At 34.2% G+C, this 57,671-nt stretch carries 51 protein-coding genes (2 of these 51 only partly in view); 34 read left to right on the top strand and 17 right to left on the bottom strand.

What is annotated here, in order from left to right; genetic code table 11:
* From mnmE to BD847_RS16360, 3 genes are all read left to right on the top strand, one after another.
* Nucleotides 1-338, top strand: partial view of a tRNA uridine-5-carboxymethylaminomethyl(34) synthesis GTPase MnmE gene (gene mnmE / locus BD847_RS16370; RefSeq protein ID WP_115889335.1) — the 3' end only. It extends 1,063 nt beyond the left edge of the window; 338 of the gene's 1,401 nt are visible here — the last part of the coding sequence; the start codon falls outside the window, past its left edge; it ends in the stop codon at nucleotides 336-338.
* Nucleotides 339-1,008: 670 nt separating this feature from the next.
* On the top strand, nucleotides 1,009-3,807 hold the full coding sequence (locus BD847_RS16365; protein WP_115889334.1) for an outer membrane beta-barrel family protein: 2,799 nt from the start codon (nucleotides 1,009-1,011) through the stop codon (nucleotides 3,805-3,807).
* A gap of 4 nt (nucleotides 3,808-3,811) precedes the next feature.
* Nucleotides 3,812-4,594: a GLPGLI family protein gene (locus tag BD847_RS16360; protein WP_115889333.1), complete on the top strand. Its 783-nt coding sequence runs from the start codon at nucleotides 3,812-3,814 to the stop codon at nucleotides 4,592-4,594.
* A gap of 205 nt (nucleotides 4,595-4,799) precedes the next feature.
* On the opposite strand, the gene BD847_RS16355 is transcribed toward BD847_RS16360, so the two are convergent.
* The 3 genes from BD847_RS16355 to BD847_RS16340 form a co-directional block, all read right to left on the bottom strand.
* On the bottom strand, nucleotides 4,800-5,348 hold the full coding sequence (locus tag BD847_RS16355; protein WP_167443874.1) for a Crp/Fnr family transcriptional regulator: 549 nt from the start codon (nucleotides 5,346-5,348) through the stop codon (nucleotides 4,800-4,802).
* Nucleotides 5,349-5,417: 69 nt separating this feature from the next.
* On the bottom strand, nucleotides 5,418-8,198 hold the full coding sequence (gene ppdK, locus BD847_RS16350; protein ID WP_115889331.1) for a pyruvate, phosphate dikinase: 2,781 nt from the start codon (nucleotides 8,196-8,198) through the stop codon (nucleotides 5,418-5,420).
* A 544-nt stretch (nucleotides 8,199-8,742) separates the two neighbouring features.
* Nucleotides 8,743-10,263 carry an aminotransferase class V-fold PLP-dependent enzyme gene (locus tag BD847_RS16340; RefSeq protein WP_115889329.1) on the bottom strand — a complete coding sequence of 507 codons (1,521 nt, stop codon included), beginning with the start codon at nucleotides 10,261-10,263 and terminating at the stop codon, nucleotides 8,743-8,745.
* Nucleotides 10,264-10,923: 660 nt separating this feature from the next.
* Between BD847_RS16340 and ilvN the strand changes: the two genes are divergently transcribed.
* Complete coding sequence (gene ilvN, locus BD847_RS16335) at nucleotides 10,924-11,493, top strand: acetolactate synthase small subunit (RefSeq protein WP_115889328.1); 570 nt, start codon at nucleotides 10,924-10,926, stop codon at nucleotides 11,491-11,493.
* 66 nt (nucleotides 11,494-11,559) lie between these two features.
* Here ilvN and trxB read toward each other — a convergent pair whose 3' ends face one another.
* Together trxB and BD847_RS16325 are read right to left on the bottom strand one after the other, a co-directional pair.
* Entirely contained in the window at nucleotides 11,560-12,507 is a 948-nt protein-coding gene (trxB, locus tag BD847_RS16330; RefSeq protein WP_115889327.1) for a thioredoxin-disulfide reductase, read from the bottom strand.
* A 396-nt stretch (nucleotides 12,508-12,903) separates the two neighbouring features.
* Nucleotides 12,904-13,404, bottom strand: a complete 501-nt coding sequence (locus tag BD847_RS16325; protein WP_115889326.1) for a CAP domain-containing protein — start codon at nucleotides 13,402-13,404, stop codon at nucleotides 12,904-12,906.
* Between the two features lie 555 nt (nucleotides 13,405-13,959).
* Here BD847_RS16325 and BD847_RS16320 point away from each other — a divergent pair.
* Genes BD847_RS16320 through BD847_RS16275 form a run of 10 tightly spaced genes read left to right on the top strand, consistent with a single transcriptional unit; the run spans nucleotide 13,960 to nucleotide 24,160 of the window.
* Complete coding sequence (locus BD847_RS16320; protein WP_115889325.1) at nucleotides 13,960-14,520, top strand: gluconate 2-dehydrogenase subunit 3 family protein; 561 nt, start codon at nucleotides 13,960-13,962, stop codon at nucleotides 14,518-14,520.
* Between the two features lie 41 nt (nucleotides 14,521-14,561).
* Nucleotides 14,562-16,265, top strand: coding sequence for a GMC oxidoreductase (locus BD847_RS16315; RefSeq protein WP_115889324.1), 1,704 nt, complete (start codon nucleotides 14,562-14,564; stop codon nucleotides 16,263-16,265).
* Nucleotides 16,266-16,282: 17 nt separating this feature from the next.
* Nucleotides 16,283-17,437: a Gfo/Idh/MocA family protein gene (locus tag BD847_RS16310; RefSeq protein WP_244201626.1), complete on the top strand. Its 1,155-nt coding sequence runs from the start codon at nucleotides 16,283-16,285 to the stop codon at nucleotides 17,435-17,437.
* 11 nt (nucleotides 17,438-17,448) lie between these two features.
* Entirely contained in the window at nucleotides 17,449-18,501 is a 1,053-nt protein-coding gene (locus BD847_RS16305; RefSeq protein ID WP_115889323.1) for a sugar phosphate isomerase/epimerase family protein, read from the top strand.
* Between the two features lie 18 nt (nucleotides 18,502-18,519).
* The gene (locus BD847_RS16300) at nucleotides 18,520-18,882 is read left to right on the top strand and encodes a c-type cytochrome (protein ID WP_115889322.1); all 363 of its coding nucleotides are present in this window, start codon (nucleotides 18,520-18,522) and stop codon (nucleotides 18,880-18,882) included.
* 12 nt (nucleotides 18,883-18,894) lie between these two features.
* Nucleotides 18,895-20,358 carry a Gfo/Idh/MocA family protein gene (locus BD847_RS16295; RefSeq protein ID WP_115889321.1) on the top strand — a complete coding sequence of 488 codons (1,464 nt, stop codon included), beginning with the start codon at nucleotides 18,895-18,897 and terminating at the stop codon, nucleotides 20,356-20,358.
* Between the two features lie 19 nt (nucleotides 20,359-20,377).
* Complete coding sequence (locus BD847_RS16290) at nucleotides 20,378-21,088, top strand: 3-keto-disaccharide hydrolase (RefSeq protein WP_115889320.1); 711 nt, start codon at nucleotides 20,378-20,380, stop codon at nucleotides 21,086-21,088.
* A 40-nt stretch (nucleotides 21,089-21,128) separates the two neighbouring features.
* Entirely contained in the window at nucleotides 21,129-22,358 is a 1,230-nt protein-coding gene (locus tag BD847_RS16285) for a nucleoside permease (RefSeq protein WP_115889319.1), read from the top strand.
* Between the two features lie 20 nt (nucleotides 22,359-22,378).
* Nucleotides 22,379-23,272 carry a hydroxypyruvate isomerase family protein gene (locus tag BD847_RS16280; RefSeq protein WP_115889318.1) on the top strand — a complete coding sequence of 298 codons (894 nt, stop codon included), beginning with the start codon at nucleotides 22,379-22,381 and terminating at the stop codon, nucleotides 23,270-23,272.
* Between the two features lie 15 nt (nucleotides 23,273-23,287).
* Nucleotides 23,288-24,160, top strand: coding sequence for a sugar phosphate isomerase/epimerase family protein (locus BD847_RS16275; RefSeq protein WP_115889317.1), 873 nt, complete (start codon nucleotides 23,288-23,290; stop codon nucleotides 24,158-24,160).
* 120 nt (nucleotides 24,161-24,280) lie between these two features.
* On the opposite strand, the gene BD847_RS16270 is transcribed toward BD847_RS16275, so the two are convergent.
* From BD847_RS16270 to BD847_RS16230, 9 genes are all read right to left on the bottom strand, one after another.
* Nucleotides 24,281-24,781 carry a CHRD domain-containing protein gene (locus BD847_RS16270; protein ID WP_115889316.1) on the bottom strand — a complete coding sequence of 167 codons (501 nt, stop codon included), beginning with the start codon at nucleotides 24,779-24,781 and terminating at the stop codon, nucleotides 24,281-24,283.
* 60 nt (nucleotides 24,782-24,841) lie between these two features.
* On the bottom strand, nucleotides 24,842-25,321 hold the full coding sequence (locus BD847_RS16265; protein ID WP_244201625.1) for a YceI family protein: 480 nt from the start codon (nucleotides 25,319-25,321) through the stop codon (nucleotides 24,842-24,844).
* A gap of 72 nt (nucleotides 25,322-25,393) precedes the next feature.
* On the bottom strand, nucleotides 25,394-25,738 hold the full coding sequence (locus BD847_RS16260) for a hypothetical protein (RefSeq protein WP_115889314.1): 345 nt from the start codon (nucleotides 25,736-25,738) through the stop codon (nucleotides 25,394-25,396).
* Between the two features lie 18 nt (nucleotides 25,739-25,756).
* Nucleotides 25,757-26,620, bottom strand: a complete 864-nt coding sequence (locus tag BD847_RS16255) for a DUF5777 family beta-barrel protein (protein WP_115889313.1) — start codon at nucleotides 26,618-26,620, stop codon at nucleotides 25,757-25,759.
* 4 nt (nucleotides 26,621-26,624) lie between these two features.
* Nucleotides 26,625-27,023 (bottom strand): OB-fold protein, encoded by a 399-nt coding sequence (locus BD847_RS16250; RefSeq protein WP_115889312.1) that lies wholly within the window; start codon nucleotides 27,021-27,023, stop codon nucleotides 26,625-26,627.
* A gap of 69 nt (nucleotides 27,024-27,092) precedes the next feature.
* A complete protein-coding gene (locus BD847_RS16245) occupies nucleotides 27,093-27,995 on the bottom strand; it encodes a COG4315 family predicted lipoprotein (RefSeq protein ID WP_115889311.1) in 903 nt (300 codons plus the stop codon).
* Between the two features lie 264 nt (nucleotides 27,996-28,259).
* A complete protein-coding gene (locus tag BD847_RS16240) occupies nucleotides 28,260-30,794 on the bottom strand; it encodes a carboxypeptidase-like regulatory domain-containing protein (protein WP_115889310.1) in 2,535 nt (844 codons plus the stop codon).
* Entirely contained in the window at nucleotides 30,795-31,694 is a 900-nt protein-coding gene (locus BD847_RS16235; RefSeq protein ID WP_115889309.1) for a FecR family protein, read from the bottom strand.
* A gap of 50 nt (nucleotides 31,695-31,744) precedes the next feature.
* Nucleotides 31,745-32,260, bottom strand: a complete 516-nt coding sequence (locus tag BD847_RS16230; RefSeq protein WP_115889308.1) for an RNA polymerase sigma factor — start codon at nucleotides 32,258-32,260, stop codon at nucleotides 31,745-31,747.
* 200 nt (nucleotides 32,261-32,460) lie between these two features.
* On the opposite strand from BD847_RS16230, the gene BD847_RS16225 reads away from it, so the two are divergent.
* Entirely contained in the window at nucleotides 32,461-33,483 is a 1,023-nt protein-coding gene (locus BD847_RS16225) for a hypothetical protein (protein WP_115889307.1), read from the top strand.
* Nucleotides 33,484-33,510: 27 nt separating this feature from the next.
* Here BD847_RS16225 and BD847_RS16220 read toward each other — a convergent pair whose 3' ends face one another.
* Nucleotides 33,511-33,969: an RNA methyltransferase gene (locus BD847_RS16220; RefSeq protein WP_115889306.1), complete on the bottom strand. Its 459-nt coding sequence runs from the start codon at nucleotides 33,967-33,969 to the stop codon at nucleotides 33,511-33,513.
* A gap of 226 nt (nucleotides 33,970-34,195) precedes the next feature.
* Between BD847_RS16220 and BD847_RS16215 the strand changes: the two genes are divergently transcribed.
* Together BD847_RS16215 and BD847_RS16210 are read left to right on the top strand one after the other, a co-directional pair.
* Nucleotides 34,196-36,340 carry an alpha-N-acetylglucosaminidase gene (locus BD847_RS16215; RefSeq protein ID WP_115889305.1) on the top strand — a complete coding sequence of 715 codons (2,145 nt, stop codon included), beginning with the start codon at nucleotides 34,196-34,198 and terminating at the stop codon, nucleotides 36,338-36,340.
* A gap of 154 nt (nucleotides 36,341-36,494) precedes the next feature.
* On the top strand, nucleotides 36,495-37,175 hold the full coding sequence (locus BD847_RS16210) for a metal-dependent hydrolase (protein ID WP_115889304.1): 681 nt from the start codon (nucleotides 36,495-36,497) through the stop codon (nucleotides 37,173-37,175).
* Between the two features lie 176 nt (nucleotides 37,176-37,351).
* On the opposite strand, the gene BD847_RS16205 is transcribed toward BD847_RS16210, so the two are convergent.
* Nucleotides 37,352-38,188: an alpha/beta fold hydrolase gene (locus BD847_RS16205; protein ID WP_115889303.1), complete on the bottom strand. Its 837-nt coding sequence runs from the start codon at nucleotides 38,186-38,188 to the stop codon at nucleotides 37,352-37,354.
* A gap of 291 nt (nucleotides 38,189-38,479) precedes the next feature.
* On the opposite strand from BD847_RS16205, the gene BD847_RS16200 reads away from it, so the two are divergent.
* Nucleotides 38,480-39,265 carry an alpha/beta hydrolase gene (locus BD847_RS16200; RefSeq protein ID WP_244201624.1) on the top strand — a complete coding sequence of 262 codons (786 nt, stop codon included), beginning with the start codon at nucleotides 38,480-38,482 and terminating at the stop codon, nucleotides 39,263-39,265.
* On the opposite strand, the gene BD847_RS16195 is transcribed toward BD847_RS16200, so the two are convergent.
* Nucleotides 39,262-41,235, bottom strand: a complete 1,974-nt coding sequence (locus BD847_RS16195) for a sigma 54-interacting response regulator (protein ID WP_208641809.1) — start codon at nucleotides 41,233-41,235, stop codon at nucleotides 39,262-39,264. The two genes, BD847_RS16200 and BD847_RS16195, sit on opposite strands and share 4 nt — an antisense overlap.
* Before the next feature lie 205 nt (nucleotides 41,236-41,440).
* Between BD847_RS16195 and BD847_RS16190 the strand changes: the two genes are divergently transcribed.
* The 16 genes from BD847_RS16190 to BD847_RS16115 all read left to right on the top strand — a co-directional run.
* On the top strand, nucleotides 41,441-43,876 hold the full coding sequence (locus BD847_RS16190) for a sensor histidine kinase (RefSeq protein WP_115889302.1): 2,436 nt from the start codon (nucleotides 41,441-41,443) through the stop codon (nucleotides 43,874-43,876).
* A gap of 176 nt (nucleotides 43,877-44,052) precedes the next feature.
* A complete protein-coding gene (locus BD847_RS16185; RefSeq protein WP_115889301.1) occupies nucleotides 44,053-44,796 on the top strand; it encodes a hypothetical protein in 744 nt (247 codons plus the stop codon).
* A gap of 72 nt (nucleotides 44,797-44,868) precedes the next feature.
* Nucleotides 44,869-45,495 carry an isochorismatase family cysteine hydrolase gene (locus BD847_RS16180; protein WP_115889300.1) on the top strand — a complete coding sequence of 209 codons (627 nt, stop codon included), beginning with the start codon at nucleotides 44,869-44,871 and terminating at the stop codon, nucleotides 45,493-45,495.
* Nucleotides 45,496-45,686: 191 nt separating this feature from the next.
* Nucleotides 45,687-46,226: a hydrolase gene (locus tag BD847_RS16175; RefSeq protein WP_115889299.1), complete on the top strand. Its 540-nt coding sequence runs from the start codon at nucleotides 45,687-45,689 to the stop codon at nucleotides 46,224-46,226.
* Between the two features lie 2 nt (nucleotides 46,227-46,228).
* A complete protein-coding gene (locus BD847_RS16170) occupies nucleotides 46,229-46,999 on the top strand; it encodes an alpha/beta hydrolase (RefSeq protein WP_115889298.1) in 771 nt (256 codons plus the stop codon).
* A 331-nt stretch (nucleotides 47,000-47,330) separates the two neighbouring features.
* Nucleotides 47,331-48,146, top strand: coding sequence for an alpha/beta fold hydrolase (locus BD847_RS16165; RefSeq protein WP_115889297.1), 816 nt, complete (start codon nucleotides 47,331-47,333; stop codon nucleotides 48,144-48,146).
* A gap of 58 nt (nucleotides 48,147-48,204) precedes the next feature.
* Nucleotides 48,205-48,522 carry a phosphoribosylpyrophosphate synthetase gene (locus tag BD847_RS16160; RefSeq protein ID WP_115889296.1) on the top strand — a complete coding sequence of 106 codons (318 nt, stop codon included), beginning with the start codon at nucleotides 48,205-48,207 and terminating at the stop codon, nucleotides 48,520-48,522.
* A gap of 138 nt (nucleotides 48,523-48,660) precedes the next feature.
* Complete coding sequence (locus tag BD847_RS16155) at nucleotides 48,661-49,293, top strand: hydrolase (protein WP_115889295.1); 633 nt, start codon at nucleotides 48,661-48,663, stop codon at nucleotides 49,291-49,293.
* A 114-nt stretch (nucleotides 49,294-49,407) separates the two neighbouring features.
* Nucleotides 49,408-50,727, top strand: coding sequence for an alginate export family protein (locus BD847_RS16150; RefSeq protein WP_244201623.1), 1,320 nt, complete (start codon nucleotides 49,408-49,410; stop codon nucleotides 50,725-50,727).
* 209 nt (nucleotides 50,728-50,936) lie between these two features.
* Nucleotides 50,937-51,653 (top strand): M17 family peptidase N-terminal domain-containing protein, encoded by a 717-nt coding sequence (locus BD847_RS16145; RefSeq protein WP_115889293.1) that lies wholly within the window; start codon nucleotides 50,937-50,939, stop codon nucleotides 51,651-51,653.
* A gap of 7 nt (nucleotides 51,654-51,660) precedes the next feature.
* Nucleotides 51,661-53,547, top strand: a complete 1,887-nt coding sequence (locus BD847_RS16140; protein ID WP_115889292.1) for an amidohydrolase — start codon at nucleotides 51,661-51,663, stop codon at nucleotides 53,545-53,547.
* An 11-nt stretch (nucleotides 53,548-53,558) separates the two neighbouring features.
* Nucleotides 53,559-53,987: a DoxX family protein gene (locus tag BD847_RS16135; protein WP_115889291.1), complete on the top strand. Its 429-nt coding sequence runs from the start codon at nucleotides 53,559-53,561 to the stop codon at nucleotides 53,985-53,987.
* A 2-nt stretch (nucleotides 53,988-53,989) separates the two neighbouring features.
* On the top strand, nucleotides 53,990-54,463 hold the full coding sequence (locus BD847_RS16130) for a Dps family protein (protein WP_115889290.1): 474 nt from the start codon (nucleotides 53,990-53,992) through the stop codon (nucleotides 54,461-54,463).
* A 6-nt stretch (nucleotides 54,464-54,469) separates the two neighbouring features.
* Nucleotides 54,470-55,138: a YoaK family protein gene (locus BD847_RS16125; protein WP_115889289.1), complete on the top strand. Its 669-nt coding sequence runs from the start codon at nucleotides 54,470-54,472 to the stop codon at nucleotides 55,136-55,138.
* Between the two features lie 52 nt (nucleotides 55,139-55,190).
* Nucleotides 55,191-57,482, top strand: coding sequence for a histidine kinase dimerization/phosphoacceptor domain -containing protein (locus BD847_RS16120; RefSeq protein ID WP_115889288.1), 2,292 nt, complete (start codon nucleotides 55,191-55,193; stop codon nucleotides 57,480-57,482).
* Nucleotides 57,479-57,671 carry the start of a sigma-54-dependent transcriptional regulator gene (locus BD847_RS16115; RefSeq protein WP_115889287.1) on the top strand. 1,169 nt of this gene lie beyond the right edge of the window, so only the first 193 of its 1,362 coding nucleotides appear in the window; it begins with the start codon at nucleotides 57,479-57,481; its stop codon lies off the right edge, out of view. Before BD847_RS16120 ends, BD847_RS16115 begins: the two co-directional genes overlap by 4 nt.

Below are 57,671 nucleotides of genomic sequence, written 5' to 3'. Positions count from 1 at the left end.
CATCTAAGCTTGAAAATCTTAACGCAAAACTGCTATTAATTTCTGCAAAAGAAAAACTTGGCGTAGAAGATTTAAAGAATGAATTACTATCATTTGTCAACACCGGGGCTTTAAGAAACAATGAAACTATTGTAACAAATACAAGGCATTATGATTCTTTACTTAAAGCTTTAGATGAAATACAAAAAGTAAAATTTGGTCTTGAAACCAATCTTTCAAGTGACTTAATTGCACTTGATATTAAGGAAGCTTTATATCAATTCGGGTTGATCACTGGTCAGGTTTCAAATGATGAATTACTTGGGAATATTTTTGCTAATTTCTGCATCGGCAAATAGAGCAACAAAATAACATCAAACAAAAAAACGAGTTAAAATATTAAAAAATTAATATTTTAACTCGTTTTTTATTCACCTTTACTTTTGGTTGACAGATACTATTTTGATTAAATCTGCACCTCCTTTCTACCTCCAAAAAACTTACGAGCAAGAATAATTTTCTTAGCCAAATTATGGCAATGGCATATAGAGATACTAGAGTTCCTAACTAAAAATGGACACAGAAGAACAAAACCTTTGACTATAAAAAGAAATCTAAAAACCAAAGCAGAAGTACATACTGGAGTTCAAACAATATTGTCTAAAAAACAAGATGTTAACATTAAATATGTTAAAAAAAAGTAAAGTCCTTTCTTACATTGTAGTATTTTTACTTAGATTTGAACCATATTCGCATTTAACTATTATTCTAATAATTAATAATTAAAATCGTTAAAAGTAACACTGCTATCAACCAAAACCTCACAAAAAAAATATGAATTTCATAAAATCAAATCACTATTCTTCAGCAAACCTTTATAAAAAAGTGCTATTTCAATTTCTATTGTAGAACCTACAATCTTCTAACTTCATAACCAAAACAAATCACACAACAAATGCATTTTTATTTCTATTTCTCAAAAATAGAATAGAATTATTATGCCTCTTTTCAAAAAACCATAACCAATTAATGAGACAAACAATACTATTATTATGTTGCTTTCTTTTTTTATCAACTACTTTAAAGGCACAAACATCAGGCACAGTTAAAGGATATATAACAGACACCATAAACCATTCTACTTTAACGAAAGCATCAGTCTCATTGTTAAGAGCAAAAGATTCTATTTTAGTAAAATTTACCCGAACCAAAGAAAATGGGTATTTTGAGTTGAATAATGTTAAAGCCGGTAAATTTATTTTACTGGTTTCTTATCCTAAATATGCTGATTTTGTAGATCAATTTTCTGTCGATTCCACAAAGTTAATCAAGGATTATGGTAAAATTAATTTAGAAGATAGAGGAAAAATACTATCCGAAATAATTATCAAAGGCAATAGAGCTGCCATGAAAATCAAAGGAGATACGTTGGAATTTGATCCAAAAGCATTTAAAATAGAACCTAATGCAAAAGTGGAAGATCTGATAAAACAATTCCCTGGAATACAAATCGATAAGGATGGAAAAATTACTGCTCAAGGCGAAACTGTAACTAAAGTTTTGGTTGATGGTGAAGAATTTTTTGGTGATGATCCTACTTTAGTTACAAAAAACCTACGTGCAGACATGGTTGATAAGGTACAATTGTACGACAAAAAAAGTGATCAAGCCGCTTTTACAGGAATTGATGATGGTCAGAAAACCAAAACTCTAAATGTTAAACTTAAAGAAGACAAAAAAAATGGTCATTTCGGGAAAGTAGAACTCGGAGGAGGAACAAATAATTTTTACAAAGGTCAAGCCATGTTTAATAAGTTTTGGGATAAGAAAAAACTAGCAGCTTATGGCATTCTAGGCAACACCGGACAAGTAGGATTAGGATGGGGAGATAAAGATAAATATGGCCAAAGCGGTTATCAAGTAACTGATGACGGCGGTATTTATTTTTCAAACAATGGTAATGATGAATTAGATAGTTGGGACGGACAATTTAATGGTGAAGGGATTCCAGTAGTTCAAACTGGCGGAATACATTTTGATAATAAATGGAACAACGATAAAGAATCTATCAATGTAAATTATAAAATTGGCGATATCAAACTTTCAGGAAATCGCAATGATATTAGCCAGCAAAATTTAAGTTCAAGCAGTATTTACAATACTTCAGACAAGAGTTTTGAGAAAAATATGACTAAAAACAAACTTGATCTAGCTTATGAAATTAAAATTGATACTACTTTAACTTTAAAATTAAATGTAGATGGATTATTTAAAAAGAGTAATTCAAATGAAGCAGAAATGCAAAAAGGTACCGACGAACAAGGTAACCAATTGAATAACTTGAAACAGACCACTACAAACGATGTTGATGATAAAGTATTTAATATAAATACTTTATTAACCAAAAGACTTAAAAAAACAGGCCGAACATTATCTCTTAATTTAAATCAATCAAGTTCAGATAGTAAAAGTGATGGTTATTTAAATTCTAAAGCTGAGTTTTTTACAACATCTGTAATTAGTCCGGATAGTACCAAAGTAGTCGATCAAAACAAAGTCGACAATATTAGCAATACAGCTTTTAAATCGAATTTGATCTATACAGAACCGTTATCCAAAAGTCTATCTTTAATTCTTAATTATGGATTCAACATTAGTAACGGAAAAGCTGATCGTAAATCTTTTAATCAATCTGCAAATGGCGATTATAATGTTTTGGATTCCATCTTCAGTAATAATTATGAATTAGACCAAACGATAAATCAAGTTGGAGCAATTTTTAATTACAAAAAAAACAAAACTGTTCTTTCTTTTGGTTCTAAATTTAGTGGCGTACACTTTAAACAATATGATGTTTATACAGATAGTTCTTTTAAACGAAAATTTGTCAACTACATGCCTCAGATAAATTATCAATATAATTTTAAACAAAGACAATCATTGCGTTTATCGTATAACGGAAACACCGATCAACCAACATTAGAACAAATACAGCCGATACGAGATAATCAAAACCAATTAAACACGATTGTGGGTAATCCAAATCTAGATCCTTCTTTTAGAAATACATTTAGAGGAAATTATTATTCATATAAAGTACTTAGCAATCAGTATTTTTCGGTTGGTGGATCGTATAATTTTACGCTAAATCCAATAATCAGTAATGTGCTTACAAATGATAGAGGAGAAAGTATATCACAATTTGTAAACCTGGAAAACAAAGCTTCAACAAGTTATTATTTGAATAGTAATTTTGGCAAAACAATCAAAGCCATAGACATGAACGCAGGAATTGGTTTAAGTGCCAACAAAAATGTAAACTATAATTACATCAATACAAAGCTGAATCAAACTAAAAATTCAAGTTATTCCTTTGATTTTAGTTTATCAAAGTATAAAGAAAAAAAATACAACTTTAATGTCAACTTCGGACCTACTTACAACGTTGCTGATGCAAGCATCAACGAAAACAGTGATAGTAATGGTTGGGGTTTTAATGGAAATTTCTGGGCCAGTATAGATTTACCTTTCAAACTAGAAATTAGCACAGATGGCAATTATCAATATAATGGAAAAACACAAGTGATTCAAGAAAGTTTTGAGCGTTTTATTTGGAATGCAGCTATCACTAAAAAATTCTTAAAATCAAATGATTTAAGAGTTTCTATAACGGGAAGAGATCTTTTGAACCAAAATGTAGGATTTAACCGTTCTGCATTCAATGGAAATATCTACCAAAGTACTTATACGACTATCCAAAGATATTTTATGTTCTCTGTAAGCTGGGATTTCAGCAAAATGGGCGGAGGAGAAATTAAACAAAACTAAAACCATGAAAACAATAATAAATCGCATCTTAATTTTAATAATTATATTGACAAGCAGCAATACTTTTGCACAAAATGACCACTTTGTACAAAATGGCGTAATCGAATTTGAGAAAAAATCGAATATGTATGCTTTAATTACAAAAAAAATAAAAGGAGAAACGGATAGTTATTATCAAGCCGCTTTTGATGGTTATAAAAAAAACAATCCACAATTTAAAACCACAAAAAGCATTCTCAGTTTTTCAAAAAACAAGAGTTTATACAAATGGGATGAGACAAATCAATCAGCAAGCAACAATTGGATTGCAGATGATGTAATGGCTAATTTAAAAAATGTTATCGCCACAGATCTAGATACCCAAACCAGTATTACCCAAAAAAACGTTTACGATGATTTATACTTAGTTAAAGATAGTTTACGAAAAATTGACTGGAAAATTACCGATGAAACCAGAGAAATTGCGGGTTATGAATGTCGCAGAGCAAATGCTATAGTTCTCGATTCTGTTTATGTTGTTGCCTATTACACCATTCAAATTCCATTCTCAGGTGGTCCTGAATCTTTTACAGGCTTACCAGGAACAATTTTAGGCTTGGCAATGCCACATGAAAACATGACATGGTTTGCCACAAAAGTTACTGAAATTCAAGTTACTGACAAAGATTTAGCTCCACCAATTAAAGGCAAACCTACTGACAACAAAGGACTGAACAAAATACTTTTGGATGCTTTGAAAGACTGGGGAAAATGGGCGAAAAGAACACTACAAGCCTACTCTTTATAACTAGCTATCAAAATATATTTCTGATATTAAAATATGGACTGCTACTTTCTGCATCAGAAAATACAATAAACTTATTATCAAAACTTACAAATCTTTTATTTGTTCAAAGTGTTGTTTAGCAAGCCTTATTTGAAAACATAAAAAACCAATATAACTCATAAATAAAAAAATCCGTGAGTAACTTTACTCACGGATTTAAAACAAATCAAATTTCACTCAACGTTCTTTCAGTAATTCCTAAAAAAGAGGCCTGAAACAACTTGGGTACTCTTAAAAAAATCGAAGGGTATAATGCCCTGAATTTATCATATCTGTCTTTTGAATTTGTATACATAAAAATCATGATTCTATTTTGAAGCATAATACAGGTATCATTGCTTTTCTTCCTAAAAAAGTATTCCATTTTTTTTGAAACTGCACAGAGCTTTTCTTTATCTTGATATGATATTCGGTAAACTTCAGTATCTTCAAGACATTTTATGCTAATTCTCGTTTTAACACCAGTATTAAAAGACTCCGTATCTGATATCCATTCATCTTCTGCAGCGAAATGTAGAATACTTTTTTTTCCAAATTCATTTAGAAAAGACGAGGCTGTTAATCCTTCGGTTATGTAAAATTCAGAATTAGCTAATTCTCCAGCTTCTACCAAATATTTCCCTTTCTTGTAAAATTCTTTGTAAAAATAGGATTCTATCTCTGCAAACTCCTCATGTGATATTTGTACTATCTTATTTATATGTTGTTTCAGCATTTCCTGCATCTGATTTTTAATTAATATTAACTAAAGATAATCTGCTTAAGACAGGTAAGAATAATTGGATCATAGCAGAGACATCTCAACCTCACTATTAACCGATTTTAATTCATTTAACTCACCGTCTTTAATTGCCGCCTGAGCTGCCGCAAGACGAGCAATTGGAACTCGAAACGGAGAACAGCTGACATAATCCATACCAATACTATGACAGAATTCTATAGAAGATGGATCTCCCCCATGCTCACCACAAATTCCTAATTTTAGATCAGGTCTTTCAGATAAACCTTTGGCAGCAGCCATTTTCATAAGTTGCCCTACTCCTTTTCGATCTAGCACCTGAAAAGGATCATTTTCTAAAATACCGTTTTCCAGATAGAACGGAAGGAATTTCCCAGCATCATCTCTTGAATAACCAAAAGTCATCTGTGTAAGATCATTTGTCCCGAAAGAGAAAAATTCAGCACTATGAGCAATTTTATCGGCAACTAAAGCTGCACGGGGAACCTCTATCATCGTTCCCACTTTATAATCGATACGCACACCATATTCACGAAAAACCTTCTCTGCGGTTTGATTTACGATCTCTTTCTGCATTTCCATTTCGGCAGGAGTTCCCGTTAAAGGAATCATGATTTCCGGGAAAGTTTTAATAGCTGCTTTTTTTAGATTTAAAGCTGCTTCTAAAATTGCCCTTGTCTGCATTTCTGAAATTTCAGGATAAGTATTTCCTAAGCGGCATCCTCTGTGGCCCAACATTGGGTTAGACTCATGCATCGTTCTTATTTTTTCCTGCAGCTTTGCAAGTGAAATACCCATTTCTTCTGCCATTTCTTTCTGGCTTGCTTCTTCATGAGGAACGAATTCATGCAACGGAGGATCTAATAAACGAATAGTAACAGGTAAGCCTTCCATAGCCCAAAGAATTCCTTCTAAATCCTGACGCTGCATCGGAAGCAATTTAGCAAGTGCCGCATTGCGTCCAGCTTTATCTTCTGCCAAAATCATCTCTCGTACAGCTTTTATTTTATCTCCTTCGAAAAACATATGCTCCGTGCGGCACAACCCAATTCCCTGTGCTCCAAAACGTCTTGCTGCTTCTGCATCCTGAGGCGTATCTGCATTGGTGCGGACTTTCATTTTTGCATGGTTATCAGTCATATTCATCAATGTATCAAAATCACCGCTTAATGTTGCTGCCGTCGTTGCAATTTGTCCCTTATAAATTTTCCCGGTAGAACCGTCAAGAGAAATCCAGTCTCCTTCCTGAAGTTCAACATTATCACATTTCAGACTACGTGTCTTATAATTAATCCTAAAGTTTTCTGCTCCTGATACGCAACATTTCCCCATCCCTCTAGCTACAACAGCGGCATGAGAAGTCATTCCGCCTCGAGCGGTAAGAATACCTTGTGCGGCTACCATTCCTTTTAAATCTTCCGGAGAGGTTTCTAATCTGACCAAAATAACTGTCTTTCCTTCTTCTTCCCATTTAACAGCATCTTCGGCAAAAAACACAATCTGACCTGAAGCTGCCCCGGGTGAAGCCGGAAGTCCTTGTCCTAAAACAACTGCTTTGTTCAGATTATTTTTTTCAAAAACAGGGTGTAATAATTCGTCTAGTCGCTCTGGCTGTACTCTTAACAAAGCTTCTTTCTCGGTCAAAATTCCTTCTTCATACATATCTACTGCCATTTTTACCATCGCCGCGCCGGTACGCTTTCCATTTCTGGTCTGCAGCATCCATAACTGACCTTCCTGAATGGTAAATTCAATATCCTGCATATCCTTGTAATGATTTTCGAGTCTTATTCCAATATCTTGAAGTTCTTTAAAAATTTTAGGCATGGTTTCTTCCAATGAAGGAAATTTTTCTAAGCGCTCCTTCTCTGAAATTCCAGCTGATGCAGCCCATCTTCTTGAACCTTCCAAAGAAATTTGCTGAGGCGTACGGATACCGGCCACCACATCTTCACCCTGCGCATTGATCAAGTATTCCCCATTGAAAATATTCTCACCCGTACTGGCATCGCGAGTAAAAGCAACTCCTGTTGCGGAATTTATTCCCATATTACCAAATACCATTGCCTGAACATTTACAGCTGTTCCCCAATCTTCTGGAATATTATTTAACTGACGATAATAAACAGCTCTTTCATTCATCCAGCTGTCAAAAACTGCTGTAATCGCTCCCCCCAACTGCTCCCAGGGATCTGATGGAAAATCTGCTCCTGAAAACTTTTTTACCATTGATTTAAAAAGGTAAACCATTTCTTTTAAATCTTCGGCTGTGAATTCATTATCCAGTTTTACGTTTTTTACTTTTTTTAGTTCCTCAATAATTTCTTCAAACGGATTTTTATCTTCTCTGTTTAAAGGCTTGATGTGCAAAACGACCTCGCTGTACATTTGAATAAATCTGCGATACGAATCCCAAACAAAACGAGGATTTTCTGTTTTGTTTGCCAATCCTTCTGCTGATTGATCGTTCAATCCTAAATTTAGTATTGTGTCCATCATTCCGGGCATAGAAGCTCTTGAACCAGAACGGACAGAAACTAGAAGTGGTTCTGTATTACTGCCAAATAAGTTTCCCATCTGGCTTTCCATTTCTGTGATAGCACTTTGTACTTCATCTTTGATTCTGCTTAGAACTACTGAACGCCTACCGGCAGAATAGAGTGCGCACATTTCGGTACTTATTGTAAATCCCGGAGGAACTGGCATTCCCAAAAGATTCATCTCACATAAGTTTGCTCCTTTGCCCCCAAGAAGATCTTTCATTTGGGCATTCCCTTGGGCTTTTTTACTCCCAAAAGTGTATACTGTTTTTTTTAACTCAGTCATTGTTTAAGTTATTTAGTGTGTTGGTTTTAAAATGATTTAAGATTTACGAAATCGATATAGTTGAATGAGTTAAAAAAAATATGAATTGCTTCATATTTTTTTCAATGCGTTTTCTTATTAAGAAATGCACCAACTATAATTTCGTTTTTTCAAAAGTTCCGATACTTCCATAGAAATACCAGTTCTCTTACAAAGTGTAAAATCATTGATAAAATTCGCGGCACCAATAGCTCTTTGACTACTGCAGTTTTTTTTACAAATTCCGTTTCGGTACGGAATCCTTCCGGTGCAATCTCTCCTCTATTTGCAACTGGCATTTTAGAAATTATTCTCATCGTAATAATTTAAATAAAATATTAAACAAATTTTATAGTACTGAATGCAATGTAGCTTCTAAACGCTTTATTCTTAATAAGCAAAAAATTATATCAGGCTCACTTTCCGATAAATTTTATTACTATAAACAAAGCATTATCCGCAACTCATTCAATATGTATCTTTTCCAAAATTAATAATTCTTATTTATAATACTAATTAAATAGCTTTAAGCAGTGAACCAATTTTTAATAATATCTTTTTCAACTGATTCACCTGCCAAATGAATAAAGTCGTTCTTTTTATTATCATAACGATAAGCAGTCTGCCAGTGCTCAGCATTTTGTGCAACAAGCGCAATAGCATCGCATATATATTCAATCTCTTTATTAGTCATTGTAGGATGAATTGACATTCTGATCCAGCCTGGACGCTCAGCCAAACATCCGCCTAATATCTTCTGCTCGATTGATTTTGACAATGACACATCTACATTTAATAAATAATGTCCGTATGTACCTGCGCAGGAACAACCTCCTCTAGTTTGAATACCGAAACGGTCATTTAGCAACCTAACAATCAAATTATAATGCAGATCTTCAATATAAAAAGAAAATAGCCCAAGACGATCTGTGTTTTTTGGTGCAAGTATCTGTAGATTTTCTATTTTGGAAAGTCTTTCAAAAATAATTGAATTAAGTTCGTGCTCTCTTCTCAAAATATTCTCCGTTCCCATCTGTTCTTTCAGTCTAATGGCCATAGCTGTTCTAATAGTCTGAAGAAACCCTGGTGTACCGCCATCTTCTCTGGTTTCTATATCATCGATATAATCGCGGTCTCCCCACGGATTGGTATACGATACAGTACCTCCTCCAGGATTATCAGGAACTAGATTTTTATACAGTTTTTTATTGAAAATTAATACACCGCAAGAACCCGGACCTCCAAGGAATTTATGAGGTGAAAAAGTAATGGCATCTAAATACTCTTCTTCTTTTTCCGGATGCATATCGATATCTGTGTAAGGCGCTGAACAGGCAAAATCTACAAAACAAAGCCCGCCATGTTTGTGCATTATTCCTGCAATTGCATGATAATTGGTTCGTATTCCTGTTACATTAGAACAGCCCGTTATCGCGGCAATTTTTATAGGTGTCTCTTTATAATTCTTAAGCAAATCCTCAAGACCTGTCAAAGAAGGCAAACCATCTAAATCAGCAGGAATAACCTCTACTCTTGCAATAGTTTCAAGCCATGATGTCTGATTGGAATGATGCTCCATATGCGAAACAAAAATAATCGGTCTCAAATCCTCAGGAACATTCGTATGCTTTCTTAAGTTTTCATTGACTTTCAGGCCTAAAATACGTTGGAATTTATTAATCGCTCCAGTCATTCCTGTTCCTTCCGTAATCAATATATCATCTACCGATGCATTAACGTGGTCTTTTATAATTTGTCGCGCATCATGATAAGCATGAGTCATGACAGAGCCAGTAACAGCGGTTTCTGTGTGGGTATTTGCCACATACGGTCCAACTTCATTGAGCAATTTTTCTTCAATTGGTCTGTACAATCTTCCGCTGGCAGTCCAATCAGCATAAATAATTTTCTGAATCCCGTAAGGTGATTCAAAACTTTGTTCTGTTCCGACAATTCCTTCACGAAATGCGCTGAAATAAGATTCCAAGTTCTCTATTCTTTCGGAGAATCCTGAATTAACTGTTGTATCTATATTTTCTGAGTTCATTTACTTTTTGTTATGGTTTTTTATTTCTTAAAATTTCTAATCAGTAACAGATTAGTGTCTATAATTTTAAAATCAAATAATTTATAATTTCAATATTTTCTAGTTATTAAAGTGCGAAAGTAAATTATCAGATTTAGAGTCTTTGTGTTTTTTGTCACAGTTCCGTAAATATTATTCTTTTACATTTCAAACACTTACATACGGATATCACTTACAAATTGCTTTTTTAAATTATGTGTTTTTTGCTTTCAGCTTTTATTTCATTTTTAAATTACAATGAAGAGCTCAAAAATTACAATCATATTCACATATAAAAAAAAACACATTATCTATTCTAAAAAATGATATATTTGCACTTTACATTAACAATGAAAAAACAAATCAATACCTCTATTATTAATATTATTATCATTCGATAGTAGTAGAGGGAATTTTATATAAAAGTATTACGATACCATTTTTTTAAAACCTCCCTGAAACGGGAGGTTTTTTTATTTAAACAAACATGAAAAATTTAGTAGTTAGTATCATTATCGCAATTATTATCATTTGTCTCATATGACGAGTCAGGATTATATTGTCTAATACAAACCTTTCTCAGTCAAAACGAGGAAGGTTTTTTTTTATCTAAAATTTTAATCGCTTAACAATAAAACCATAATGAAAGAAGAATATACGTTAACAGTTTACACCGAAGATCAAATAGGCTTAATGAATAAAATAGCCATCATGTTTTCAAGGAAAAAAATCAGTTTGAAAAGCCTGAATATTTCTTCATGCGAAATTGCCAGAATGTTCCGCTTTACTATTGTTGTGAATGAAACTTCAGAAATAGTAAAAAACCTTACTCTTCAAATAGAAAAAATTATTGATGTCTTTAAATGTTATTGTAACAGTAATGAGGAAATAGTCATTGTACAAACTGTCTTATATAAAGTCCCAACAAAGGTTCTGATGACAGCTGAAAATTTTGATGTCTTACTAAAAAAGTATAGCGCCAAATTTGTATCCGTTGAAAAAAAATACACTTTCATTGAGTTCACCGGTCAGGAAAACGAAATAGATTGTCTAACTCTGGCTTTTCAAAAATTCGAACTTGTTGAGTTTGTAAAGAGTGCTACAATTTCTCTTATCAAATCCAGTGAAGGTTTTGAAAAAGAATTGAAAGAATTAGAAGAACAGGCGATGCAGTTTCATAATTCTAAACTAGAATATCCTAATACGTTATAACACTTAATTTGCTGCTTTTTCTTTAAAACGCTCTACAACTATAAACACTTGTTCTTAAATTTTAATCTAGTCTTTTGACGCCAGATAATGTTCTGCATCCAAAGCTGCCATACAACCCGTTCCTGCTGCAGTAATTGCCTGACGATAGACATGATCTGCAGCATCTCCTGCAACAAAAACACCATCAACATTTGTTTTAGATGTTCCAGGGGTATTTACAATATATCCTGTTTCATCAAGCGTGATATAATCTTTGAAGATGTCTGTATTTGGTTTGTGACCAATTGCAACGAAGAAACCAGTTGCAGGAATTTCGATTACTTCTCCGGTAGTTTTGTTTAAGGCTTTAATAGCATGAACAACGTTATTATCACCTAAAACTTCAATAGTATCGTGATTCATTAAAATCTCAATGTTTTCAGTTTTGCGAACACGTTCTTCCATAATTTTAGAAGCTCTGAATTTTTCGCTTCTTACCAACATTGTTACTTTTTTACAAAGTTTAGAAAGATAATGCGCTTCTTCACAAGCAGAGTCACCTGCTCCAACAATTACAACTTCCTGATTTCTGTAGAAAAATCCGTCACAAACAGCGCAGGCAGAAACTCCTCCTCCCATATTTAAATAATGTTGTTCTGATGGCAATCCTAAATATTTTGCAGATGCTCCTGTCGAAATAATAACAGTTTCACAATGCAATTCGATAGTATCATTAATCCAAACTTTATGAATATCTCCTGAAAAATCAACTTTTGTAGCCCAGCCGTCACGGATATCCGCACCAAAACGTTTTGCTTGTTCCTGTAACTGGATCATCATTTCGGGACCTGTAACACCATCAACATAACCCGGAAAATTCTCTACTTCATTTGTGGTAGTCAATTGACCTCCGGGCTGCATTCCCTGATATAAAACCGGATTCATATTTGCTCTGGCAGCATAGATTGATGCTGTATAACCCGCCGGTCCCGAACCTATAATAAGACATTTAATTTTTTCTATTGTATCTGACATATGATGATAGTTTAAATTGCAATAAGTCTGTAATTGATATTTCAATCAATACAAAGATTCTTGCAATCATTGTTTTATTGATGAAAATTATTCCCTGATGTTATTTTAAATCAAAAAGCACGATTTAAAAAAAGCGAAAATAAATTTTCTTCAGTATCATCTCTGTATCTTTTGTCACACTTAGATTTACAAAATTGCTTTTAAGCTCTGAAACACTAATAAATACAATTAATTTAGTAAATAACTAATCCTGTCTTTTTTTTTAAAGAATTTATTTCTTGAGTTAAATAAACCAATTTTAAGGGTAAATATATTCGGTCACTTTTTATTGAAAAAATCTTCAGACAAAAAGCATTGAAACTCTATATAATAATACTTTACCAGACGGTTTACATTTTAAAACTTAACAAAAATGTTTGTATAATATTTTTTCCCATTAGCAGGGTTTTCCATAACCGAAATTCCAAAATCGGTAAAATCACCCTCTATAATCGCTCTATGAGAAGGACTCTGTAACCATGAATTCAAAGCGCCTTCTGCACTTCGATAATTATAAGCAATGTTTTCTGCAACATTCTTTGCTCCTAAAACTTTAATAATAGATTCTGAACGATTTACAAAGTCCTCATGACCTACATTATCTTTAAGAATCATATCATTATTATGTTCACTAGCCTTTTCTGAAACATGATCAATTTTATTTAATGGCTTAAGACCAATACTGATTCGGTAATCGTTAATTACTTTCATTGTCTGTATTTCATCATTATTATACACAAACTCATGACTTATTTCTTCTTTATAATTGGCATCTTCATGATTAGCATCTTCCGAATCGCAACAACAAAATAAAAGACCAAGAATCACAAACAAATAACTTCTTCTAAAAATTTTCATACTAAAAACATATAATTTCCAAACTGTCTAATAAAGTACAAATGTCACTATATCAGAATCTTAAAGAAGTAAGAATCGGACACAAAAATTACATTTTCAGACATTTCGAAAATTATTAAAAGGAAGGTATCTGCATCTAAATAATATCACTCTAGTTCAAATTTTGAGTTTTCAGCAATAATTACAAATACTAAAAAAACAATAAAATTAATAGCTATGGAATTCGGGGTGAAAGAAACGTGCATTATCCCCATTAAATCAAAATAGAATAAAATTTTACTAATCTTTTGCCATAATCAAGATTAAATAACAATGTTTTATTAAATGATTTAAAAAAACAACTCTTAAAATATTGCATTTTTTCTTACTAATTAATAAAAGACGACGCTCAAATTTAAAAATATTTACTAAAACGATTTATTAAATGATAATTATAGATTTCTATCATGTATTTAATATTAAAAATGACAATACAATAGTTTTTTTACTATTATTGTAAGTGATTGATAAATGTATTTTTCACAGTAAATAAACAGTATTTTTAATATATTATAAATGGAAAGAAGAGAAGCACTGAAAAAGTTTGCTTATTTGTTGGGTGGAGCACTTTCTGCCTCAACAATGGGCGTTATATTTGAAAGTTTTACTGTATTTGACCCAATAAACAACAGTTATTCTTTTTCAAGTACAGATGAAGAAATATTATCTGAATTTTCAGAAATAATCTTACCAACAACCGCAGCATCACCCGGAGCTAAAGACGCTGGTGTAGGTGCATTTATTCCTTTGGTTATAAAAGAATGTTATCCTCCCGATTTGCAAAAAATTTTTAAAAATGGATTTGATAATATGCTGGCAAAAAGCAAAACTAAATTCAATAAAGAATTCTTAAATCTTACTAGTGAAGAGAAAAAAATGCTGGTAACTGATCTTAGACAAGAATCTATCGATAACAATAAAGAACCTTCATTCTTTTTGATTGCCAGAGACTTAACACTATTAGGTTATTTTTCTTCAGAAATAGGCTGTACAGTCGCAAGAGAGTATTTGCCAATACCTGGCAAATATGATGGAAATGTCGACTACGTTACTGGGCAAAAAGCCTGGGCAACATAAAAGACAAAGCAATTATAAATATTAATACTAAAATTACATCCGTGAATATAAATACTGATTTAAAGAAACAAAATACTTATGACGCAATTGTCATAGGTTCTGGAATAAGTGGTGGATGGGCTGCTAAAGAACTTACACAAAAAGGTTTAAAAGTCTTAATGCTGGAACGTGGACAAAACATCGAGCACGTTAAAGATTACGAATCGGCAATGAAAGCTCCTTGGGAAATAGCTTATTGCGGAAAATTGACTGAAGAACAAAAAAGAACGCATCCTGTACAAACAAGAGATTATCCATACAGTCAAGCTAACGAAAGCTGGTGGGTAAACGATTTAGAATGTCCATACACTGAAGACAAACGTTTTGACTGGTACAGAGGATTTCACGTTGGTGGAAAATCATTAATGTGGGGACGTCAAAGCTATCGTTTCAGTGATCACAATTTCGAAGATAACCTGAAAGATGGTCATGGTAATGATTGGCCAATCCGATATAAAGATATTGCTCCATGGTATGATTATGTAGAAAAATTTGCCGGAATAAGCGGTCAAAATGAAAATTGGCCTTTATTACCTGACGGTCAATTTTTGCCTCCTATGGATATGAATTGTGTTGAAAAATCGGTAAAAGAACGTATTGAAAAACACTATAATAAATCGAGAATTTTGACTATTGGTCGTTCTGCAAATCTTACTGTGCCACATTTAGGCAGAGGAAATTGCCAGTACAGAAATTTATGCAGCAGAGGCTGTCCTTTTGGTGCTTATTTCAGTACACAATCTTCTACGTTACCGGCTGCAATGGCTACCAAAAAACTGACTGTTCGTCCTTATTCAATTGTAAATCATATTATTTATGATAAGGAAACCAAAAAAGCCAAAGGTGTAATGGTAATCGATTCTCAGACTAATGAAACAATGGAATTTTATGCCAAAATTGTTTTTGTAAATGGCTCCACATTGGGTTCAACATTTGTTTTATTGAATTCAACTTCTGAAGCGCATCCTAATGGATTGGGCAATGGTAGTGGACATTTAGGCCATAATTTAATGGATCATCATTTTAGATGTGGCGCTGAGGGAACTGTTGAAGGTTTTGAAGATAAATATACTTACGGTCGAAGACCAAATGGTATCTACATCCCAAGATATCAAAACTTTAAAGATGATAAGAGAGACTATTTACGTGGCTTCGGATATCAGGGTGCGGCAAGTAGAGGTCACTGGCATAAAGAAGTGGCCGAACTGGATTTTGGTGGAGATTTCAAAGATCTTTTATCAAAACCAGCGGATTCGTGGACTATGGGATTAGGAGCCTTTGGAGAAATGCTTCCTTATTACGAAAACAAAGTGTATATCGATCATTCTAAAAAAGACAAATGGGGACAACCCGTATTAGCTATAGATTGTGAATATAAAGAGAATGAAGCTAAAATGCGTGAAGATATGATGTATGACGCCGTAGAAATGCTTGAAGCAGCTGGTGTTAAAAATGTAAAAGCTTACGATAATGGTTGTTATCCTGGAATGACAATCCATGAAATGGGAACTGCCCGTATGGGGAATGATCCAAAAGAATCTGTATTGAATAAATGGAATCAAATGCATGAAGTAAGCAATGTATTTGTTACTGATGGATCTTGCATGCCTTCAAGTGCTTGCCAGAATCCTTCTTTAACTTATATGGCTTTAACGGCCAGAGCTTGCGATTATGCTGTTAAAGAATTGAAGAAGAAAAACATTTAGATTCAGGACATTCAGTTATGAGAAAATTAAAAATGGGAATGATTGGTGGTGGTAAAAATGCTTTTATTGGAGCAGTTCACCGAATAGCTGCCAACATGGACGGATTAATCGAATTGCATTGTGGAGCTTTTAGTTCCAATCCTGACGTATCTCTTGAATCGGGTAAAGAATTAGGTTTATCTGAAGATAAATGTTATGAATCTTATACTCAAATGATAGAAACAGAAGCAAAACTGGCTCCTGAAGATCGAATGGATTTCGTTTCGATAGTAACTCCAAATCATGCGCACTTTGCTCCTGCAATTTTAGCATTAGAAAATGGCTTCCACGTTGTTTTAGACAAGCCAATGACTTTGAGCTTACACGAAGCAAAACTATTAGCACAAAAAGTAAAAGAAACCGGACTTTATCTTTGTCTGACACATACCTACGCCGGTTATCCAATGGTTAAACAAGCCAGAAGTCTGGTAGCTGAAAATCATTTGGGAAAGATTCGGAAAATAATGGTCGAATATCCTCAAGGCTGGCTGAGTAGCGATTTTGAAAACAATGGAAACAAACAAGCCGCTTGGAGAACTGATCCTACCAAAAGTGGTATTAGTGGTTGTATGGGTGATATTGGAACTCATGCCGCTCATTTGGCTGAATACATTTCAGGATTAAAAATCACTCAAATTTGTGCTGATATTAATACTGTCGTCCCAAACAGAAGATTAGATGACGACGGAAATGTCTTGCTTAAATTCGACAATGGCGCTAACGGAATTTTAGTAGCCAGCCAAATTGCTGCTGGCGAAGAGAATAGCCTAAAAATAAAAGTCTATGGAGAAAAAGGCGGTTTAGAATGGCATCAAATGGAGCCTAATACCTTAACTGTAAAATGGCTGGACTCCCCTGCTCAATTATATCGCACCGGAAACGGCTATTTATCGCCTGAAGCAGCTTTTAATACACGAATTCCAAGCGGACATCCGGAAGGTTATCTGGAAGCCTTTGGAAATTTATACAAGAATTTTGCGCTTACTCTACAATCAAAACTAGAAAACAAAGAACCAACAGCATTTATGCTTGATTTTCCAAGTGTGGAAGAAGGTGTTAGAGGAATGGCTTTTATAGAAAATGTAATCGCTTCCGGAAAATCAACTCAAAAATGGACGGAATTCAAAATTTAAATTAAAAAAGTATGACCACAATACAAGGACCAGCAGTCTTTTTAGCTCAGTTTATTTCTGACGAAGCTCCATTTAATTCTTTGGAAGGAATTTGTCAATGGGCTGCCGATCTCGGTTTTAAAGGAATACAAATCCCAACTTTAGACACTCGCTTTATCGATTTGCAAAAAGCCGCAGAAAGCAAAACTTATGCTGATGAACTTACGGGAATTGTTGCTTCTTACGGATTAAAAATATCAGAACTTTCTACTCATTTGCAAGGTCAGTTAGTTGCTGTTCATCCTGCTTATGATGATTTTTTTGATGGATTTGCTCCAAAAAACTTGCGAGGAAATCCAAAAGCAAGGCAAGAATGGGCGGTTCAACAATTACATTATGCGGCAAAAGCTTCCCAGAATCTAGGTCTTAATGCCCACGCTACATTTAGCGGATCGTTACTTTGGCAATATTTTCATCCTTGGCCACAAAGACCGCCGGGTTTAATTGAAGAAGGTTTCAAAGAACTGGCTAATCGTTGGCTGCCAATCCTTAACGAATTTGATAAAAATGGTGTGGATGTTTGTTATGAAATTCACCCTGGAGAAGATTTGTTTGATGGCGAAACTTACGAAATGTTTCTCAAAGCGGTAAACAATCATGAGCGAGCCTGCTTACTTTATGATCCTTCACATTTCGTTTTACAGCAATTGGATTATATTCAATATATCGATTTTTATCACGAACGAATCAAAGCTTTCCACGTAAAAGATGCTGAGTTTAATCCAACAGGAAAGCAAGGTACTTTTGGAGGATACCAAAATTGGATAAATCGTGCAGGTCGTTATCGTTCTCCGGGAGATGGTCAAATTGATTTTAAAACCATCTTTAGCAAATTAGCGCAATACGATTATAAAGGCTGGGCAGTAATGGAATGGGAATGCTGTCTGAAAAACCAGGAAGATGGTGCTCGCGAGGGAGCCGAATTTATAAAAAAACATATTATCAAAGTAACTGATAAAGCCTTTGATGATTTTGCTGCTGTAGAAACGAACACGCAGCTTAATAGAAAAAATTTAGGACTTTAAATTATTAAATAGTATAAGATGAAATTATTTTTATTTATTGCGATAATAACTCTGAATGGATCAACCTCTTTTTCGAATTATCAAGCAATTCCAAATGTCTACACTGACATTCAAGACACTCAACACGCCGAAGCCGAGGCAATATTAAAAAAATTAGATTGTGCTACCTGCCACAAAATAGAAAAAAAAGTTGCGGGCCCTTCCTATTTGGATATTGCCAAAAAATATCCGCACAACGAGAAAAACATCAATTACTTATCGGATAAAATTATTAAAGGAGGTTCTGGAGTTTGGGGCGCCGTTCCTATGTTACCTCATGCGGCATTAAAAAAAGATGACGCGAAAAAAATTGCAAAATACATTCTCTCACTCAATAAATAAAATATACTCTATATGGATCAAGACTTCAATAAAAGTAAAGAACCTGAATCGAATGATCGCAGGGATTTCCTAAAAAAAGGAGTATTAGCTACTGCCGCTTTTATGATTATTCCCAGACATGTTATGGGAAGAGGATTTGTAGCGCCAAGTGACAAATTATTAATTGCCGGTATTGGTGTTGGTGGAAAAGGACAATCTGACCTTTCTAATTTTAACAGAAGCGGACTAGCAAATATTGCTTATTTGTGTGATGTTGATACCAGAAGAGCTGCTGACAGTGTAAAAGCGTATCCTAAAGCAAAATTCTACAAAGACTGGCGCGAAATGCTGGACAAAGAACATAAAAATTTTGATGCTGTTTCTGTTTCTACACCAGATCATAATCATGCTATTCAAGCCTTTTCGGCGATGCAGTTAGGAAAACACGTGTATGTGCAAAAACCAATGGCACACGATATTTACGAAGCGCATATGATGACGCAGGCAGCGGCAAGATATAAAGTTGTTACGCAGATGGGAAATCAGGGATCATCTAATGATGGTACCCGAATTTTAAAAGAATGGTATGAAGCTGATTTAATTGGTGATGTTCATACTGTTTATGCCTGGACTGACAGACCTGTATGGCCTCAGGGAATTCCATGGTCGACAGCAAAAACAGAAATACCAAAAGAACTCGATTGGGATTTATGGCTTGGTACTGCTCCCAACAAAAACTATGCTGACAAATTAGTGCCATTCAACTGGCGCGGTTGGTGGGATTACGGAACTGGAGCACTTGGAGATATGGGTTGCCATTTAATGGAAGCTCCGTTTTCGGTCTTAAATCTAAAATATGCCAAAGATGTGCAGTGTAGCGTTGGCTCTGTCTATGTTGATGAGTTTAGAAGAGGTTATTTCCCAGATAGTTGTCCGCCGTCAAGTCATGTAACATTAACTTTTCCAAAAACAAATAAAACCAAAGGCGATGTCAAAGTCCATTGGATGGATGGCGGTATTCAGCCTGAACGTCCAGAAGAATTAGGAGCCAATGAGATTTTTGGCGATGGCGGAAACGGTACTTTATTCATTGGAACAAAAGGAAAAATGATTTGTGACACTTATAGTGAAAATCCAAGATTATTGCCTTTATCTCGAAATGAAAATCTAAAAATAGCCGAAAAATACCCTCGAGTAAAAGATGGCGCCAACGGACATTATAAACAATGGGTTGAAGGCTGTATTGCGGGTTATGGAAAAAAAGAACTTAGTTCTCCTTTTGAAATCGCCGGTCCTCTAACCGAAGCATTGCTAATGGCAAATCTGGCTGTTAGAGGTTATGATTTACATAAGGAAGTATTAGGTGAAGATGTATATCCTGGGCGTTCCGTTAAATTACTTTGGGATAATGATGCCAAGAAAGTAACCAATGTAGACGATGTAAATCAATTTGTAAAACGTAATTATAGAGAAGGCTGGAAAAACCTAAGCTTTTAAATTTTAAATATTAAGAATCATGATAAAAATTATTACAACCGCAGTATTATTCGCATTTTTACAAACCGCTCATGCTCAAAAAGGTTTTAAACCAATTTTTGACGGAAAAACCACAGCAGGCTGGCATACTTACGGAAAAACTACTGCCAGTGCAGGCTGGAAAGTCGAAGACGGCGTTCTTCATTTTGATCCTGAAGCAGCAAAAAATGGTCAGGGAGGTGATTTAGTAACCGATGCAGAATATGAAAACTTTCACCTAAAATTAGATTGGAAAGTTGCTCCAAATGCAAATAGCGGTATCATTTTTTATGTTAATGATAATCCAACAAAATATAAAAACACTTACGAAACGGGTCTCGAAATGCAAGTTTTAGACAATGATGGTCACTCTGACGGAAAAATCACAAAACACCGCGCAGGAGATTTGTATGATTTAATTCAAAGTAAATCGGAGCCAGTTAAGCCTGTTGGCGAATGGAATACTGCTGAAGTTGTTTGCAAAAACGGAAAACTGACTTTAGTATTAAACGGCGTTATCATAGTTGAAACAGTACTTTGGGATGATAACTTTAAAGCGTTAGTTGCCGGAAGTAAATTTGCTGGCTGGCCAGGTTTTGGAACTTTCAAAAAAGGTCATATTGCATTACAAGATCACGGCAATAATGTATGGTACCGTAATATTTCTATTAAAGAATGGAATACTATGGAAACTACTACAGGCTGTAAATAATTGCTCCAAAACACTATAACCAAAAAACCAACCATATTTTATGAATACAACAATCCGCATTAAATTATCTGTCATGATGTTTCTGGAATTCTTTATCTGGGGCGCATGGTTTGTTACCCTTGGTACTTTTCTGGGAAACAATTTAAAAGCTTCAGGATCTGAAACTGCAGCTGTTTTTTCTACACAATCCTGGGGAGCTATTATAGCGCCTTTTATCATTGGTTTAATTGCAGATCGCTATTTTAATGCAGAGAAAATTCTAGGCTTTTTACATTTGGCTGGAGCCTTTTTAATGTATCAAATGTATCAGTCGACAGATATCGGATTGTTTTATATCTATGTATTGAGTTATATGGTATTGTATATGCCAACATTGGCTTTAGTAAACTCCGTAGCTTTTAACCAAATGAAAGATCCCGAAAAAGAGTTTGCCAACATTCGAGTTTGGGGAACAATAGGTTGGATTTTAGCCGGTTTAGTAATCAGCTTTTTATTTCACTGGGATTCTGCAGAAGCTGTTTCTAACGGATTACTTAAAAACACTTTTCTTTTGGCTGGAATTGCGGCTTTGATTTTAGGATTATTGAGTTTTACATTGCCAAAAACACCTCCAAAAGTTAGTACCGAAAAAGTTAAAATTGCTGACATTATTGGTCTTGATGCGTTAAAGCTTTTAAAAGATAAAAATTTCCTCATCTTTTTTATTTCCTCAATTTTGATTTGTATTCCGTTGGCTTTTTATTATCAAAATGCACACCCTTTCCTAACTAATGCCGGAGTCGAAAATCCGACAGGAAAAATGGCAATTGGGCAAATCTCTGAAGCTGTATTTTTATTATTTATTCCTGTCTTTTTTGCCCGTTTTGGATTTAAGAAAACCATTTTGGTCGGAATGCTTGCTTGGGCAATTCGATATGTTTTGTTTGCCTACGGAAATGGTGGCGATTTAAGTTTCATGCTCATTACCGGAATTGCTTTGCACGGAATATGCTATGATTTTTTCTTTGTTTCAGGACAAATTTATACCAATTCAAAAGCTGGAGAAAAATATAAAAGTGCCGCTCAGGGTTTGATAACATTAGCAACTTATGGTATCGGAATGTTGATTGGCTTTGCAGTTGCAGGTTGGATTACGGATAATTACAAAACTGTCGAAGGAGCAATCAACTGGTTGATCGTTTGGATTATCCCAGCCGGAATCGCCTTCGCTGTATTCCTGATTTTTGCTCTTCTGTTTCAAGATAAAAACAAACTGGCAAATGAAATTTAAGCATTAAAAAAACAAAAGTAATGAGTGCAAATTTTGATAGAAGAACTGCGATAAAAGGTATCCTTGCCGGAACTGTGGCTTTTGCAATCCCACACGATTTATTAGCTTTGGGCAATCCTCAGGAAGAACTTCAATTAAATACAACTATTTTGAAAGGAAAAATTAATCATTCTGTAGCTCGTTGGTGCTTTAGTGATTTTGATATCGAAACACTTTGCCAGGAAGCTACAAAAATTGGAATTACCGGAATTGATCTGGTTGGGCCCAAAGAATGGCCAATACTACAGAAATACAATCTTGTTTCGACCATGTGTAATGGTGCCGAATTAAACCTTGTGGATGGTTTCAATGATCTGAAATTTCATGAACAACTGATCAAAAATTATATAGAAATGATTCCGCTAGTTGCGAAAGCAGGCTACAAAAATCTGATTTGCTTTAGTGGAAACAGAAGAGGAAAAACCGATGAAGAAGGCTGGAATAATTGTGTAATTGGTCTTCAAAAATTAATTCCGTTAGCCGAGAAACATAAAATAACGTTGGTTATGGAATTGCTGAACAGTAAAATTGATCACAAAGATTATCAATGTGACAAAACCTCTTGGGGTGTAGAATTAGCAAAACGAATCAATTCGGAAAATTTTAAACTGCTCTATGATATTTACCATATGCAAATTGATGAAGGCGATGTAATCAGAACAATCCGCGAAAATCATAAATACATTACACACTATCATACTGGCGGAGTTCCGGGACGTAATGAAATTGATGAAACACAAGAACTCAATTATATCGCGATAATGAAAGCTATTGCCGATACTGGTTTTACAGGTTTCGTTGGACAAGAATTTATTCCGAAACAAAAAAACAAAATAGCTTCTTTAAAAAAAGCAATTGAGATTTGTGATATTTAAAAAAAACTAAAAACTATGATAAAGAGAAGAGATTTCTTAATTACTAGCGGTTTGGCTTTAGGTGCAGTAGCAATTGCTCCTTCACTTGCATTTTCGGCTAAGCCAAAAAATATCGGACTTCAATTGTATACGTTGAGAGATGATTTTTCTAAAAACGTAAAAGGAGTTTTAGAGCATGTGGCTAAGTCAGGATATAAAGAAGTGGAAACTTATGGATATTCAGGCAAAGATGGCTTTTTTGGCACTTCTTCAAAAGATTTCAAAAAAATAATGAACGATAATGGACTAAAAGCGCCAAGCGGACATTATGATTTTAATTCTTTTATAAAAGACAACAATGCTGATTTTCTTAAAGCTTGTATTGAATGTGCTAAACAACTTGAAAGCGAGTATATTACTGTTCCTTATTTAGATGAAAATTTAAGACATGATTTAGATGGTTTTAAACGAGTTGCTCAAAAAATAAATGAAGCAGCCGTTTTATGCAAACAATCAGGTTTGAAATTGGCTTATCATAATCATGATTTTGAATTTAAAAAGTTTGGAGATAAAACAGGATATGATATTCTATTACAAGAAACTGATAAAAAATTAGTCGATTTTGAATTGGATCTATACTGGGCAGTTCGTTCTGGAAATGATCCGTTAGCATTGTTTAAGGCTAATCCCGGCCGATTTACAATGTGGCATGTAAAAGATATGGATAAATCTAAAGCTGAGTGGAATACCGAAATTGGCGACGGAAGCATCGACTTTAAAACCATTTTTGCACAAGCTAAATTATCTGGTATGAAACATTTTTTTGTCGAACAAGAAACTAATTATTCGCCAAATCCAGCAGAATCAATTAAAACAAGCTGCGATTATGTTACTAAGCAATTAATTTAAATGTAATTTCTAAAACTGCTTTTAGAAAATATTGAAAACAAATTTTATATATTATAAATTAAAAAAAGCTTTTCTAATTAGTTAGAAAAGCTTTTTTTCTCTAAAGATAAAGAGCCGGTTTTAGTAGCCGCCTCCACCGCCGCCTCCACCGCCGCCATCGCTTCCGCCAGGGTTTTCAGTAATAAGTTGTCCTCTTATTTCTCCCGCTGTAAAAGCCTCGGTGTGTAAGTTTACATAATAATTATTTGCCAAAAGATCCGTTTCTTGTGCTGCAGTCAGTACAGGACTTGTGTAACTAATAGGCGATGCTATATCGGTAAACGGAAATATTATAGCTCCATTAGTACCAGCGGCACCTTTGTGTATATGTCCCATAGTTGGTGTTAATCCGGAATAATTCACATTGAGCGTGAAAATTTTTGTGGTTTTGTTATAACTCAATGTTGCAGTTCCTGTTGCGGTTGAAGCATTTGCAGGTACTTCACTTGCGCCACTTAAAGTCGCATTAAAGGTAACAATAACAGGCTTGGGTGGCGTTGGGTTGTCGTCGTTATTACTGGAGCACGAAACTCCAATAAAAAACAAACATACGATTACTGAGAAATTTAATAGTGATTTCATAATTTGTATATTTTTTAGATTAATAAAAAGATTAAAAAAACTATTGATTATATAGTTATGCTATTTTTCATCAAGGATCAAATCCAGATTAATAGAAACATCTTCTGCTACTTTACTTTTTACAACGCTTGGTATTTTGATATTAAAATCTTGAGCCTTAACTATTAGATTATTTGAGACGTATACTTTTCCTTCCTTTGATATGAGACTAATTTTGGTTTTAATTTTTTTGGTTACACCATGTATAGTCAAATCTCCTTCTAAATCATATTTTTGAGAACTGCTTAATTTTGAAGCATCAAAATTTGTTATTCTTCCTTTAAAAGTTGCCTTTGGATATTGCGAAGATTCCATATAATTTTCATTAAAATGTTCCTCCATCAAAGGAATTTTAAATTTGAAAGCTTTTACCAGAGCCAAAACAGCAATTTCGCCATTCGACTCATCCAAAATTGCAGAAACCGAATTATTTACAGCCGCAACAGGATCAAATGAAGGCACCGAAGCTTCAAATTTTATTTGTCCTGTTCGCGTCATCATTTTTTGGGCAAATAGCATATTTCCCAAAAAAATAAATACTATTAAAAATGTTAGTCTTTTCATAAGTTTCGCTTATTCTTCTACAAATCCGTTTGCTACCCAAAGTTTTATTAAATCAATATCTGTTTGAGGAAGGCTTCCTCCCTGCGGCATTCTAATGCCACAATCTTCAGATTCAATCCTACAAACCAAATTGGCATTAAGACAGGCATTTTTTACTCCTTCATACGTTTCCAGATTAGGATATTGAATTGCTCCGTAATGGCAACTCAGGCAATTATGTTCTATAATATGTTCTATATTGGCCTCATAAGTTGGATTTCCGGCTGGTCTTCCTATTTCACTATAGGTGTTAGATTCACAAGAAACTATGAATATGCTGCATAGTGCTATTAAAAATATTCTTATTTTTTTCATCGAAATATTTTATTAATTTTAAAAGACTCTATATAAATTAAATCCAAAATAAATACCTCCTCCATTCCATTTCCCAGTCGCATTAGAGAATACATACACGTCATTCATAGTCTGACAGTTTGAGAAAACCATCTGAAAAATATGTCCGCCGGTGTCAATATCCAATCCTACCGTAAGCAAATTATGATACACCTCATTTTCCGGTGCATCAATTCGTGGCGCATATTCGAGATTCATACTTAACCTTTTTGTGAATTTATATCTTCCGCCAAGTCCCACCACAAACTGATCTTTTCTTTCAGTGGTTTCATCATACAGATTTTTGTGAATATAAATTGGAGCTATTTCGAGGGTAATCGCATCTGAAAATTTTCTTGAAACCAGTAATTGTGTGGTAAAAGCCAATCGATTATTAAATTTTAAATAAGGATATTGATCTGTACTTAAATTGGTATTAACATCCATCGTATTATAGCCAACAATAGATACCGGAAAACCGTTTTCTTCCTGATTTTTAAGCCTGTACTTTGCGGTTAATTCATAAATCTTATTGTTTGTTTGTCTCGATGCTCCTAGTGACAACCAATCTGTCAATCCGTAAATGGCTCCTAATTTGGTGTAAGCATCATCTAATCCAAAAAAGTTATCAAAACCCTGGGTCAAATCACCAAAGCGATGCGATATTAATATATACCATTCGCCTTTGGCAGTTAGTTTTGTCGATTGCATGTTGCAAATCTGGAGCCCTTTGAAACCTAAAGTTTCTATTTGTTTTTCTTTAGATTTTACAGTGTCCAATTCCTTTAACAAATCATCCTGTGCTGCTAAATGACCAATAACCGAAAGAAAAAATGCTAAGGATAAAAATAATTTTACGTTCATTTAATTAATTTTTGATTATAAAACATTGGTCTAATTTTAATTCACCCATTAAATCATCATAACCTACAACTCTGCCTTTTACAGTTACTATTTGGTCTTTTTTAATTGATAAATCCTGATTATTAAAACTACAGATAACAGTACCGTCGAGAATTACTTCTTTCCCTTTCAAAGCGGTTATTTTACCTTTAATTGCGACTGCTTTTTCAAGATATTTTTTATTTGCCGCCTCTATATCTCCCAAAAATTCTGATGTAATAAAAGCCGAACTAACCGTGAAATTTGTTTTTTCGGTGGTTAAATTTCTGGCTCCTCCATGCATTATATAATTGTAAGAACCAAATGCTATCACGCCAATTGCTACGACGATTATTAAAATAATAAGTATGATTTTTTTATTCATTTTTTGTACTTTTTACTATCAGGATTTATCAATTTCGGACTACTTTAATTACTGTAAAATGGTAGCCGTTTACATTGCAAGTGGAATATCTTTTACTGGTACTGGCCATACTCCCGGACTAGGAAAACTAATACCCTTATTTGCACCTCTAACGCCTGCATCTTGTCCAAAATAATACAAAGGCCAGCCATTGTAAGTCAATTGAGATTTACCAAATACTGTAATGACACTAAATTTTGATTTGTCAAGAATAGAAGGAACTACAATTTTATCTGTCTCATAGATTGGCCAAACACCATTGTTTGAAAAATCTGCACTTGTAAAATTGTTTTTATTGAAATTATCATTTTTGAAAGTATACAATGTTAGACCTTTAGCATCGGTAAAATAAGTCGTTGCGCCATCGCCTACCGTATAATCAGATTTGTAGTTTTTACCATCATGTCCTACTAACTGACTACTTACGATCATGATAGAATAATCCGGTTTAGCAATAAACCAAGTGCCATTAACGCCATCTCCTGTAGTTTTACCTGCAGGTTCAGGTGTGTTTACACCTCCATACCCATCGCCACTGGTAACCGGCGAGTAGTAATATAAGGGCCAGCCTTTGTAGGTTAATTGTTTTTTGCTGGATGAAGTAGTTATGGTAGCAAAATCTGAAAATGACAATCCAGCGCCTAATTTATCTGCTGTTAAATTATCTACAAAAAAAGGTGGCCATGCAGCTTCACATCCTCCTGTACAAGAAGATTGTCCGTTGGCGTCTGTTGCGAAAAAATATAAAGACCTTCCGTCTTTATCTGAAAGATAAGAACCTAATGTTGCGCTGTTAGAAAGATTAACTTCCATTTTTGTTTCCTGGGTTGGAGGAACTGGATTTGGATTGTCACTATTATCACTGCTACAGCTTACGAAAAATGTTGTTGCTACAATAGCAACCAAAACGAACTTACTTAGTTTTAATTTCATGGTTTATTTTTTAGATTGATATTGATAAGAAAGAATTCTATGCTTTACAGAATATGTAAAGTCTTTGCTTGATCATAATTTGTATTATGAGCTGTCATAGAAAAAATAGCTCTGATGGTGTTTTAAAGGAATCATTTTTTTTCTTTTAATAGGATTCCATAGTAAAACAGCCTTGAAGTAGATTACCCTACCAAAGAATTATTATTTTATAAAAAAAAATAAAAAAGAGAGAAAAAGACTTTTTACAACCTTGCCTAAATAGTCTTAGAATGAAACCCTAAAACTCATGTTTGGAGTTCTTTGCAATGCAAATGTTTCAACTTCTTCTATAGAATTGGTGAGAGAACTAATTCTATAATATTCGCTGATTTCATTTTTCCTGTTTAAGACATTCAAAATGGACACTCCTACTTTATACTGAATTCCTTTTTCAGTGTCCCACTTATAAGTAGACGAGAAATTAACCTGCGAAAAAAAATCTAAATTGGTATTATTCGGAGTATTATAAATCAGTGTTGGATTTGAAACGTCTATAAGAGAGCTTTTAGGAGAAGTTTTTGGTCTGCCCGAAGATAATTTTGTTCCCAAAGCAATTTTGAAATTATTTTTCTCAAAAATTCCGGCCCACGAAACTGTATGCATTAGCTCAAAGTTGTTCGGGAAAATTGGATATTGGTAATTGGAAAAATTATAATTGTTATGATTATAAGTATAGCTTAACCAAGTCAGAAAATGATTCATTTTCTTCTGAACCAGAATTTCTGTTCCCCAAACTTCATAGTCACCAGTGGTTTTCACAAACTCTAACTGATTCTGAAAACCTTGACTAGAGGTTGTAATTCCTTCTACTTTCTTGTAAAAATTCTCAATATCTAATAACCAGTCATTTTTTTTGTAGAATAAATTTAAAGATAGCTGCTTACTTTTCTGAATCGGAATGGTGGTATTATTGGAGATAATCCAGCGTCTTTTTTCAATACCAAAATAATCTTTTTGCAAATCGATGATTTGTTGCGAGTTTTGACTTTTTAACTCGCCCAACAATTCTAAAATTAAACTTTTGCTAAGACCATAACTAAACTGAACTCGTGGTTCAACAATATATTTTTTAAACTTTTCAATATAATTAATACGCGTACCAGCCTTAAAATATATTCGGGAAAGTGTATCGTTATATTTTCCTTCCAAAATTAAGGCATGAGTTCTCAACACATCTTTAACTTTTCGATAAAAATCTGGATTCGTTACATCCTCTAAGTTCGTAATACCTGTTTCATTAAACTGATATCCGTCATTAAAACTAAATCTGGAACTGATGATATGATTATTCTCTAAGTTAATTCCATTATTATTAACTGTGTTTTCCTGAATCACGATTTGATTTTCATTGGTCGTTTTTTGCTTGGCTAAAAGTTCATACGCTGAAGTATAAACATTGATTTTCGTAGTATTGAAACTATTCCAATTTCTCTTCCAAGACAAATTTCCACCGTAATTCTGTTGACGTAAAACATTATCTTCCGATTTATATATGTTGTTACCCATCGCACTTTGAAATACTTCCAGATTGTCTTTGATGGTAATTAAATCGAGGATTATTTGGTCTTTACTTCCTATTTTTTGACCATATTTTAATGTTGCGTCGTAGAAACCAAATTTTTTGTCACTTTCATAATCAACATTTTGGTTTTGCAAAAAATCTTTAATTGTAGTGTTCTGAAAAATTTTGTCGAAATATTCTTTGTAAGTAGGTGTTTCTACAAAATCAGTAATCGATTTTCGTGCTGAAATTTCGATATAACTTTTTTTCGAAAGATTATACTTCCCATAAACATCAGCATTAATCATATTGATTCCTGCGCTAAATGAATTCTTTTCTGCCGTTTCCGGAGTCGACGAAATAGCGACTACACTGGAAACACTTTCCCCAAAAAATGCAGAACTTCCGTTTTTATAAATCGAAATGGTATGCGCCAAATTGGGATTAAAAACCGATATTAAACCAAAAAAATGTCCCGTTTGGTACATTCGTATTCCATTCCACAAAAATAAATTCTGGTCGTGCGTACCGCCACGAACATTAATGCTTGAAACACTTTCATCAATACTGTTTACGCCGGGAATTTGCTGCATGGTTTGCAATGCATCAGGCTCAATAAGCCCAGGTAAAATACCGAATTTCTTAGGTTTAATTTCAAATGAACCATCCTTGTTTTTAGAAATTCCGGAAGCCAAAATAGCGTTGGTTTTAATTTCTGCAAGTGCTGTAATTTCAGGTTCTAATTGTATTTGAAGACAATTTTTAGAGTCGGAATTGGGTAGCGCAATTCGTTTGCTTATAAATCCGACGTGACTAATCAGGATGCTTGTTTCGTTTTCTTTTTTAAACTCAAAATAACCGTTTGAGTTAGTTGAAGCCAGTGTTTTATTGGGCAAACTAATATTGGCATTCCCAATTGGTTTGTTGTCTGAATTAGAAAAAACGTATCCGCAAACGATCAGTGAATCTTTCTCTTTTTTATAAATATTGATGAATTTATTATCAATATTTTCAAAAGACAAATTTGTTTTCTTTGAAAGATATTCTAGTTTTTGCTCTAAGGAAAGTGACTTTTTGGGTGGTATTAATTGAACGTCTTCAACATTATTTTCTGTATAATTAAAATTTACATGATGTTGCTGCTCCATTTCCATCATTATGTTTTTCAGTGGCACAGCTTCGCCTTTGTCCTGAGCAAAAGCACTTAGGGCAAGGAAAAACAGGAAAAACAAAAAATGAAATTGTTTGGGGAGCAACATTTACTTTCCGTCAAAAATTATTTTATTTTTTGAAACTTTATTCGCCTTCAAATGATAAGTTGTGCTAATAATCTGCAAAGCAACATTTAAGTCTTTAGCGGGTAATTTTCCTGTAAACAAGGAGGTTGTATCTTTTGAATTTAATTCAATTGAAATATTATATTGTCTCTCAACTTCGTCTAAAATGCTTCTGATATCTTCTTTATAAAAACATATTTGATCGTCAATCCATTCCGGTTTTAAAGACGTTACGTTTATGTTAGCTTGCTTACCGTTTTCGAAACTAACACTTTGTCCGTGCGTTAATAAAATTTGAGTATTGGCATAATTTACTTTTACACGCCCTTCGTAACACACAACATCAAACCTGTTTTTTCTTGCTTTAACATCAAACTGGGTTCCTAAAACCGTTACTTTCCCCAGACTGGTTTGTACTTCAAATTTTCGGCCTTTCGCTACTCTAAAATAAGCTTCACCTTTTAGTTCGAGATGTCTGTGATTGTCCCAATTCCATTTTTTATAGTTTATTTCTGAGCCCGAGTTTAGGACAACTTCTGAATTATCCGGTAATGAAAAACTGGTTTTCTCTCCAAAATTCGCCGTTTGTGTTTCAGGTATAAAAAATTTCAAAACAAACATAACTCCAAGAGCTAAAACAAAGACCGCTACAGCTCTAAACATCCATGTTTTATATAACGGAACCACTTTTGGAGTCGCTTTTTTCTGTTTTAGAACGTTAGAAAGCATAGTATTTTCATCCAGATCGCCTACTTCTAAATGATCCGTATAGTTTTTTATTTTTTGGTATTTTTCAAAATCGGGGCTTGCTTTAAACTCGGCTAATTCATCTTCTGACAAATCATTGTTAAGCCATTTGGCTAATAATTGATCCTTTTTCATTGTACTGCTATTATTACATTAAAACAATTAAAACTAATTTTACCCTACTTTTATAAGTCAATTTCTTTGCGTAAGCTAAGTAACGCCAAATGAATACGTTTTTCGACCGCTTTTACGCTTATATTCAATTCCAAGGCTATTTCGCTATATTTTTTTTTATCAATTCGGTGCATCAAAAAAGCAACACGCTGCTTTTCGTTTAAGTTTTCAATGGCTTTCAAAAGTTTGTCCTGAAACTGTTTTTCTTCCAGAATATATTCCGGATTTTCATTTGTTTTATCTAAACCCGAAAAGTTTTTTTCATATCTCAAAACAACTTTTTTATGTGCTATTTCGTTTAAACTACTATTGTTTGCGATAGTATAAATATATGATTTTGCTTTTTCCAAAGGTACCGAAGAACAATTTTGCCAAAGCTTTACAAATGCTTCCTGCGCCAAATCTTCTGCCTGATCTATATTGCCAAATTTGTAAAAAAGAAAATTCCGAAGTGCTTTTATCTGACTTTTGAAGAAAGACGAAAAAATTATTTCGTCGCAAGTATTTGATTCGTTTTTAACTGACATTTCGTTTTTTGGATTTTACAATGTAAAAGTATTTGTTTTTAGTTTAAGTAGGGTAAACACAAAGCTGATTGTTATATACCAATATGAAATGGAATTTCTTATATTAATTTTAAATATAAAAAATTAAAATTGAAATTCTTGATAGCGAATTTATTAAAAAACAGCTTCTTAAATTTTATTACATTTGTAAAAATATAAATATGTTCCCTTTAAAAAAATATTTATCGATAGTGATTATCTTGTTTTTATTCTCTTGTCAAAATGAAATTGATGAGCAGGATAATAATAACACACAAGGAACAGTCACAAATGCTTCTCCGCTTACAACTTACTTGCAAAGGGTTGCAATGGTTCCAACGGTGCAGGACAATATAATCGACGGTTCTACTTATTGCACTATAAAACTTCCGTATACGGTTACTGTTAATAGTGCCAAAATTGCATTGAATACAACTGCCGATTATCAAAAAGTTTTAGATAATATCAACGCAAGTTCTACTGATGATGATATTGTAAAAATAGATTTTCCTGTAACGATGGTTTACTACAATTACATCGAAAAACTAATTCCGAATGAAGCCGATTTTGATTCCTTAATCGATTATTGGAATAAATATCCGGATCTTTTATCCAAAATCAACGGACTAAATATCAATTATCCAATCACAATTAATATTTATAATAGCGGCAATCAAATTGCAAGTTCTCAATCGATTATAAGCGATCAGGCCTTTTTTACTTTTATAAAAAACTTAAACAATAGTCAGTATATTTCGTTACAATATCCAATTTCGATTGCAGATTACAACGGTCAAATAAAATCAATTACGAATAATCTAGAGTTCGAAAATGCCATAAAATATGCAATTGATTATTGTCCGGAAAACAATATTGTAACATTGGATTTTACAGCAACAATAACAAAAGGAACCTGGGAAATTCCTTATTACTTTGCCGATTCAGATAAAACAAGTTCTTACAGCGGCTATTCATTTGTCTTTAAAAGCGATAAATCTATAGTTGCTACAAAAGGAGGAGTTTCAGAAACAGGTCAATGGGAAACTACAACACAAAGCGGCTCTAAAGAATTAAAATTGAATTTTAACTCCGCTTTACTTAGTAAGTTAAATAACAATTGGAAGTTGTTTGAGTTTAACAACTCGCAAATCAGATTACGTGACGTAAGCAATAGCACAAATTATCTTTATTTTGAAAAATACTAAACTTTACTTCTGCTCTTTTCTATAGTATCAAGAACGTGGTTTAGCTAAATTTCGATCATACATAATAATCGTTCCCGCAACAGCCACGTTTAAACTTTTCTCCGATTTGAATTTTACTAAATGATGGCATTTATCCATTGCATATTTAGATAAACCATGATCCTCTGCGCCTAATAAATACACGCAGCGTCTTGGATGCTCAAAAGTTTCTAAATCTGCAGCTTTATCAGATAATTCAACACCTACTAACCTTGCTCCCTTTGGCAAATTTTCATAAAAAGCTTCAAAAGTTTCATAATGAAAGTAAGGAATTGCTTTTACAGCATCGTGAGTGTCACAAGCTTGTTTGGCATAGCGATTTCCAATAGTAAATATAAAAGTAGCACCTAAATTTTGGGCAGAACGCCATAAAACACCCAAATTTTCTGGTGTTTTACCATTTTGTATTCCTATTCCAAAATATTCGTTTGTAAAATTATCATTCATAGGCGCAAAAGTACAAACTGTAAGCACATAAATCAATTTTTTATTCAGAGGTAATTGAGAGCTGAGATTGGTTTGCTTATAGTTATTTCTATAGATTATGAAATTTTAGTAGAATTATTTTTTACTCAAAATAGTAAAGCAAAATTTCAGTGAAACATTTTTTGCTGAGAATAATTATATCTTTATAAAATAAAAATTAACTAAGCCACAAAACGAATTAGCAAAAATGAAACCAACGAAAATAAGCTTTCTTACCCTTTTCTTATTATTTCAACTAACCGTAAATGCCCAATCTGTCTATCAACCTGTAAAAGAGTTAGCGCAAAGACGCGTACCGTGGTTGTCTGAAAGAACATCATTTTTATCCATCCCAAAAGAAAACGGAAAGGATCTATTTATACTTCAAACAAAAAACAAAAACCTCGTTATATCGGCATCTAGTGCCAGTGCTGCCGCCAAAGGACTTGGTTATTATCTTAAAAATTATTGTCATCGTTCGATGTCGCACATGGGCGATAATCTTTCTGCTGTTAATCAATTTCCTGTAATTAATGAACCTGTAAAAATTACATCGAATGCAGATATCCGATTTGCTCTTAATTACTGCACCATCAATTATACAATGAGTTTTTATGGCTGGAAAGATTGGGAACATGAACTGGATTGGATGGCTTTGAATGGTGTAAACTTAGTTCTGGCGCCTATTGGAGCTGAAGCGGTTTGGCAAAATACATTGCGAAAATTAGGATATAGCGAAAAAGAAATTCTGCAATTTATTGCTGGTCCGGCGTTTTCGGCCTGGTGGCTCATGGGTAATTTAGAAGGTTGGGGCGGTCCGGTCACTCAGGGAATTATTGATCAACAAACAAATTTGCAAAAAAAGATACTGGCAAGAATGAGAACCTTTGGCATGCAACCAGTAATGCAGGGTTTTTACGGAATGGTGCCTTCTAATCTAAAAGATAAAGGAATAGATGTAATAGAACAAGGAAAATGGGCTGGCGGTTTTCAGCGTCCGGCATTTCTTAAACCTGATGATAACTTTAAAAAAATAGCTGACATTTATTATAATGAAATGATCAAGTTGTACGGCAACGATTTGCATTATTTCTCCGGAGATCCTTTTCACGAAGGTGGAAAATCAGAAAATATCAATGTCGCAGATTATGGAAAATTGGTGCAAACCGAAATGCAAAAACATTTCCCTGAAAGTACATGGGTTTTGATGGGATGGCAAAATAATCCTTCTACACAAATTTTATCAAAACTAGACAAGTCTAAAGTATTGGTACAAGAATTATTTGGTGAAAACACAAATAATTGGTTTACCCGAAAAGGATATGAGAACACACCATTTATCTGGTGTACGGTAACCAATTTTGGAGAAAAAAGCGGAATGTACGGAAAGCTCCAACGTTTTGCCGACGAAGTATACCGCGCAAATAATAGCGAATATGCATCTGTAATGAAAGGCGTGGGTATTATGCCAGAAGGGATACACAACAATCCGGCAGTTTATGATTTGGTTTTGGATCTTGCGTGGCATCAGGAAAAAGTGCAAACCAAAGATTGGATAAAATCGTTTGTTGATGCACGATACGGAAAATCAAACGAAAAAATATATCAGGCCTGGGAGATTTTTTTACAGACCATTTACTCCAGTTTTGAAAAATCACAAGAAGGTCCATCTGAATCTGTTTTTTGTGCGAGACCTTCCTTAAAAGTAGGCAGCGTTTCTTCGTGGGGAACAAGAGAGAGAAATTACGATACGGAAAAATTTAAAGAAGGTGTAAAACTTTTTATAGCTGCTTCAGATGAAATGAACGATAGCAATACGTACCAAATTGATAAGGTAGATTTTATGCGTCAGGTTTTGTCCAATATGGGCGAAAATGTCTATAAAGATATGGTAACAGCTTTTGAACAAAAAAATATAGAACAGTTCTCAAAACAATCGTCATTGTTTTTATCGATGATTAAAATGCAGGATTCTTTATTGAGTTCTAATGAACATTTTCAACTTTATTCATGGCTGAAACAAGCTCGTGATTTCGGCAAAACTCCAAGCGAAAAAGAACTTGCCTTAAAGAATGCAAAAATGCAGATTACGTTTTGGGGACCTAATAATCCTGACACCGATCTTCATGAATATGCAAACAAAGAATGGAGCGGCTTAATGAGTAGTTTTTATTTACCAAGATGGGAATTATTTGTAACCAAATCACTTGCCGAATTAAAAGGCGACGCCTCTATTCCAGATCCTGATTATTTTGCATTTGAACAAAATTGGTGTAATAAATCTGATATGTATCAACCTGTGAAAATTTCAAAAATGCAACAGAATCAAATTATAAAAGAAATACTTAAATAATTTTTATCAATTAAATTGAATTAAAAGGAATGAGTGTAATGCTCATTCCTTTTCTTTTTAAAACTCTTTGCAAACCAACATATTATAGAGTGTCTCTTCATGGCATATTTCTTGAAAAATACTATTGAATTATAAATCACTAAACCTAAATATCATGAAAGTTACTTATTACGGACATTCCTGTTTTTCGGTCTACGCCAATGGAAAACACATTCTTTTTGATCCTTTTATTACGCCAAACGAATTAGCCAAAGAGGTTGATGTCGATGCAATAAAAGCAGATTATATCTTTATTTCTCACGCGCATTACGATCATATTCTCGATGTTGAGCGAATTGCAAAAAATACCGGAGCAAAAGTTTTAGGCAATTTCGAAATCTATAACTGGTTATTAAAAAACGGAATAGAAAACGCGCATCCAATCAATCCGGGAGGAAAATTTAATTTTGATTTTGGAACGGTAAAATGCGTTGTAGCGCAACATCCAAGCAGTTTTATTGACGGAACTTATGGCGGAATTGCCTGCGGTTTTGTATTAACTACTTCTGATGGAAATTTCTATTACAGCGGCGATACTGCATTAACTCTTGACATGCAGCTTATTCCTAAATTCACAAAACTTGATTTTGCCGTTTTCCCAATTGGCGACGGACTTACCATGGGAATTGAAGAAGCAATTGAAGCTTCAAAACTAGTTGGTGTCACTAAAATTTTAGGTGTTCATTATGATACATTCGGCTTCATTGTTATGGATCATCAAAAAGCGATGAATGATTTCAAAAGTGCCGGACTTGAACTTTTCTTACCTAAAATAAACAGTACAATCGATTTATGATTTTAGCTGCTCTTTTACAATGATATTTCGTTAAAACTTCTTTTTTAGCGAAATATCACTGAATAATTATTATTGAAAATGATCACTTTTAAAATTTTTCAAAAAAAAAGGAATAGGTGCTGAAACTATTCCTTTAGACGCAAAAAACTTCCTCTTACTACTGAGGTCAGATTTGATTATGCGTATTTTATAAAATTGGATATGTATTTTGAAGTAAGTTCCGGAAATTGATGCTGCGGCGCATGCCCGGTTCCAGAATAAACGATCATTTGAGCATTTGCCATTTGATTAATAAACGGATACCAGTTATCTACAGCAAAACTAATATCGTGATCTCCCATAATAATCAAAATTGGAGTTTTGGTCTTTTTAATTTGTTCTCTAAAATTTAAAATATCTTCTCTAAATCCATCGCCACCACCAAAATACAATTGAAAAACATCCATTGTTGAAGGGATCTTCGCTATTTCGATTTTTTTGTGAATTCTGTCGTGCGAGGCTTTTGCTGCAAAACGGCTCGACTCAGATTTTGGTTCGAAGAACAACACAATTTCGTCCTCAAAATCATTTAATGTTTTTAACGCTGCATCAAAAAATGCCTGCTCAATTGGAATCTCATTTTGCCCTGGCGGATTTGTACCAACTAAAACCGCATGTGTCACAAGGTTAGGATACAACAATGTCGCAGCCTGCGCTACCAAACCTCCATAAGACCAGCCTAAAACTACAACAGAATCTAACTTCAAAAAATCTGCAAGATCTTTCACATCTTTCGCCACTATCGTAACATCAGGAGCCAAACTTCCTGTAGAAGAACCAATTCCGGAATAATCAAACACAATAACATTAAACTTTTCAGCCAACATTGCTACAAACAAAGGATCCCAAGTATCGAGAATTCCTCTAAAACGATTCACAAAAATTATTGCCTTTCCCTTTCCATAAGAACGATAAGCAATTTTACGATCACCTAGATCGGCAAATCGTGTTTCTGCATCATAGATTTTTTTCATAATTATAATTTAAAGATTAGAATCAATAGTTACTTGAAACTGAGGCAGGCAAAGATTAAACCAAAACATAAAACGCTATAAATAAAGCTTTTAAGATCATGCTCGCATCTTGAAATTATGATATTTCAATAATCAAAACTTCTTTTTAACGATATATAATAATTCTAAAATCGGCTTTTTATAGAATACTATCATAATCAATACTTTACAAAAAGGGCATTCCTTTTGTTTTAAAAATGATATCTAAACAACTCGGTTACGCTTTTCTGAAAATAATCTAAACAAGGTGCTATGTATTTATCTAATAAAAAAACGATTATGTTTATTACAGGCGCATTTATAAGTCATTCTTACTGGGAAGAATGGATTATTTTTTTTGAAAATAAAGGATACAAAACCGTCGCGCCGCCTTGGTTATACAAAAATGAATCGGCAACAATTTTGAGACAAACACATCCAAACTCAAAAATAGCTTCAATACATTTAAACGATCTTTTGGATTATTATACAGAAATTATCGAAAAACTCCCTGAAAATCCAATTTTAATTGGACATTCTTACGGAGGTCTTGTTGCGCAATTGCTCCTTCAGAAAGAACTAGGTTCAGCCGTAATCTGTGTAAATTCATTTCCCCCGGGGAATTTAATTCGCTTCAATATTTCTTTTTTTAAAGCTATTTGGAACGCTTATGGTCTTTTTACACCCGCAAATAAATCCTATCTAATGTCTTTTAAAGAATGGCAAAGTAAATTTACTTCTCAAATGCCTTTCGAGGATCAAAAAGATACTTATGAAAAGCTTCGAATTCCAGAGTCTAAATTGATTATACGAGATCTATTTTCTAAATCAGGTGAAATAGATTTCCAAAAAAAACACAATCCTATTTTATTTGTAGCTGGTTCTTCCGATGCTTTTATCCCTGCTTCGCTTCAATACTTAAATTTCAAAAAATATAAAAATCTTCATTCTATTACGTCGTACAAAGAATTTCAAAATTCAAATCATCTCATTTCAAAACAGGAAAACTGGAAAAGTATTGCAGAATATATCGCAAACTGGCTGGCAAAAATCACTTAACTGATTTCTCTTTTTATTTCCAGCTTTTTTATCTTGGAATTTAAAGTCGAAGGATGAATGTCTAAAATTTCGGCTGCACCACCAACACCTGAAATTTTTCCGTTGCATTTCTTAAGAATATAAAGAATATAATCTCTTTCATTTTCTAAAATGGTTTTAATAGAAAATGGCTCAGAAACCTGCTCCGGATGTATTTTGGAGGAAACAGAAAGCCCAATTTCCTTAATAACATTGCCATCCGTCAGCAAAATGGTACGCTGTATCACATGTTCAAGTTCTCTGATATTTCCGGGCCAATTGTAATCCTGAATCTGCTGAAGAGCAAAATCAGAAAGAACTGGTGCTTTTCTTCCCATTCTTTCGCTGTAGAGTTTTATAAAATGATTGGCCAAATCCGGAATGTCCTCTTTTCGTTTTTTTAATGACGGAACAACTATCGGAAAAACATGCAATCGATAATACAAATCCATTCTAAATCTTCCGGCAGCCACTTCTTCTTCAAGATTTTTATTGGTTGCCGCAATAATTCTCACATCAATTTTCATAGAAGAAGTTCCTCCTACTCGTTCGATTTCTCTTTCCTGTAAAACCCGAAGTAATTTTACCTGAAGTTCCAGCGACATCTCTCCTATTTCATCTAAAAAAACTGTACCACCATCCGCCAGTTCAAACTTTCCAATTCTTCTGTCTAAAGCGCCTGTAAAAGCACCTTTTTCATGCCCAAAAAGCAGGGATTCTGCAAGGTTTTCAGGAATAGTTCCGCAGTTTATTATTACTAATGGTTTGTCTTTTCTTGGAGATAATGCATGAATACTTTGTGCAATTTTCTCTTTTCCGGTGCCGCTTTCGCCTAAAACTAAAACAGAAGTATCAGATGGCGCCACTTTTCGGATATAATTAAAAACGGAAATCATTTGCGAGCTATTGCCAATAATTCCTTCAAAACCTTCTGCGGTATTGGTCGGGTTTGTACTTTTATTTTCTGTTTTTGAAATGGGTAAACTATACTTTTCTTTGGAATAAATTTTATTTATAAACTGAGAAAAAACTGGTTCAAGAGCATTTAAAAGCTTTAAATTTTCCTGTGAATAAATATTGAGGTTTCGGCTATAGAAAGTGAAATGATAGCTTTGAATCGTTGCGACCGAAACCGGAAAAACCAAATACGATTTTATCCTGAAGTTATGTGTGATCAAAGCTTTTATTGGTGCCGCCTGTAGATTATTTATTAACGATTCTTCACTATAAATAATAGGTTCTTTATCTAGTTTTGACTTTCTGTAAATTTCATTTAATTCCTTTTCTGAAACAGCCGAAATCTGCGAAAGCTTTTGCGGATTAATGATTTGGTATAAATCTATATTTTTTCTAATAATCCCGAAATTATCGTAATGCGTTGTGGTCACAAATCCCGTTTCCAGATAGTCAAACGGAATAAAAGTCTGAATCACTTTTGCGAAAGCCAATAAGGCATCTTCTTTTTCTAAATCAGAATTTATAATTTCTGCAACACCTTTTTGAAGCTGATATTGCTGAATTAATTGCGATTCCAAGCTATATTGCTGACGATAAAAGGCAATTTCAAGTGTTGTAAGTACATCCTGATCCCGAAATGGTTTTACAATAAATCCGTACGGATGTGTCGTTTTTGCCTGATCTAAAACACTTTTGCTAGAATTAGCCGAAATAAATATAAAGCCAATATATTTTTCTTGAAGAATTTGAGCCAGTTCAATTCCGTTTCTACTGCCTTTCAGCATGATATCCAAAAAAACTAAATCCGGTTTTTCTATCTCAATTTGCTCCAAAGCCAAGTCAACCGAACGTGCAATTCCTGTAACTTCATAATTTGCTTTTTCGAGGATTAACTGCAAATCATGCGCCTCAATAAATTGATCTTCTACAATTAAAATTCGTTTTTTCAATCCTGAAGAAACAGCTTCATATCCGTTATCGGAAGACTTTTTCATAAGTGAATAAATTTTACCTAATATTGCACGTAATTCATTGACACAAAAATAGTTAAATTCTAATAGTTAAAATAACCATTTGTCAAATTTAGGTAAAGAAAAATCACATTTAATATTAATTTTCGTTTATTTTTTCAAAAACAGAATGTCATTTCTAATTATATTTGTTAATCTAAAACTTACTAAAATTTAATTCTAATAAACCATGAAGCTACTTTACTCGTTTTGTCTGCTGTTTTTTATTACAATTAATTCTCAGGCACAAAACCATCCTGCAACAGTAAATTATGATTTAAAAAAGAAGCGACTATTAATTCATACTTGCTCTTCTTATTTATACAATTCAAATCAGGGATCTATAGATGCTGATAGTTCTGTAGTACTTACCTGTAAAGCGTATAAATTGCCGTTGGCTTTAGCTTATGACGAGGGTTTTAATGATGGAAGTTTTTTAATTGGAAGCAAATTAATCGAAAACGGAAATATCACCGCCGCAAAACAGCTTTACGTTAAATCAAAAGAAGTAGAGAAAATAAAATTAGCGTTGCAACTAGGAATTCATTATTTGTTTCAACCTTTTACAAAACCCGAAGATATAACCAATGCCAACATTTACATATCCGAGGCAGTAAAAATCAGCAATGAGCTAAAAATCCAAAAATGGCAACATGAGAGTTTAATGCTTCTTGGCAAATATTATTTTCAGATAAATAATTATCCGGAAAGCAAAAAATGTTTTTTGCAAGTTGTAACTGAATGCCGAAAAACAAATGATAAAACTGCAATCGCAGATGCTTTGTACAATCAGGCAAGCTATCAATATGACCTCGATCCTGAAAAAGAAAAAATTCTAAAAGAAGCAGAAGCCTTATATACAACTCTGGGACAAGAAGAAAAAGTACTTCAGGTAAAATCGAAGCTTTGCACGATTTATTTCTGGCACGGAAAAATAAATGACGCGAAGAAAATACTTTATCAGAATATTGCCGCTATGCGAAAAATTGGCTTTAGACAGCAACAATTTAGCGAAACTACAATCTCTTATATCGAAGGCGTACAATTCAATATCAAAAATGCACTTTATTATGCGCTGAAAAGTGTTGAAACTATGGAGAAAACAAACGACTACACCTTTGCCGATATTTTCTATATGCGACTGGGAATCGTTTATTTACAAATGGGACATACTGATGAAGCAATAAAAATGTCCGAAAAAAGCATTAAATACGGACAAAGTATTTATAGCAGCGGAAGTTGGTACAAGAGTTTTATAACAGCGACAGCATCTTTGTCAGAGAAAGGAAAAAATAAAGAGGCAATCGAATACATGAATTCTATAACAAGTAAATACGCGCCACCAAATAAGTTTGACAATATGCTCATGAATTACGGTTATGCCAATTGTTATTGGAGAATTAAAAATTATGGCACCGCCGAAAAGTATTTCATAAAAGCCGGAGAAGCTGCTGATGCTTTAGACTCGCCACAGACCCACAGAGATGTTTGCAATACGTATTCGGCTATTGCTTTATTTTATGGAAACCGAAAAAACCTGCAAAAAACAAAATTGTACATTGATAAAATTGAGACTGTTTCAAAAAAATATAACAAAACATACAATTCAGAAGCGTTACAGCTGTCTTTTGTCAAATTAGATTCCTTAAAAGGTGATTTTAAATCGGCTTTGGCGCATCATAAATTATACAAAATAATGAGTGATTCTCTTTTGGATTATGCCAAAAACAAACAAATTGAAGAACTTAGAATTCAGTATGAAACTGAAAACAAAGAACAGAAAATCAAATTATTAGACAAAGAAACTGATTTACAGGAAACGGCATTAAAAAAATCAAAATTAATAAATACGCTTTCAATCTGGAGTTTGGTTTTATTGGTGCTTTTTATTGCTTTATTGTATAATCGATACCGTTTGAAACAAAGAACTAACGCCGAATTAGAACTGAAAGAAAAAGAAATCAATCAGAAAAACATCAATTTGAGGCATTTGCTCGATGAAAAAGAATGGCTTCTGAAAGAGATTCATCATCGTGTAAAAAACAATCTACAAACTGTAATAAGTCTGTTAAATTCACAATCCGCTTATCTGGAAAATGATATGGCATTATCAGCAATCAAAAACAGTCAGCATCGTATTCATTCGATGTCATTAATTCATCAGAAATTATACAATTCCGAAAATATCTCGACGATCAATATGCCAAATTACATCAGAGAATTGGTAGAATATTTACGTGAATCTTTTTCTCTTGGGCAACGAATTCGTTTTGAATTAAAAATTGATCCGTTAGAATTAGATGTTGCGCAGGCCGTTCCGCTTGGACTTATTCTAAACGAGGCGATTACCAATTCAATAAAATATGCTTTCCCTGAAGATCGTACAGGAATGATTTACATTACACTGGAAACCACTAAAGAAAACAAAATTTTATTGACCATCGCAGACAACGGAATTGGTTTTGATACTGATATTAGTGCACAAAAAATCAATTCGTTTGGGCTAAGTCTTATAAAAGGTTTAAGCGACGATTTGGATGCTAATTTTTCTATGGAAAATAACAACGGAACAATCTTTAAAATTGAGTTTTCAAAAGAATTTCCAATCATTGAAAACAGACGATAATTTGAAAAGAAAACACTAAAATTCTTTATAGCGAAATTTCACTAATCTAAATCGCTTTAGCGAAATATAGCACTTTGATCTAAGAAAATAACGCTAAAGACCTAGTAAACAATAAGTTTATTGACGTGGCATGTAAATTGGTTTCTCAAGAAAATGAACTCTTTAAACCATTTATCATGAAAAAATCAATACTACTATTAGTTATTCTATTTTTAAATTATAGTGCCGCAAAAGCCTGTGATAAATGTGGCACTTACAACAACAATGATTTCAAAATCAAATCGGCTACCATAACCCATAAAGCAGATTTAGGTTTGACGGTTTGGGATATAAAAGTCGAAGGAACTGCAGGAAAAACAATGCCTAAACCCGTTGGGCAATTAAATGGCGCTCCGGTTTTAGCGTATGTTTTCCCTACTACTTTAAAATCTTCTGATATTGGTTTCGGTCAAGCCGAAGGAATTGTAGCACTTGCCCTCACCTCACATCCAGATTTTGAAGACACACCGCTTTGGGATGAAAATCTCGACGGAAATTACCTTAATGATGGCCTAATCTGGCACGCGCACTGGGTTTTATTAGTGGAAGACAAACGTGTTGGCGGCGGACTTTCCGTAAAAGAATTTACAAAAGGAGATCCAAAAGTAGTTTTACCTCCAACAAATCCAGGCATGGCAATGTATATGGACAGCCCGGGTTTCAACATCGTGGCAAAAGGAAATTCCATAAAAGTAATTGTACCTAATTTCAGAATCAACAATAAAACCGATTTTAAGTTCGATGCCGTAAGCTGTTATATGGAAGTCAGCACTGGCGCCGGAGGTTCGCATGAAGGCGAAGGAACAAAACCAATGCTTGGTGTTTATAAAGTTTATACTGTCGTGAGCGGTAATCTTTCGTTACCGTATTCTGTAAAATAAAATTTAACTCGTTACAGAAATTCTTCATTCAAAAAATTACTGAAATTAATTAATGCTAAAATCTGAAATCTTATGGAAACTGATTTAACTAGTAAAACAGCTTTAATTTTAATTGATCCTTTTAATGATTTTCTTTCAGAAGGAGGAAAACTCTGGGAAACAGTAAAACAAACTGTTATAGAAAATAATGTTGTTCCCAATTTAATAAAGCTGGTCGCTGAATGCCGTAAAAACAATATCCAGATTATTTATGCGCCACACAGAAAGACGCAAAAAGGAGATTATCTGAACTGGAAATTTTTATCGCCATCGCATTTGGGAAGCTTGAAATTATCTCTTTTCGAAAAAGACAGTTGGGGCGGCGAATTCCATCCCGATCTTCAACCAGAGGAAGGAGATTTAATAGCACAAAATCATTGGACAGCCAGCGGATTTGCGAATACTGATCTTGACTTTCTGCTGAAAGAACATGGCATAACACATATCGTTCTGGCCGGAATGCGCGCCAATACCTGTATTGATTCTACAGCAAGATATGGAGTCGAACTAGGTTATCATGTGACTTTAATAAAAGACGGAATTGGAGCTTTCAATTGGGATGAAATCAAAGCGACTGTAGAAACTAATTTTCCAAATTACGGCCACAGTCTCTTAACAACCGATGATTTTATCTCTAATTTAAAAGATGAAAAAATATAATCTGTTCATTTTGAAAACACTATAGAAGATTTCTTAACTTTAATAACTATTTAATTTTCAACCAATTAAATACACAAACTAAGAGAAATGCTTTCATTTTTTATAAAAGAAAAAAAAGCATCCTTCACAGGAATCTGATGATAAGAAGCAAATAGATTGTTTAAGAATTTAGTAATAAACAGCCAAAACTTATGCTTACACAAGAAACCACAGGATTAATTATAATAGACGTTCAGGGCAAACTGGCGCGAATTGTAAACGAAAGCGAAAAATTAGTTTCAAATCTTGAGAAACTTATTCGTGGCTGTCAAATGCTGTCAATTCCGATAATTTATGCAGAACAAAATCCAAAAGGTTTAGGTTCGACGATACCTGAAATCGGAAAATTGTTAAGTCCACAAAAGCCGGTGGAAAAATATACTTTCAATGCTTTCGAAAATGAAGCTTTTAAAAAAGCCATTTTAGAAAGCAACAGAAAACAATGGCTAATCTGTGGTATTGAAGCTCATATTTGTGTGTACCAAACGGTTCTAGGTTTATTGTCTCATAATTTCGAAATCGAAGTTGTTGCAGATTGTGTTTCTTCAAGATCCAAAGACAGCGTTGAACTGGCTTTAGAAAAGCTACAAAATAAAGGAGCCGGATTAACCAATGTCGAAATGTGTCTTTATGAACTTGTAAAAGACTCCAAACGAGAAATTTTCAAAGAAATTTTAACTTTAATCAAATAATCATGTCAAAATCAAAAACTATTGTACTTATTCACGGAAATTTTGTAAACGACAAAACCTGGGCAGAATGGAAAAAGTACTATGAAAATAAGGGTTATACGGTTTATACACCCGCAAATCCCGGACACGACGGAAATCCCACTGAACTACGAGCAAAAGTGCATCCGCAACTAACAAAAACTGGATTTATTGATGTTGTTAACAATATCAGCCAATTGATAGATTCATTGCCAGAAAAACCATTAGTTATTGGACATTCTATGGCTGGTATGGCGGCTTTGAAGTTAGCAGAATTGGGCAAAGTATCAGCCGCTGTAAGTATTGATGGTGCTCCTCCAAAAAATGTTTTTCCACCTTTTCAAACCTTAAAAACGGTTATTCCGGCTTTCGGATTCTTTTCTTCTAATAAATATTTTATGGGAAGCCGCGATTGGTACGATTACGCCTTTTTTAATACTTTGCCTGAGGCTGAAAGACAAAAAGCTTTTGAAAAATTTGCAGTTCCTGAAAGTTACAAAGTCAGCCGCGAATTGGTGCTAAATTCTTTTTCTAATATCAATTTCAAAAAGCCGCATGAACCCATTCTTTTTGTTGGCGGTGGCAGCGATCACATCTTTCCTCCTTCCCTCACCCAAACCATTGCCCGAAAATATAGAGATAATGCCGGTCGTGTAGACATCAAGATATTCAGTGGCAAAAGTCATTTTATTTGTGGCGAACCTGGCTGGGAAAGTGTAGCCGATTATATTCTAAAATGGTACGAAGATTTATAAAAAGTATCATTATCAATAATTCGACTTCATAAAATTACGAAATATCGTAAAACAAAAAATACCTCAAATCATGGATTCCCTTTAAAATAAAGGGTTTAAATCTAAAGGCACGTTAATTGGCTATTGTTTGGCATCAAAATATGAATTTAAAATGTTAAGTCTGTTTTTTACTTCTTAATCTAGATTAATCGATACAGATTTCATTCTCTAATACATTTGTATCATACTAATAACAAAGTAAAATATAAAACATTCAAAAAGTTTAAATTTTAAATCATAATATCAATTTAAGTTAAAATATAAAACACTATTAATCTTAAAATCAAAAATCATGAGCACATTTACAGTAAAAGACGGAGCAGAAATTTTTTATAAAGACTGGGGAACGGGACAACCAATTGTTTTTCATCACGGCTGGCCATTATCTAGTGATGATTGGGATGCACAAATGATGTTTTTTCTTCAGAAAGGTTACAGAGTTATTGCGCATGATCGTCGCGGACACGGTAGATCCAGCCAAACTTCTGAAGGCAACAACATGGAAACTTACGCATCTGACATTGCGCAATTGGTTGAGGCTTTAGATCTAAAAGATGCTATTCATGTTGGTCACTCAACGGGTGGTGGTGAAGTAATTCGTTATGCTGCAAAATACGGAAAAGGACGTATCTCAAAAGCTGTAATCATTAGCGCTGTACCTCCAATTATGGTTCAAAGCGAATCAAATCCTGAAGGAGTGCCTTTGTCCGTTTTTGACGAAATCAGAAAAGGAACAGCTTTCACCAGATCACAATATTTTTATGATTTTCCAATTCCTTTTTATGGATGGAACCGCGAAGGACAAACCGTTCAGGAAGGAATTAAGCAAAATTGGTGGCGTCAAGGAATGATGGGTTCTGTTTTGGCACATCACGATGGAATCAAAGCGTTCTCTGAAACCGATTTTAGAGAAGATCTTAAAAGTTTAGATATTCCGGTTCTTGTATTGCACGGAGAAGACGACCAAATCGTTCCTTATCATCAAGCGCCTAAATCAGCAGCATTACTGAAAAACGGAAAATTAATTTCTTATCCTGGATTTCCTCACGGAATGCCTACTACAGAGGCAGAAACGATCAACAATGATATTTTGGCTTTTATAAAATAAATCAATCAAAACTGTCTGCAAAGAGACGTTTTTACAGACAGTTTAATCTTTTCAAATTATGAGTTTTTTTCAACAACCCTCTTTCGACACCGTTACTGAAGCTTTGCAATGGCTGAATACACAAGGTTTTACAGAAAACTTTAATCTGGATTCAAATTGTATTCGTTACAATAACAACAAACAAAGCATGTCGCCGGAAGAATTCAAAATCGAATATTTATTTCGTTTTGAAGGCGATACAGATCCCGGAGATGAAGATATTGTTTACGGAATAATATCTGAAATCTATAAAATAAAAGGTGTTCTCACCAGCGCTTTTGGCATCTACGCCGATTCCATTTCTACGGAAATGATCAAAAAACTTTCAACCCATTAAATTATAGTCGCTTCATAATTTTACGATATATCGTAAGATTCAAATCATGCTTTTATTTCTAAAAACCTATTTATCAAATAAATAAGGTAGTGGCATTTTATTGGCTTAACTAATTATAAATCTTAAAAATAAATACCTATGAAACCATCAGTTAACTTATTATCACCAACTAATCATGCTTTAGTATTAATCGATTTTGAAGGCCAAATGGCTTTTGCGACAAGCAATCTTCCTGTGCACGAATTACGTACAAATGTGGCTATCGTAGCCGGTGCATCAAAAATTTTCAATGTTGATACCATTGTAACAACAGTTGCCGAAGAAAGCTTTTCAGGACCTGTTTTTCCTGAGCTTGAAGAATTTTACCCAATTGCAACTTCAGGATATATTGACAGAACGACAATGAATACCTGGGAAGACGAAAATGCGTATAAAGCTATCGTAGCAAAAAACAAGAAAAAATTAGTTCTTGCCGGATTATGGACAGGCGTTTGCATCGTTGGACCGGCATTATCTGCAATCGAAGAAGGTTATGAAGTTTACGTAATTACAGATGCTTGTGGAGATGTAAGCGACGAAGCACACGAACGTGCAGTTCAGCGAATGATTCAGGTTGGCGTACAGCCTATAACATCCATCCAATATTTATTAGAACTTCAAAGAGACTGGGCACGCGAAGAAACGTATGGTCCGGTAACGACTTTGATGAAAAAATATGGAGGTTCTTATGGTTTGGGTATTCACTATGCGCACAACATGCTGAAACACTAATTCCACAAATTCATTCATTTATTTCCAAACCCCTTATTCTTCATTATGTTGGAATCATCAAAATCCATATCAAAAAACGTCAAGTTACTTGTTCTTATTCTCTTAACAGGAAATATGGCATTGGCCCAAAATTTCAAACTTTTGCGTTATGACGAAAATTACGAATTCCTAAAAGATTCTTCCCGAAACTTTTATCAGAATTTAAAATTTGTTCCTTTAAATAAAGAAAAGAATTTTTATCTGTCTTTGGGAGGCGAAGCACGATATGAATATGTTGATTTCAACAATGAAGACTGGGGAAGATTTAATATTGGTCATAATAATTTCCTGTTGCAGCGCTATGATCTTCATGCCGATATTCATTTAGGAAAAAGCGTTAGACTTTTTGCACAATTACGAAGTGCCTTAGAAGACGGCCGTACAAATGGAGCCCGTGGCATTGACGAAGATCAGCTGAATGTTCAGAATTTGTTTTTGGATGTGGATGTCTGGAAACAAAATGATAAAAAAGTAACCATTCGTGCCGGAAGACAAGAATTGGATTATGGTTCCGGAAGACTGATTTCAGTACGAGAAGGTCCAAATGCGAGATTGTATTTTACAGGAGGAAAACTAATGTATTCTTCTGCAAGACTAGCTGTTGATGCCTTTGCGATGATGGCAGATACGATTTACACTGGTGTTTTTGACAATAAAATGTCTAAACAGCTGAATCTTTGGGGAGCTTATTCTAAAATAATAATTCCGAAAGCAGGAAATATTGACCTTTATTATCTGGGTTTCCGAAGAGATTTATCTCTTTTTGAAGAAGGAATCGCCCACGAGAGAAGACATACCATTGGAAGCCGATTATGGAAATACGGAGGTGGTTTTATTTATAATCTGGAAGCAGCCTATCAATTCGGAACTTTTGGTTCAGGAAAAATTAATGCCTGGACAGGTTCCATCGATATTGGGTATATGTTCGAAAATATAAAATTCAAACCAACGATAAATCTTCGAAATGATTATATCTCTGGAGACAGAAACCAAGGAAATGGAGATCTGCAAACCTTTAATCCGCTGTATCCTAAAGGAGGATATTTTGGTTTCAGTCCGCAGGTTGGTCCGGTAAACCTTATCGACATTCATCCTTATGCAACTATGGATTTATTGCCACAATTAAAGATGCAGGTCGATGTGGTTTTGAACTGGAGATATTCAACTCAGGACGGTGTTTACAGACCCAGCGGTATATTAAACCTCCGCGGAAGCGATTCTGACGAAAAATATATTGGAACAGCTTATCTAGCCAATTTTACATACGGTATAAACAAATATATTTCGGTTGTCAGCGGTATTCAGTACTTCAAAACGGGTGCTTTTATCAATGATATTATTCCGAATTCAAAAGACGGTGTTTTTTTTAATGCCCGATTAACATTCAAATTTTAAAACTAAATATTGAGCATAATTATTAAACACATAGAAACATAGCTTTTGGGGCGTGTAAAAAGGCGTTTCACTAACATTAATGCACATAGTCTATGTGTTAGAAACTAGTTTCTTTCTTATAAACTTTTTTTACTTCAAAGTAAAGAAAATCTATGTTTCTATGTGTTTAAATATTTTCCGCAATTACCATTAACGTTAAACTTATAAACATGAAAAACACAACAATTTTTCTCTTAAACAGATATTCCTATCTGATTATCATACTCATAACATTAAATTCCTTTGCACAAACCGCTTCAATTGGTTCGACAGCAACTTGGGGAAAAGTAGACGGAGTTGCCGTAAACGGATTGGTTCAAGGACCATCTGCTGCAGAAGCTGATCTTCAGGTTGCCTGTGTTTTCGAATATACGGAAGGCGACATCTTCAACCCTCCTGCCCTTCCTGCCAACTTAAACGGAATGGTACATTTAGACGACGCACTAAAAGGCATCATAACCGAATTACGCAAAAGCGGAAAGTTTACTGGTCATTCACTTGAAACCTTATTAATTACACCTCCAAAAGGAACTTTAGCATCCAAACAATTATTATTAATCGGATTGGGAGATCGCAATACATTCACAACCGAATTAATGATTTCTGTTGGAAGTACCGCAATGCGCGAAGCATTACGTTTAGGCGTTTCTAACTATTCTTTTGCAAGTGATATTAAAGATGCGGGAATCGATTCTCCAACGGCTTTGGTTGCTACTAATGTTGTTTTAGGTTCTTTTGAAGCCTATAGAACGCAAATCTATTTAAAGGAAAAAAAGCTAGCCGATTATAAGCCTTTAACGAAAGTTACGCTTCTTGCCGGACCAGCATTTTATAATGTTGCTGGAGAAGGAATTAAAGACGCCATCGCAAAATTGAACTCTAAATAACCGAATTATGAAAGCAGATCTAATTTTATTCAACGGAAAAATTCATAGTTTCAACGCTGAAACGCCAAATGTTACGGCTGTTGCCATTAAAGACGGAAAATTTATTGCGGTTGGAAATGACAACGATATTATGAGTTTTTCTTCTGAAGAAACTAAAATAATTGACCTTCAGAACAAAAGAGTCGTTCCCGGAATCAACGATTCTCACATTCACCTGATTCGTGGTGGTTTAAATTATAATTTGGAATTGCGTTGGGATGGTGTTCCTTCTTTGGCAGACGCACTCCGAATGTTGAAAGAACAGGTTGATCGTACGCCAAATCCGCAATGGGTTCGTGTTGTTGGCGGCTGGTCTGAATTTCAGTTTGCTGAACGCAGAATGCCAACTTTAGAAGAAATCAATGCGATTGCACCCGACACTCCTGTTTTTATTTTGCATTTGTACGATAGGGCAATTATGAACAGAGCGGCACTAAGAGCTGTTGGTTACAACAAAAATACGCCTGCTCCTCCGGGTGGTCAAATTGAACGCGATTCAAACGGTGAACCAACTGGACTTATTATTGCGACTCCAAATGCGATGATTTTATATTCGACTTTGGCAAAAGGTCCAACGCTTTCTTATGAACATCAAATCAATTCGACGCGTCATTTTATGAAAGAACTGAACCGTTTCGGAATCACAAGTGTGATTGATGCCGGCGGCGGATTTCAGAACTTTCCTGACGATTACAAAGTGGTTAATGAACTAAACGAAAAGAAACAATTAACGGTAAGAATCGCTTATAACCTTTTCACTCAAAAACCAAAACACGAATTTGAAGATTTCTCAGATTGGATAGATACTGTAAAATTATATCAGGGAAATGACATGTACCGTCATAACGGAGCTGGTGAAATGCTGGTTTTCTCTGCTGCCGATTTTGAAGATTTCCTACAGCCAAGACCAGATCTTCCAGAAAACATGGAAGCAGAACTGGAAAAAGTAGTTCGTCTTTTGGTAGAAAACCGTTGGCCGTTTAGACTTCATGCGACTTACAACGAAAGTATTACCCGATTTTTGAATGTTTTTGAAAAGATCAATCAGGATGTTCCTTTTAATGGGCTTCCGTGGATATTTGACCACGCCGAAACGATTGACGAAAGAAATATCGAACGTGTGAAAGCTCTGGGCGGCGGAATCGCCGTACAAAGCAGAATGGCCTATCAGGGAGAATATTTCACCGACCGATACGGAGCAAAAGCTGCTGAAAATACACCGCCAATCAAAAAAATGTTAGAAATGGAAGTTCCTGTTGGTGCGGGTTCAGACGCTACTCGTGTAAGCAGTTACAATCCTTGGGTTTCAATGTATTGGATGACGGTTGGGAAAACAGTTGGTGGTTTACAATTGTACAATGAAACCAGACTGAACCGACAAACTGCTTTAGAATTATACACTCGAGGAAGCGCCTGGTTTTCGCAGGAACAAACTAAAAAAGGTGATATTAAAGTGGGAATGTTTGCCGATTTAGTAGTTCTAGACCGAGATTATTTCAGCATTGATGATGAAGACATTAAAAAAATCGAATCGGATTTAACCATTGTTGATGGAAAAATTGTTTATGCAAATGGCGATTTTTCGTCTTTTTCTCCGCCACATATTCCGATTTTACCAGATTGGTCGCCAACGAATATTTACAACGGATATCCGGTGAGAAGCAGTTTGCAGAGTGCGATTGAAAAAAATGCGAAAGCAGATGCGAAACCAAAACTGACTTCGCAGATTCACAGTTGCAGCGGAAGTTGCGATGTTCATTTACACAATCACGATGTTGCCCGAATGAGCAATGTTCCTGTCAATAATTATAACGCATTCTGGGGCGCTTTGGGTTGCTCTTGTTTTGCCTTTTAAATTTTAAAGAAATGGCTGAAATTATAAAACAAATCCTGTATTCCGATTTAGGAAATTCCTTCAACAATGCAGCGCTTTTAGTATTTAGAGTTTTACTTGCAGTTGAGTTATTTAGAGTACACGGAATGAAGAAATTCAGAGTTGAAAACGGACAAAAAGAACACGTTCCAAATCCGCTTCATTTACCTGAAAAATTAAACGGACTGGTCGCTACATTTTCAGATACTGTCATTCCGTTTTTTATCATTTTAGGACTCGGAACTCGCCTTGCCGTTCTTCCAACAATTGGTGTCACAGCCGTAGGTTATTTTGTGGTTCACAGAAACGATTCGCTCGAAGTACGTGACGTTCCTTACATGTACACACTATCATTATTATTACTTCTCGCACTCGGTGCCGGAACATATTCGCTTGATTATTATTTATTAAACCTTCTTTAAAAATGAAAACAAACATCGGAATTAAACAAGAAAACATCTCAAAAGTTGTAGAGATCCTAATTAAAGTTCTTGCAGACGAATTTGTACTTTATACCAAAACCAAAAGAGCACACTGGAATGTTGAAGGTCCGGATTTCTATAACAAACACCTTTTCTTCGAACAACAATACGATGCTATTGATGAAATCGTTGATACTGTTGCAGAAAGAATCCGATCTTTAGGGCATTATACTCCTGCAACATTAAAAGACTTTTTGGCTTTGACGCATCTTACAGAAGAATTACAAGAGAAAAATGACGCCAATGGTTTCATTAAAGAATTACTTTTAGATCACGAAAGTATTATTATTTATCTACGTGAAAACATCAATCTTATCGCAAACGAACTACAAGACGCGGGAACAAGTGATTTTATCACAGGATTAGTAGAAACTCATGAAAAAATGGCCTGGATGCTTCGCGCTCATTTGAAATAAAAAAATATGGAAATACAACAAAAAAACATTTGGTACGTAACCCTGCTGCTCACCATAATAGCAGGGTATTGCGATACCGTAACATTTGTCGCTGCCGATTCGATTTTTTCAGCACATGTTACGGGCAACTTTATTGTCTTTGCTTATCAAATCATCAAAGGTTCAGACATACATGCGTGGATAAAACTGCTCACTTTTCCCATTTTTATAATCGCTGTAATTACTGGAGGAAGAATTGCATTAAAAGCAACTAATCGTTATACGATTCTATTTTGGGAAGGTATAATATTGTTTTTAAGCGGAATTGCTTCTTATGCTTTCGGTTATTTGGAGATTTTTTCGGAATGGACGATGTATGCCGTAGCCATGACAACCGTATTTGCAATGGGACTTCAGAATGCTTTTGGAAAGCTTTACGCCAAAGAAACACATGGACCAACAACCATGATGACAGGAAATGTAACACAAGCTTCTCTTGATTTAGGAAACTTATTAAAAAACGGACTTAAAGACGTAGAAGTTCTTTTAAGTTTTAAGAAACAATTAGTTACTATAATTGGGTTTCTTGTGGGTTGTTTTCTGGGAGCAGTAGCAGGAAAGTTTTTCGGATTAGGAACTTTAATTCTGCCGGGAATAGCGATGATAATTTGCTATTTATACCATCGAAAAAGCTAGACAAACACGGATTTTGGATTGCAGATTTCTGATAATATAGTATCTTTAAAAAATGAATTTCATCCCTATTATTTCTGTCAAAAACCACGTACGCGCCTTATTTACAGTAACCTTTTTTATACTAGTAAATTATAGCGTTCCGGCGCAATCCAAAGAAGATCCAAATGTATTAAAAAGCAAAATTGCTAAAGCTGGAGACACTTCACAAAAGGTCGATTTGCTATTGCTTTTAAGTGCCTATTATCTCAACAAAGATCACGAATATAAAGCCGATTTGGATGAGGCGGATGTTATAAACGGGCAGGCAAGACAATTGGGTACTAGTTTACATTATAAAACCGGAATTGGAAAATCAATTCTGCTTAACGCTCAGATTAATAGAGAAAAAGGAGATCCTAAAAATGGTTTAAAAAAGGCAAAAGAAGCCCTCGTTTATTCTAAAAAAAACAATTTAACGGAACTTCAAGCGAACGCTTACTTAGAACTTTCTATGTATGGAGAATCTCTGGATGAGAGAATTAAATACAAGGAAATGGCGATTCCGCTATTTATAAAATTAGGCGCAAAAGCTAAACAGGCAGGTGTTTTAAAAGAAACCGGTGAATTATACCTTATGAATGAAAATGAGGAAAAAGGTATGGTGCTTTTAAAAGAATCGCTTCTCTTATATCAATCGATAAAATTTCCTCATTTACAAGGTGTCTATAATCTGCTTTCTGACGGTTATACCCATACAGGGAACTTTGCAGAGGCTTTGAAATATGCCCTTTTAGCTGAAAAAACTGCCTTAGCTGTACGTGATAGTTCACTACAGCTTAGTGCAATTTACAATCATGTTGGAATGGCGTATCTTAATCTTCAGAAAAAAAATAATGCAGCTGAATATTTTTATAAAGGTCTGGAAATAGCAAAAAAGCATAAAAGTGCAGATTATGTCAGAGTGATTGGCGATAATCTTTGTTCTACATTTATTTTGCAAAAAAAAGGAAACGATGCACTCAAACTTTTAAAAGAAATGCAGGCAAGTTATCCTTCTAATGATGAGCAGAGACAAATAAAAGAAAATTACCTTTTTCTTGGTATTTACAGAGTGCTAAATGATAATGAAAAAGCCACGGTATACTATAATAAATTGGTCGCCTATTATGGTAAATATGCCGAGAAAAGTGCCGAAAACGGAATGCCAATTCTGAGAAGTTTTGCCCGGTATCATTATCAGTTAAAAAACTATACCGATTTATATCCGATACTTCATCGCTTAGATTCGCTCGCGACAGCGTCGAAAAACACAATAATGTTGTCTGACAATTATCTTATCTGGTTTAAAGCAGATTCTTCAAGGGGAAAATATCTCGATGCCATAAAACATTATCAACTCTATAAAAACATCTTAGATACTATTTATAAAGGAGAAACGAACAGACAAATTAACAATCTTCAAATTGAATTTGACACGGATAAAAAAGACCGAAATATTGAATTACTAACGCAACAAGCCAAAGTACAACAAATACAAATTCAGAAAGATAATGTTGTAAAATATGTCTTTATTGGAAGTGTTTTGGTTTTAATTCTTATTCTGGGACTTTTATACAATAGTTTTAGAATTAAAAAGAAAAAGAACGAAGAACTCGAAATAAAACGTCAGCAGATTAATGAACAAAACGAGCTGAATAAAAAAATGTTGATTGAAAAAGAATGGCTTTTAAAAGAAATTCATCATCGCGTAAAAAATAATCTTCAAATCGTTATTAGTTTATTAAATACACAATCGGCTTATTTGGATAATGAAGATGCATTATTGGCCATCCAAAACAGTCAGCATAGAATGTATGCAATGTCTTTGATTCATCAAAAACTGTATCAGTCTGATAATCTTTCGAATATCGATATGTCATGGTATATTTATGAACTAATCAATTACATGAAAGAATGTTACGACACAAAAGGCAAAATCAATTTTGTTTTAGAAATTGAAAGCATTTGTCTTGATGTTGCACAGGCAGTTCCAATGGGATTAATTATAAATGAAGCGATTAGTAATGCGATTAAATATGCATTCCCTAACGACAGAAAAGGAGAAATTTTAATTTCTTTTAAAAATATCGAAAAAAACAATTGTCAATTGATTATTGCCGATAATGGAGTTGGTTTGCCTGAAAATTTTAACCATGCCGAAAGAGATTCTCTTGGTATGAATTTAATGACCGGTTTAAGCGATCAAATTGATGGCGTTTTTGAAATGAAAAATGACAACGGACTGAAAATCAAAATTACATTTAACCGAAATACTGAATTTGAAACTGTTGTTGAAGATTCTGAAATTTCATCAATGATACAATGAAGGAGAAAATTTTAATCGTTGAAGATGAATTTATTGTAGCAAACGATTTAAAAATCATGTTGCAAAAAGCAGGCTACCAAATTGTTGGTATTGCTTCTTCTGTGGTTCAGGCCAGAAAATTAATTGAAGAAAAAAAGCCTGATTGGGTTTTACTGGATATTATGCTAAAAGGCGATCTTACCGGAATTG

Source organism: Flavobacterium cutihirudinis, assembly GCF_003385895.1.
GTDB lineage: Bacteria > Bacteroidota > Bacteroidia > Flavobacteriales > Flavobacteriaceae > Flavobacterium > Flavobacterium cutihirudinis.
This window is presented reverse-complemented; position numbering and strand designations above follow the sequence as displayed.

Excerpts from the sequence above, each read along its gene's own strand:
- BD847_RS16365 (WP_115889334.1), top strand. The coding sequence starts at position 1,009 with ATGAGACAAACAATACTATTATTATGTTGCTTTCTTTTTTTATCAACT.
- BD847_RS16360 (WP_115889333.1), top strand. The coding sequence starts at position 3,812 with ATGAAAACAATAATAAATCGCATCTTAATTTTAATAATTATATTGACA.
- BD847_RS16355 (WP_167443874.1), bottom strand. The coding sequence starts at position 5,348 with ATGCTGAAACAACATATAAATAAGATAGTACAAATATCACATGAGGAG.
- ppdK (WP_115889331.1), bottom strand. The coding sequence starts at position 8,198 with ATGACTGAGTTAAAAAAAACAGTATACACTTTTGGGAGTAAAAAAGCC.
- BD847_RS16340 (WP_115889329.1), bottom strand. The coding sequence starts at position 10,263 with ATGAACTCAGAAAATATAGATACAACAGTTAATTCAGGATTCTCCGAA.
- ilvN (WP_115889328.1), top strand. The coding sequence starts at position 10,924 with ATGAAAGAAGAATATACGTTAACAGTTTACACCGAAGATCAAATAGGC.
- trxB (WP_115889327.1), bottom strand. The coding sequence starts at position 12,507 with ATGTCAGATACAATAGAAAAAATTAAATGTCTTATTATAGGTTCGGGA.
- BD847_RS16325 (WP_115889326.1), bottom strand. The coding sequence starts at position 13,404 with ATGAAAATTTTTAGAAGAAGTTATTTGTTTGTGATTCTTGGTCTTTTA.
- BD847_RS16320 (WP_115889325.1), top strand. The coding sequence starts at position 13,960 with ATGGAAAGAAGAGAAGCACTGAAAAAGTTTGCTTATTTGTTGGGTGGA.
- BD847_RS16310 (WP_244201626.1), top strand. The coding sequence starts at position 16,283 with ATGAGAAAATTAAAAATGGGAATGATTGGTGGTGGTAAAAATGCTTTT.
- BD847_RS16305 (WP_115889323.1), top strand. The coding sequence starts at position 17,449 with ATGACCACAATACAAGGACCAGCAGTCTTTTTAGCTCAGTTTATTTCT.
- BD847_RS16300 (WP_115889322.1), top strand. The coding sequence starts at position 18,520 with ATGAAATTATTTTTATTTATTGCGATAATAACTCTGAATGGATCAACC.
- BD847_RS16295 (WP_115889321.1), top strand. The coding sequence starts at position 18,895 with ATGGATCAAGACTTCAATAAAAGTAAAGAACCTGAATCGAATGATCGC.
- BD847_RS16290 (WP_115889320.1), top strand. The coding sequence starts at position 20,378 with ATGATAAAAATTATTACAACCGCAGTATTATTCGCATTTTTACAAACC.
- BD847_RS16285 (WP_115889319.1), top strand. The coding sequence starts at position 21,129 with ATGAATACAACAATCCGCATTAAATTATCTGTCATGATGTTTCTGGAA.
- BD847_RS16280 (WP_115889318.1), top strand. The coding sequence starts at position 22,379 with ATGAGTGCAAATTTTGATAGAAGAACTGCGATAAAAGGTATCCTTGCC.
- BD847_RS16275 (WP_115889317.1), top strand. The coding sequence starts at position 23,288 with ATGATAAAGAGAAGAGATTTCTTAATTACTAGCGGTTTGGCTTTAGGT.
- BD847_RS16270 (WP_115889316.1), bottom strand. The coding sequence starts at position 24,781 with ATGAAATCACTATTAAATTTCTCAGTAATCGTATGTTTGTTTTTTATT.
- BD847_RS16265 (WP_244201625.1), bottom strand. The coding sequence starts at position 25,321 with ATGATGACGCGAACAGGACAAATAAAATTTGAAGCTTCGGTGCCTTCA.
- BD847_RS16260 (WP_115889314.1), bottom strand. The coding sequence starts at position 25,738 with ATGAAAAAAATAAGAATATTTTTAATAGCACTATGCAGCATATTCATA.
- BD847_RS16255 (WP_115889313.1), bottom strand. The coding sequence starts at position 26,620 with ATGAACGTAAAATTATTTTTATCCTTAGCATTTTTTCTTTCGGTTATT.
- BD847_RS16250 (WP_115889312.1), bottom strand. The coding sequence starts at position 27,023 with ATGAATAAAAAAATCATACTTATTATTTTAATAATCGTCGTAGCAATT.
- BD847_RS16245 (WP_115889311.1), bottom strand. The coding sequence starts at position 27,995 with ATGAAATTAAAACTAAGTAAGTTCGTTTTGGTTGCTATTGTAGCAACA.
- BD847_RS16240 (WP_115889310.1), bottom strand. The coding sequence starts at position 30,794 with ATGTTGCTCCCCAAACAATTTCATTTTTTGTTTTTCCTGTTTTTCCTT.
- BD847_RS16235 (WP_115889309.1), bottom strand. The coding sequence starts at position 31,694 with ATGAAAAAGGATCAATTATTAGCCAAATGGCTTAACAATGATTTGTCA.
- BD847_RS16230 (WP_115889308.1), bottom strand. The coding sequence starts at position 32,260 with ATGTCAGTTAAAAACGAATCAAATACTTGCGACGAAATAATTTTTTCG.
- BD847_RS16225 (WP_115889307.1), top strand. The coding sequence starts at position 32,461 with ATGTTCCCTTTAAAAAAATATTTATCGATAGTGATTATCTTGTTTTTA.
- BD847_RS16220 (WP_115889306.1), bottom strand. The coding sequence starts at position 33,969 with ATGAATGATAATTTTACAAACGAATATTTTGGAATAGGAATACAAAAT.
- BD847_RS16215 (WP_115889305.1), top strand. The coding sequence starts at position 34,196 with ATGAAACCAACGAAAATAAGCTTTCTTACCCTTTTCTTATTATTTCAA.
- BD847_RS16210 (WP_115889304.1), top strand. The coding sequence starts at position 36,495 with ATGAAAGTTACTTATTACGGACATTCCTGTTTTTCGGTCTACGCCAAT.
- BD847_RS16205 (WP_115889303.1), bottom strand. The coding sequence starts at position 38,188 with ATGAAAAAAATCTATGATGCAGAAACACGATTTGCCGATCTAGGTGAT.
- BD847_RS16200 (WP_244201624.1), top strand. The coding sequence starts at position 38,480 with ATGTATTTATCTAATAAAAAAACGATTATGTTTATTACAGGCGCATTT.
- BD847_RS16195 (WP_208641809.1), bottom strand. The coding sequence starts at position 41,235 with ATGAAAAAGTCTTCCGATAACGGATATGAAGCTGTTTCTTCAGGATTG.
- BD847_RS16190 (WP_115889302.1), top strand. The coding sequence starts at position 41,441 with ATGAAGCTACTTTACTCGTTTTGTCTGCTGTTTTTTATTACAATTAAT.
- BD847_RS16185 (WP_115889301.1), top strand. The coding sequence starts at position 44,053 with ATGAAAAAATCAATACTACTATTAGTTATTCTATTTTTAAATTATAGT.
- BD847_RS16180 (WP_115889300.1), top strand. The coding sequence starts at position 44,869 with ATGGAAACTGATTTAACTAGTAAAACAGCTTTAATTTTAATTGATCCT.
- BD847_RS16175 (WP_115889299.1), top strand. The coding sequence starts at position 45,687 with ATGCTTACACAAGAAACCACAGGATTAATTATAATAGACGTTCAGGGC.
- BD847_RS16170 (WP_115889298.1), top strand. The coding sequence starts at position 46,229 with ATGTCAAAATCAAAAACTATTGTACTTATTCACGGAAATTTTGTAAAC.
- BD847_RS16165 (WP_115889297.1), top strand. The coding sequence starts at position 47,331 with ATGAGCACATTTACAGTAAAAGACGGAGCAGAAATTTTTTATAAAGAC.
- BD847_RS16160 (WP_115889296.1), top strand. The coding sequence starts at position 48,205 with ATGAGTTTTTTTCAACAACCCTCTTTCGACACCGTTACTGAAGCTTTG.
- BD847_RS16155 (WP_115889295.1), top strand. The coding sequence starts at position 48,661 with ATGAAACCATCAGTTAACTTATTATCACCAACTAATCATGCTTTAGTA.
- BD847_RS16150 (WP_244201623.1), top strand. The coding sequence starts at position 49,408 with ATGGCATTGGCCCAAAATTTCAAACTTTTGCGTTATGACGAAAATTAC.
- BD847_RS16145 (WP_115889293.1), top strand. The coding sequence starts at position 50,937 with ATGAAAAACACAACAATTTTTCTCTTAAACAGATATTCCTATCTGATT.
- BD847_RS16140 (WP_115889292.1), top strand. The coding sequence starts at position 51,661 with ATGAAAGCAGATCTAATTTTATTCAACGGAAAAATTCATAGTTTCAAC.
- BD847_RS16135 (WP_115889291.1), top strand. The coding sequence starts at position 53,559 with ATGGCTGAAATTATAAAACAAATCCTGTATTCCGATTTAGGAAATTCC.
- BD847_RS16130 (WP_115889290.1), top strand. The coding sequence starts at position 53,990 with ATGAAAACAAACATCGGAATTAAACAAGAAAACATCTCAAAAGTTGTA.
- BD847_RS16125 (WP_115889289.1), top strand. The coding sequence starts at position 54,470 with ATGGAAATACAACAAAAAAACATTTGGTACGTAACCCTGCTGCTCACC.
- BD847_RS16120 (WP_115889288.1), top strand. The coding sequence starts at position 55,191 with ATGAATTTCATCCCTATTATTTCTGTCAAAAACCACGTACGCGCCTTA.